Source organism: Clostridium sp. CM74B_53 (assembly GCF_036318045.1).
In the GTDB taxonomy this organism is placed as follows: domain Bacteria; phylum Bacillota; class Clostridia; order Lachnospirales; family Lachnospiraceae; genus Pilosibacter.
Window position 1 is genome coordinate 1 of record NZ_JAWQDE010000017.1, and the last position, 57,671, is coordinate 57,671.

Consider the following 57,671-nt stretch of genomic DNA (forward strand, 5'->3'; position numbering starts at 1 on the left):
CCGGGTGCGGATGATGTTTTTCAGCACTTTTTCCAGCGGCAGACCGTCTCGTTCATACATAGCCAGAAAGAAGAACGGGAGCATGAGGCCGATCATCAGGAACATGGCGGCACTGTTCCCGATACTGCCACGGGAAAACAGGTAAGCCGGGAGGCCCACCGCCGCCGCGCTGGAAAAACAAACAAGCTGGCGCTTCGTTAGGTTGAAGGCCAGCTTTGTCTTGATTTTGGAAAGGTCTTTTGGTACTGGCACATAGGCCATTTTGGTACACCTCCTTTATTGCTTCGGGCCAGCATGGCCCGAGGTTATCTTGCGGCCTCTTTGGCCGGGGCTGTGCTGCGGGCAGCTTCGGCGGCCTCTCGTCCGCTCTGCCTTGCCCGCCAGTATTCGGGGTGATACTGCCGGATGGACTGATTGAGTTTTTCTTCAAACTGTCCTTTGTCCTTAATGCGGTCAGGGATTTTCCACAGCTTTTTGTCCAGCAGCTCCCGGAGCACTACGCTTTCCTGTGCGTCCTCCTCATAGCAAATATAGCCCTTGTCCTTGAAGCCGCATTTTTTGGCCGCCGGGGAGAGAACGGCGGCTACCTCGTTTGCCACCATCGTTCCGCCGTGGCTGGCGGTAGATACCAAAAACACCCCCGGACAGAGGGTTTCACAGCTCTGCACCTCGCCCCACGGGGAGCTTTTCGGCGCATGGAACATCCCGCCCGTCAGGCTCCGATCCGCCTGCATGAGAGCCGCCTTTTCCAAGATGGCCTTCAGCTCCGGGGAAAAGTAGGCGTATTCCCGCAGGACACGGGCGGCGTCCCCGCCGCAGGCGTTCATCAACAGGGTATAGGCGTCGCTGTCCGCTTTGGTACAGCGGCCCAGCAGTTTTCCGTCGTAATAGCAGGCCGCGTCATAGCCCGTCCGTTTGCGTGGCATGGTTCCCGCCTCCTTTCTGCTTCGGGCCAGCATGGCCCGAGGTCAACGCTCTGCGCTGCGGCTGGGCTTTTCCTTCGGAGGCCGCTCTGCCTTTGCCTGTTCGGCAGCCGCTTTTCCGGCTTTGAGCTGATCGCTGATGGACGCACGCCCCACAGAGCCGCGCTCCGCCATCTGTTCCAGCTTTGCCTCATAGGCTTGCAGAACAGCAGTATTGAGCTGTTCCCGGAACTCCTTTGTGACAGGGTAGGCCATATCCCGATAGCCGCCTTTGCCGTCCGGCTGGCTGGGCATCCCAAGAAAGAGGCCCTTGCTGCCCTGTACGATTTTCAGATTTTCCACCACAAAGCAGTCATTGAATTTCACGCTGGCAAAGCCCATGAGATTTTTCACAGGTTCGATGACCCGCACGCTTACATCCAGCTTTATAGGGGCGGCTGGTGTTCCGCCCGCAGTTTTTTCCTGCATGGATTTCTCCTTTCCGCTTCGGGTCATCATGGCCCGAAGTCTCTTAATGGCAGCCGAAGATGGATTTTGCAAGACTGCCTGTTTTGAATAAGGTAAAACACAGCAGCACCGTATATCCCACACAGCCCCAGATCGCCCCGATGGGGTCGCCGTCGGTGGCGATACTCTGGATCAGCACCGCATAGATGGCGACACAGACCAAGATCAACAGACCTTGAAAGCCCACCGCAAAGAGGGAGCGGAAATAGTTCTGCCCCATGTGTCCGGTTTCCCTGTTGGGGACTGTGGCAAACGGGATAGGCGCTAAACTTGTGAGTAAATAAATTTCAATCATACGGCCATATACGATGACGAAGATCACGATGTTTAAGGCAATCATGGTAAGCTGGATCAGGAAGGATTGTAGCCAGAGTCCGAACAGAGGACCTAACTCCATCACCTCAAGCTCTGTCCGCAAACTGTCCAGCACATCCGGCGTGATCTCTGTCCCGTTCTGGATAATGCCCGCTGACTGCTGTATCACATGCTGGCTCACATCAAAGACCGCCAGCACGATATTGAAGGTGTTCGTCAGGATCATCACAGCCACAAAGGTTTTGAACACCCACTTAAAAAACATCCATGTGTCAACTTCATGGAGGTTGTTGCGTTCTATGAGCATCTGTATCAGTTCATAGGTCATAACAAAAGTGAGGATGACCCCAGCGATTGGCAGAATGGCAGTTTCGGAGATCTGTCGTATCATGGAAAAGACCCCGGCGTTCCAGTCCGCCGGGGTCGTGCCTACCTGTGTGGCGATCTCGCCAACGCTCTGATTGACGTTATCGAAAAGGCCGTCCAGATTTCCCATGATACCATCGACGAGCAGACCTTTCAGCCATTCAACGATTGCGTCGATGATAAAGTCCATACATCAGCTCCTTTTCTGGAAAAGGGACAACGGGTGACACTTAGCTGAACAGGCCAGACAGCAGAGGGATAAGCTGAAGACCGATTAGAACGACACCGCCGCCAGCCATGAGCTGCTTAATGCCCTGTGATTTTGCCGCAGGGTTGTCCGACCCGTAACCTTCCAGAAGGTTGATGACGCCCCATACCGCCAGACCGGCACCAAGAGCCATAACCAGAATTTTGAGAATGTCGATTGCCTGATTGAAAAATTCCATATACGTTCCTCCATTTTGTTTGTTTGATGGTTTTGGGTACAAAAAAAGCCGCCCACATCGGCGGCGCTTCGGGTCATCATGGCCCGAAGTTACACAAACTCGTCGCTGTCCAGATCATCGAAATTCAACAGGTCAGCTTCTTCGTCCGTGTCGGAGCCGTCCACTTCGTACACCATGTATTCGTCCTCCGGATTTAGTCTCAATGGCCGGTGGCGGAACAGGCTTTCCAAGCGGAAGGCGTTTTTCTTTTTATCAAATTCGGCTGTGTACTTGTAATTCGGGTGCTTTTTCAAGTCATACTTCGGGGACAGGAAGGGTGGGAGCCCCCTAAGCTGCAAGATACATTTATCTCCGGGCATGGTGGTGATCTCGCTGGTGGTCATCAATTCCCGGCCAAGCCGCTGCATATTCTGGCTGTAACTTTCAGACTGTCCACGGCTTCGGCCCTCGGTCTGCATAGAGATGGTGGCCTTGCCCAGCCAGTTTTCCGAAATATCCTTTAGGGTGGAAGCCTCCCGGCCTCCGAGAAACACGATACTGTCCATGTTGCCCATGATGGTTTCGGAATGGTCTTTGTACAATGCCTTGCACTGGCTCATTGCCTGATAAAAAAGCGTCAGGCTGATCTCACGGGAGCGGATGACGGCCACGATCTTTTCCAGCCCCGGCACCTGTCCGGTGTTGGCTGCCTCGTCCCACAGCACCCGCACATGGTAGGGCAGACGCCCGCCATAGGTGTTATCAGCCCGTTCACACAGAAGGTTGAACATCTGCGAAAAAGCGAGGGCAACCAAAAAGTTGTAGGTGGTGTCCGTGTCGCTGATAAGAAAGAACAGCGCTGATTTTTCATCCCCCAGCTTATCCAGCTCCAGTTCGTCATAAGACATGATCTCCCGAAGCTGGGGAATATCAAAGGGAGCCAGTCTTGCACCGCAGGAAATCAAAATGCTTTTGGCTGTCTTGCCGCTGGCGAGCTTGTATTTCTTATACTGCCTCACGGCGAAGTGCTGGGGGCTGCGGCGTTCCAGCCCGTCAAACATATAGTCCACCGCATTTTTGAAGGTTTCGTCATCCTCCCGGACTTCCATGCTGTTTATCATTTCCACCAGCGTATTCATGTTGCGTTCTTCCTCCGGCCCCTCAAACACGATGTAGGCCACAAGGGCGCAGTACAAGAGGGTTTCGGCTTTGGTCCAGAACTCGTCGCCCTCCTTGCCGTCGCCTTTGGTGTTGGCGATCAGAGCAGTAACGAATTTCAAAACATCGCTTTCCGTCTTGATATAGGCCAGCGGATTGTAGTGCATGGATTTTGAAAAGTCGATACTGTTGAACACCCGCACCCTGTATTTCTCCCGTTGCAGGAACCGCCCGCACTGGTCGAGGGTGCCGCCCTTCGGGTCTACCACCACATACGAGGAATGGGCTTGAAGGAGCTGCGGGGTCAGCCAGAACCTTGTCTTACCCGAACCGGACGAGCCGATGACACAGGCGTTTAGGTTCCGGGCATTGGCGGGTATTTTCGGACGGGTGTTCATGGTCAGGAACTCCGTCCCGGTCAGAATGACATTGTTCTGAAATTTAGGGTCTACAAACGGCTTTATATCCTCCTTTGTTCCAAAGCGGGCGGTGCCGTACTCCGCATCCCGCCGGAATTTTTTCGCCTGCCTGATCTTTGACTGTATCAGCAGATACACCCCAGCCGCACCGGCAAGGCCCACCAGCAGGTCAATACCGCCCAGCCCCGGCCAGTAGGTTTCAAAGGCTTTGGGGAAGGTATCGAGCATCCCCATGAGCTTTGTCCCGAAGTCTGTGCCGGGGGCGATCCGGTAGGCCGTCCCGATTTTGGAGAAGAACCAGAACACAAAGAGGTACGGCAGGTTTGGGAGCACATATTTTCTGATCTTGTCACTCAACGTCCGTCCTTCACCGCCTCTCTGGTCCGCTGCTTTTCCTTTGCCTGCGTCCTGATCTGCTCCGTGAATTTCCGAAGCTGGCCGAGGATGGAAGCCTTGTCCTGCTCTTTGTTCAGCACCTTTGCGCTGTACTTCTGGAAGGCCGCCGTGATAGCGTCCGCCTGATTGGCTTTGAAAAACAGTAGGTAATGACCGGGGCTCACTTTATGGAAAGCGTAGTCCACATGGAACTTCTTCGCGATCCGGTCAAAATCCTTTGGAGCTCCCACATAGGGCATGGCACTTTTGCCGCCATAGTGGTTCATCAGCTTTTTCACGCTCTGGCGTCCCTGCGGGGTCAGCGCCTTCCGGTGGTGCTTTTGCAGTGCCCGCGCTACCTTCCCAAGAGCGGCAGCCAGCACTTTTCCCGTGAGCTTCGTTGTCCTGATCGAAAGGGCAACCGTTTTTTGGTTTACTTCTTCCTGCATAAAACCTCCTTTCCGTCGGGGTTCCCGCTATCCGGGAGGCCCCCGTACAATCTCGGGGAACAGAAAACCTCGGGCCAATGTGGCCCGAGGCTTACCGCTCGGCATCTCTGCCGGACGGAGCTTTCTTTTCCGGCTCCGTCTGGACTTTTTCGTCCTGTTCCCGCATGGTCTGCAAGATAGAGGGCTTCTTTTGAAGTTGGGAGGGCTTTTCGCCGGACAGCGGCTTGATACATTCCAGACGGTCAGCCGCCCGGATGGCGTTGTCCGTGAGCTGCCTCTGCCATGCGCCCACGCTGGGAGCCCAACGAAAGCCGCTGCTTTTCAGCTCGGCCCGGGTGTCCGCGTCAGGCTTTCCGTCAAAGAACACCTGCAAGCGGTTGTCCTCCCGGTTCATTTCCACACGACCCCCATCGAACTCCCAGCCGGAAAATTCCTGCTGTGCCTGTTTGGAAAGCTGTTCGATACGGGCCTTTACCCGGCGGATCTCCGCATTGTTGTTGGTTAGCTGGTAACTTTCAAAGGGCCTCGGGTCGCTTCGCCAACTTGACGCCATGCTTGCTTTCAGCTTTTCAATCTGGTCCGGCGACAGCAGCGCACAGCCGTCCAGCTTGCCATGCTTGCGGTAATAGGCGTTGACCTCCTTCATAATGAGCTGGGAGCGTTCCAGCCCGTCCAGCTTCTTCTGGAGCTTTTCAATCGCTGCCGGGTCATCGGCGCTGATCCCGCCCATGCCGGTGCTGCGTATCTTATCCAGCAGCCCTTGAATATGCCGCCATTCCTCCATGTTGCTGTCCCGCGCCCGGTTCTGTTTTTCCTTCTTTCCCACCGGGAAATTGGAAGGCCCGGCGATCATCACAGAGGGAACCCTCGCGTCAATGGCAAAGCCTTGGTTCATGTTTTCGGCCAGCTTGCGGGCGTAGGTGTCTAACAGATGGTCGATCTTCTCATGGTACATGGGGTCCACCCGGGATTTCTGCTTTTCCGCTATGGCGGCGGCCTTGTCCACCATTGCCCTGTATTCCGCCGTTGCGCTCCCTTCCTTGTAGTCGGAAAAGCTGTTCATTTCTTTTGCCCGGCGGGCGGCTCCTTCATTGATAGGGTAATAGTTGATGGTATGCACCTCCTTTATGCTTCGGGCCATGCTGGCCCGAAGTCTTACCGTTCTTCATGGGAAGGCCCCGCCTTGTCCTTTTTCGGAGCGGGTGGGGCTTCTTGAAACCGTTTGAGTGCAGCGAGAATGGAGTGGACAGGCTCGGCCTTTTCAGGATAGGCAAATATCCGGTGTTCCGGCGGAATGTCCTGCGGCCCGTGGTAATACTCCTTGAAGCCCTCCGGGACTGCCGACACATACCCACCGGGAGCGAATACGCCGCCTTCGTTGATACGCACATCCCGCCCGTATGCCTCATAATCGAAGTAGTTCTGAATGTGCTCCGGTATGTCGATAGTCCCAAGCTCGTCGGCGTAAAGACGGCCCAGCCCTTCATCATCGGAAATATCCGGGTAAAAGCGGTAAAGGTCAAGGTTCTGCGTCAGGTTTATCAAATCCTTCACGCTCCTTGTGTGGTTTCCCAAGACAAGAGCGGCTTCAAAGGTTTCCAGTCCGCCCTTATCCCGTACTTCCAGCAGGGCGTGGCCCAGCTCGTTCAGCTCGTCGATGTTCTCACATTCGTAGAGATGATCGTAGAGCCCCAGCACATCACTGTCAAAGCTGGTAAAGAATACTTCGCTGTACCGTTTCCCGTCTATCCCGATTTTGGCAAGGGCGGCCTGCAACTCCTGTGTCGTCGTGGGGAAATGTACCGTTGTCCCTACCTCAATCCCCATTAAGGGGTATAGGGCTGTATTGGTTATATAGGCTTCAAACATGGGCTCATTCCTCCTTTCCGGCCCGGTCAGCCAGCACCTCATAGATCCCGGCCATAATGTAATCGGCACAAGGGAGGGCAATCGCATTTCCCAGCACCTTGTAGCGTTGCAGAGGCCGGATCTCCATGCCGTCCGCCCCGTACTTTGTCCAGCCCTCCGGCAGCCCCATCAGCCGTTCACTTTCTGTTTCCGTCAGAAAACGGATACAGCCGCCCTCCGGGTCGCCCTCATACCAGAAGGCAAAGGGCGTTACATCACTGGCTAAAAGAGTGGGAAAAGGGTCAGTTGGTAATCCGAAGCTGTTTCGGAAGGCCGTTTCTTCCTGCCTTTTTGCCGCTCCCCGCATACGGAAGCACTGAAAGGGGTGGATGACTGGTATCTGCCGCCCTGTTTCAAAAGAAGCTGTTCGATCTCCTTCGGCGGCGGCCCGCCCGCCCTCTCCGCAAGGCGGAGGAAGTGGGAGCATTGGACGGGGCTTAAATAGTATGTCTGCGGCACGTCTGCCTCCAAAATCCGCCACGACGAAAATCCGCTGCCTTCGTGCCAGCCTTCGGGAGCCTGCCCAATACTGGGCGTCCATGAGCCGCCAGCACACATCAGGCGTTCCCCCTCGCACCATTCCGGCGTTTCCCCATCTTCCAGAAGGAGGCATTGGAACTTCGGTGTCCGAGAAGGCGGATAGGACGGCTCTAAAATCCATCCGGTCATTTGTAGAAAACGCTCCCATGACGTTTTCCCAAACAGCGATAGCTGGATATAGGTTATCAGTGGCATCCCTCATTTCCTGTATGATACGAAACGCCTGATAAAACAGGCTGGATTTTGCCCCGGCAAGGCCGGAGCGGTTGCCGATCAGAGAAAGGTTTTGACAGGGAGAGCCGAAGGTTATCACATGGACCGGCGGGATTTTCCCGCCGTCCACCTTCGTAATATCCCCCAAATGCACCATGTCGGGAAAGTGCCTTTTGGTTATGGAGATGGGCGCTTTTTCAATCTCGCTGGCCCAGACCGGACGGATACCGCACCGGGAAGCAGCCAGAGGGAACACGCCAATCCCGTCGAAAAGGCTCCCCAGCTTAATGTCCGGCATAGCCCGGGGTGCCGTGTCCCTTCACGGCAAGCACCCCTTCCAGCGTTGTCGCCGCAATGCCCAGCCGTCCGGCAACCGCAATATCGTTTTTTACATCCTCGTCCACAACGCTGCCACAGACAATCAGGGTATGGGAGCGCCGCAGCATATCCCGGCGCATATCAATCCCGGCCTTATGTTCCTCGGGAACGCTGTCATTCAAAAACAGCGGCAGGTACAAGAGCGGGCAGATCGGGGAAAAGCCCGCCTCATAAGCAAGGCGGCAGTAGTGGGCCGCCAGCTCCATATCAACATCCGGCTCGCCGCTCCATGCGGCAGTCAGGTATGCTAAAGGTCGTTTCATTGGTTGAGCCTCCATTTCTGTTTTGGTTTAGGGAAAAGCAAGAGTTCGCCCAACCCCTCCGCCCCTTCCCCCGGGAAGGGGAACGGCTCTGGAGAATTTATATCCCCGTCGCTTGACCGGGAAAAAGCATAACCGGGAGAAATCCGTCAAGGGTGCCTCTGGCACCGCCTGCGGCGGCGCTGCCCTTGACTGATTTTCCCGGCTATGCTACGGAATAACTGGCGACGGGGAATAATTTATATCTCCAGAGCTTCGGGGCGCGGGGCAGAGCCCCGCAATCCTCGGGCCATGCTGACCCGAAGTTTTAGCTTACTTTTCCTGTTCGGTTTTCTTCTCCGGCTTTTCGTGTTCCTTCTGCTGACCCTTCCAGTCGTCCAGCAGCTTGATGATCTGATCCTTCATTTCCCTCGGCGTAGTTTCCTTGCCGAAATACTTGCTCAGTTCCGCACCTGTCAAAATCACTTTGTCTACCTCCTTTTTGTCCTCCATCATAATGCCGTCGATCACATCCCCGTTGAGCAGTTTCTTTTCGTCCAACTCACGCATACGCTTTGCCTGCGCCTGTGAAGGCGAGGACTGCTGGCTGTCAATGGCGACGGCGATATAGTTCTGGTTCTTCTTGCCGATATAGGAAAGCTCCACCGCCGTAGTAAAGCCCAGCTTTTTTTCATCCATCAGCTTCATCAGGTCGGGAACCAGCTCATTGAGACGGATATACCGCTGCACCTGCTTGACCGCCATCTTATTGCGCTCGGCCACAATTTCGTTGGAGCGTTTGCCTGCGTCCTTCGGGTCAATCTGGCCCGAAGTGCGGGAGCCCTGGTGCTTGATGGATTCAAGCTGCATTTTCAAGGCTTTGGCCCGCTCACTGGGGAGGATTTCTTCACGCTGGTTCAGATTGTCCTCCACCATCTGCGTGATGGCTTCATCATCCGTCAGGTTTCGGACGATACAGGGCATATCCGCATATCCGGCAAGCTCGCTGGCTTTCTGGCGGCGGTGGCCGGATACGATCTCATAGCCGCCATCCTCACGGGGACGGACGATAGCGGGCTGGGTCACGCCCTTGTCCTTGACGCTGGACACCATAGCTCGCATTTCTTCATCATCCCGGACCTCAAAGGGATGGTTCTTAAAGGCGTGGAGTTCGTTCAGCTTGATATAGACGATCTGCTCCTTGCCCCGGCGTGGTGCATCCTTCGGCTTTTCGGATTCCTTCGGAGCGGGAGCAGCCTGTACCGTTGGAGCCGTTTTTTTCTCCGGTTCCTTTTTGACCGCCTTTTCCGGTTTCTGTGCAGGAGCTTTGGGCTTCAGGGCTGCGGCCTTGTCCTTATCTTCTTTCGGGGGACGGCCCCGGCGCTTCGGCTGTTCCGGCTCTTTGGGTTTTTCCTCCGCTTTCTTCGGAGCCTCCGGCTGCTTTTCCGGTTTCTCCGCTTTTGTCGGGTCAGGCTTTTCCCCGCTGGGAGTTGCCGCCCGTTCCTCGGCTTTCTTTTCCTTCATAATTTCAGCGAAGTTATAGACAGAAACCTGTGGGTTCTTTACTTCTGGTTCCGTCTTTTTTTCCGGCTCCGGGGAAACGGAAACCTTCTCCGGCTCTTTTGGGGGAGCGGGAGGCGTTTCCTTGCCCGGCCCGCTATCCGTTACCGGCTGTTCCGGCGTTTTTGTGGTTTTATCATCTGCCATAAGCATTTACCTCCTGTTTTTTGGCATGAAAAAAGGGGCTCAACTTTTCAGTCAAGCCCCCGTGGGAAGTTCCTCCTTTCTCCGCCATGATACAAAAATACCGCCCGTAGTCTCGTTTGGGCGGTACTTTGTGTAAGATTGGCAGTCCATTATTAAGTTTTTTATTATGTTCCCTTTGTACACCGTTGCAACTGTTTAAAGACGGTGGAAAGGGGGAGAACGTATGAATTCAGCTGTTGGTATTATGGCGATCATTCTCCTTGCCCTGCTGTTTTTTAAAATTCCGGTATTTGTGGCAGTGCTTGGAGCTTCCGTTGTTTATTTTATACTGACTCCGGGTATTAATCCGGCTGTATTTGCACAGCAGGCGATTACCGGTTCCGAGAGTGTGACACTTCTTGCAATCCCGTTTTTCGTATGTGCAGGTGTTCTCATGAACTACACGGGGGTTACAAAGAGAATCATGGATTTCTGTGCGGTCCTGACCGGAAGAATGTACGGTGGACTTTCACAGGTAAATATCCTTCTTAGTACATTGATGGGCGGACTTTCCGGTTCCGCACTTGCGGATGCCGCGATGGAGGCAAAGATGCTGGTTCCGGAGATGGAATCCAAAGGGATTGGCAAAGCATTTTCCACGGTAGTAACTGCGGCTTCCAGTATGATCACACCGTTAATCCCGCCGGGAATTGGACTGATTCTCTATGGCTGTATTGCGAATGTATCAATCGGTAAATTGTTCATTGCCGGTTTTGGTCCGGGTATTCTTCTTTGTATAACAATGATGTTTATGGTGTCCAGAATTTCAAGAAGACGCGGTTATCTTCCGCTCCGCAAAGACAAAATGACGGGGACGATGTTCTGGACATCCTTTAAGCCGGCAATTCTCCCGTTATGCCTTCCGATCATCATCATCGGCGGCGTTCGTCTCGGTATATTTACGGCCACAGAGGCCGGTGCTGTTGCAATCGTATATGCTGCTGTCCTCGGATTCGGCTACAGAGAGTTGGGACCGAATGAAATTCGTCAGGGCTTAAAAGAGACTCTTATGACAACGTCATCCATCATGCTGATCGTTGCGGCGGCGTCTACATTCTCCTGGATCCTCACAAAAGAGATGATCCCGCAGATGTTTACCCAGTGGATGATCTCTGTGATCCATAATAAATGGATTTTCCTTGTTGCTGTTGATATCTTCCTGATCTTTGTCGGCATGTTCGTAGAGGGAAATGCCAGCATGATCGTCCTCGTGCCGTTATTTGCGCCGGCCGCGACAGCATACGGAATCGATCCGATCCACTTCGCGATGGTATTTATTTTCGCAAATGCCATCGGTGCTTTCACACCGCCGATGGGAACCCTGATGTTCGTAACCTGCGGTGTCACAAAGTGCTCAACAAAGGATTTCATCAAAGAGGCTGTTCCGTTCTATGCACTGTTATTCGGCTGCCTTCTGATCCTTACCTTTATCCCGATCTGCTCGACCGGACTCGTAAATATCATTTATTAGGCGCAGAAATCATAAAAACTGATAGAAAACACGCTGGTTTCATGACCGCGCTTATCAGTATATGGAGCCGGATATGAAGGAGATGGAACATATCCGCCGGCAGGGATATACGCTCGTTGACTGCGAAGAGCAGAGCTACAAGCAGGAAGCGGCATGCCCGATCTTTGATTTTTATGGTGATATCATGGCAGCGCTGACATTTGTGTCGATCAAAGATGGAAATACGAGAGAACTGGTCAGAAGGATCTGTCTTTTACGACAATTTGCGGAACAGATCTCCAAGTCAGTGCGACAGAGATAAAAAGACCGGAGAATACAGTTGGCAAGTGGGCTGCTGCATGAAATGTGCGGCAGCCTGCTTTTTATTTACCAGGAAAAGAAATATTCTTGACATTTACCTATAAAACTATGTATGATAAGTTCTGCACTATACCAGTAGATCATGAATGATCAGAGGGGTCCGCAGACACAAAACAGAGCACTGGTCCGGGAAGGGACAGTCGATGGGCAGATCCCGCAAGTGTAGTGAAGGAGGAAACAAAAGACCATGAAACAGGTTCATGAAACATTAAACCGGATCCTTCCGGAGATCATCGCGATGAGTGAGGACATTTACCGCCATCCGGAACTTGGATTCAAGGAATTCAGAACGAGAGAAAAAACGATCGAGGCTCTGGATAAAGCAGGGATCCCGCATGAGGATGTTGCTTACACGGGAATCCGCGCTGTGCTGGATTCGGGAAAACCGGGTCCGAATATCGGTCTGATCACGGAATTTGACGCAGTTCCGACTTTCGGACATCCGTATGCCAGCGAGGACAGCTATGCCGCCCACACATGCGGTCATTACGGTCAGCTCGGCGTCATGATGAGTTTATTCCTGGCGATCAAAGAATCAGGGATGTTGAAAGATCTCTGCGGCAAGGTTACACTTCTTGTAACGCCGGCAGAAGAATTCTGCGATATGGATTACCGGAAAGAGCTGATCAGAGAGGGAAAGATCTCCCACCCATCAGGAAAACAGGAAATGATCGCCACAGGCGTGTTCGACGATGTGGATCTCATGCTTTCCTGCCATGCAATGGGGATCGACATGACAAAATATCATGCGGAGATCGGCTCCAGCTTAAACGGTTTCATCATGAAACGCGCGATCTTTACTGGAAAGGCGGCGCATGCTGGCGCAAATCCGGAAGGTGGTGTAAATGCATTAAATGCAGTCAATCTCGCAATGACCGGAATCAACTTCCTGCGCGAGACATTCCGCGCTGATGATGCGATCCGTGTCCATTTCTTCGTTCCGGAAGGCGGACAGTCCGTCAACACGATCCCGGCAAGAACGCAGCTGGAAATGTATGTCCGGGCGAAAACCGTTCCGGCGATCTTCGAGACGAACGCGAAAGTAACGCGTGCGATCCGCGCAGGTGCACTTGCGATCAACTGTGATCTGGAGATCCAGGATACTCCGGGATACTTCCCGCTTCATCAGGACGAGAACCTGACAGCGCTTGTGAAAAAACATATTCTGGATTACATCGATGAGAGCATGATCGCCCAGGGAACCCACGGATTTGCTTCCGGTGATATGGGAGATCTGTCACTGATGTGGCCGATCGTCGAGATCGGAGTTGCCGGATTTGAAGGCAGCATCCACGGAAAAGATTTTAAGACGGTGGATCCTGAACAGGCATATTGTGTTCCGGCACATTATTTTGCGGACACCGTGATCGACCTGCTGTCTGACGGCGGTGCTTCTGCATGGAAGATCAAAGAGGCATTCCAGCCGGTAATGAACAAGGAGAACTATCTGGAGACCCTGGACAGTTTGAATAAATCAACGTTTTACGAAAAGGAGAACAACTAATTATGAGAAAGAAAATCGTATGCAGCACACTGGCTATGGCACTGGCAGCTTCCATGCTGTTCGGATGCGCGAGCGAGAGCAAGACTGAGACAACAGCCGCAGCAGGAGAGACAACTGCAGCTGCTGAAACAACTGCGGAGGCAGCAAAGGCAGAGACAAACGGTGAGAAGTTAAAAGTGACACTTCTTGTTACCGGTTCTTTCGGTGATAAGGCATTCAATGATTCCGCGCAGGCCGGCATGGAAAAGCTTGAGGCTGAGCTTGGCGACAAGGTTGAAGTAAACATGGTCGAGATGGGCAGCGACAAGACAAAGTTTGAAGGTTCCATGTTAGACGCTTGTGAGTCCGATGCAGACCTTATCATCACAGGTCTCTGGGATATGAAGGAGATCACAGAGAAGGTTGCTCAGGAGTTCCCGGAGAAGAAGTTCATCATCTTTGATACAGATGTTGACTACACCATCGGCGATTTAAGCAACGTATACTCCATGAGCTACAAGCAGAACGAGGGCGCATTCCTTGCAGGTGTTCTTGCAGCAAGTGCGACAAAGTCCGATATGGAATACGCAAACGAAGACAACGTGATCGGTTTCGTAGGTGCAAAGGATACAGCAGCTGTTATCAACGACTCTGCAGTCGGCTTCATCGAGGGCGCTCAGTTCGTAGATCCGGATGTGAAGGTACTTGTTTCCTACGTTGGTTCTTATGTTGACTCCGCAACAGCAAAAGAGCTTGCGATCACTCAGTACTCCAACGGCGCTGACGTTGTATTCGTAGCAGCAGGTCCGGCATCCGTAGGTGTTATCGAGGCAGCTGCAGAAAGCAAGAAGTACTGCATCGGTGTTGACTCCGACCAGGCACTTGCTTACGAGGGCAAGGACGAGGCAAACTTCATCATCTCTTCCGCGATCAAGGGCGTTGGCGACAGCATCTACAATGCAGTTGAGAAGGCAGTTGATGGAACACTTCCGTATGGTGAATATCAGACCCTTGGTATCGAGGACGGCGTTGTAGGTCTTGCTGACAATGATATCTATCAGTCTGTTGTATCTGACGATGCAAAGAAGGCAGTCGAGGACGCAAAAGAGAAACTGCTTTCCGGCGAGGTCAAGGTTGATTCCGCTTACGGCATGGATGAGGCAACCTTAAAAGGCATCATCAACGGAGCACAGTAAAGGAAAACAGCTGAGACATGCACCCATAGTTTAGTTCACATCTCCTGTATCAGGCAGAAATGAAGCAGCAGGCGGAAAATACTGTTCCCGGGGTCATCCCGGAGCAGACCGCCCGGCGCTTTCCCTGTCCGCGGATCGCAGGAGATGTTGCTTTTTATCATCATGCATAACGGTGGGACAACTGCCGGAACATACAGGCGGATAAGAGCTTTACCTGGAGGAGAATGAATGGAGCAGGAGATCATTTTAGAGGCCCGGAATATCACAAAAGTATACCCGGGCGGCGTTGTGGCAAACCATAATGTCAATCTGCAGATCAAAAAAGGTGAGATCCATGCGCTGGTCGGAGAGAACGGTGCAGGAAAGTCAACTTTGATGAAAATGCTGTTTGGTATGCTGGCACCGACGGAAGGCCAGATCTTTGTGGATGGAAAAGAAGTACACTTCTCTTCATCCAGCGATGCGATCGCGGCCGGACTCGGCATGGTACACCAGCACTTTATGCAGGTCCCGTCCATGACTGTGGCGGAGAACCTGATCCTCGGTGCAGAGCCGGGAACCGCACTGAAAGTAGACAGGAAAGAAGCAGTGCGGATCACGACAGAACTTTCCGACAAATACAATCTGAAGGTAGAGGCAAAAGAAAAGGTCGAAGACATTTCTCTTGCCATGCGCCAGAAACTTGAGATCTTAAAGGCACTCTACCGGGGCGCGCATATCCTGATCCTGGATGAGCCGACAGCCGTGCTGACACCGCAGGAAACAGAGGAACTGTTTGAACAGTTAAAACTTTTAAGAGAACATGGCCACACGATCATCTTCATCTCACACAAACTAAATGAAGTCAAGGCACTCTGCAACCGCATGACGATCCTCAGGGACGGAAAGACCATGGGAACGTATGAGATCTCAGATCTTGATGAGAGGGAGATCTCCCGCCTGATGGTCGGCCGTGATGTCAGCCTGGATATTGAAAAAGAGGAGATGGAGTTTGGAAAAACCGTCTTTTCAGTAAAAGATCTTGTCTATGTGGACCAGTTCGGAAAGACGAGACTGGATCATGTCTCGTTTTCCATCAAAGAGGGCCAGATCCTCGGAATTGCCGGTATTGATGGAAACGGACAGTCGGAGCTCGTTGAGGCGATCGTCGGAACCTTAAAGCAGCAGCAGGGAACGATCACGATGAATGGAAAGGATATTTCCAATGCTCCGGTACTCGCCCGTCAGGAAGCAGGAATCTCCCATGTCTCAGAAGACCGTATGAAATTCGGAACGGCTCCGAAACTTTCCCTGGAGGACAACACGATCTCAAAGGTTTACTATACGGATAAATTAAAAACACACGGACTTCTCGACAGCAAAAAAATCAGCGAGTTTACAAACAGGATCTTAAAGGAATTCCTCGTAAAATACGATAATTCCAAACAGTCCATCGCGGAACTTTCCGGTGGTAATGTCCAGAAGGTCGTTGTTGGCCGTGAGTTTGACTATGAACCGGATCTCCTGATCATGAACCAGCCGACGCGTGGAATCGATGTCGGTGCGATCGAGTTCATCCGGAAAAAGATCGTTGACATGAGAAGCAGAAAGAAAGCGATCCTGCTCGTCTCCGCGGATCTGAGCGAGATCCTTTCCCTGAGCGACACGATCCTCGTCATGCATGAAGGCCGGATCGTCGGACATATCGCGGATGTGAAGAAGACATCGGAGAACGAGCTTGGTCTTTACATGCTCGGTGTAAAAGAAGATTCCAAAGAGCAGATCGGAGGTGCCTGCTGTGAATAAGAAATTTACCATCGTAAGACTGCTCTGTGCATTCGGGATCGCCATTGCCCTGTCTGTGGCAGTCATCTTCGCAGTCAGTGAAGAACCGGTGACAGCGATCTACAACCTGTTTTTGGGACCGCTGCAGTCGAAACGTCACTTTTTTGAAGTATTTGCGAGCAGTGTGCCGCTGATCTTTACAGGACTTGCGCTGGGACTTGTCTTTAAGTCCGGAAACTTCTCGATGATCGCGGATGCATGTCTGTATACAGGCGCGGTCGTGACCGCGGCGCTTGCCATCAAAACATCTCTTCCGTTTGCAGTCCACCCGATCGTCATCATGATCGCGGCAGCGGCAGTCGGTGGAGTGATCGGCAGCATCCCGGCTCTTTTGAAAGTGTATTTCCACACAAATGAACTTGTAACTTCCCTGATGTTCAACTATGTATTCTTCTATCTCGGGATTTACAATGTGACAAAATTCCTGGCAGACCGCGAGGCGGGAACCTTTGCATCAAAGAAATATCAGGCGACGGCAGCACTCGGAAAGCTGATCCCGGGGACAAATTTCCATGTTGGATACCTGATCGCGATCGCGGCCGTGATCGCCTTATACATTCTTGTATACAAGACGAAATTCGGATATGAAGTGCGCATCTCCGGAAGCAATCCGGAATTCGCAAAATATTCCGGGATCAGGACAAGCCGTGTCATCATCATGACCCAGATCATTGCAGGTGCTGTTGCCGGTCTCGGCGGTGCCGTGGAGCAGATGGGAATGTACCAGCGTTTCAACTGGCAGGATTCCCCGTCCTACGCATGGGACGGTGTCATCATCGCGATCCTGTCCGGCAACAATCCGAAAATGGTCCCGTTTGCCGCGTTTTTCCTGGCATACATCCGTGTCGGTGCGGACCTCATGTCACGCCGCTCTGATGTACAGAATGAGCTCGTTTCGATCATCCAGGCCGTTCTGATCCTGTTTGTAACGGCAGAGCGGTTCATGGCGGGATGGAAACAGCGCGAAGAAGCGAAAAAAGCACTGAAAGGGGAGGCGTAACAGATGAATCTTTTACAGGAAATTTTAAAAACATTAAGTCTCCCGGAGTTCTACTTCGCGATGTTCCGAAGCGCGACGCCGGTGCTCTTAACAACACTTGGCGCGATGATCTCGTCCAGATCGGGGACAAGCAATATCGCACTGGAAGGAACGATGCTGATCTCCGCGTTTGTCGGCGTTGTCGTCAGCGCCTTTTCCCACAACGCATGGATCGGATTCCTGGGGGCGGTATTTGCAGGATTTGTTGTCAGCAACATTCTCGCCTACTTTATCCTGAAATTAAACTCCAATGCGGTCATTTCCGGTATCGCATTAAACACGTTTGCATCCGGGGGAACGATCTTCGTCCTCTACCTGATCACGGGGGAAAAAGGCGCATCCACATCCCTGGAATCTTTAAAACTTCCGAGTTTAACGATCCCGGTCGTAAAAGACATCCCGGTGATCGGTGCTGTCCTTTCCGGACATCATGTCCTGACATACACAGCACTTGTTTTAGTGGCAGTTGTATGGTATATGTTTAAGTACACGAGACTCGGTATGCATATCCGTGCGGTCGGGGAATCTCCGGATGCGGCGGAATCAGTCGGCATTCCGGTAAAGCGGATCAAATATATCGCACTCTGCCTGAGCGGGATCCTGACAGGTATGGCGGGCGCCTTCCTGTCCATGGGATATGTAGGACTTTTCTCATCCGGAATGACTGCCGGACGCGGTTATATCGCACTGGCGACGCAGGCGATCGCGGCGGGAAATGCAGTGATCGGAATGCTTGCATCCCTGCTGTTCGGATTCTGCCAGAGCCTTGCGAACTATCTGCAGAATTCTTCCATTCCGCTTCAGTTTATCCAGATGATGCCTTATCTCATCATCATCATTGCCTACACGATCTACTGCGCGATGGTAGAACATAACAAGAAAAAGAAACAGATGAAAGCTGCGGCTGGGAAGTGATCCCGGCCGGAGAGGAAACAGCTCCTGGGAACGGGAGCTGTTTTTAGAAGACAGAAAGGAGAATGAATCTATGGGTCATGTAACAGAACTTCACTTACATCTGGACGGCTCACTCCGCCCGGAGACAGTCTGGGAGCTTGCGAAAGAACAGGGGATCAGGCTTCCTGCGGAGAGCGCGGAAGAAGTAAAGTATAAAATGGAAGTGCCGGAAGACTGCAGGACACTGGAGGAATATCTGGAGCGCTTTGATCTTCCGCTTCTTGTCCTTCAGAGAGCAGACGCGATCGCGCGTGTGACTTATGAGCTTGTGGAAGATCTTGCAAAGGAAGGTGTGGATTATGCGGAGATCCGCTTTGCACCGCAGCTTTCCGTAAATGGCGGTCTGACGCAGGATGAAGTTGTCGAGGCAGCGATCCGCGGTGCGGAGCGCGGCATGAAGGCCTATCCGGAGATCCGTGTCGGACTGATCCTCTGCTGCATGCGCGGAGCAGACAATGAAGCGTTGAACATGCAGACGGTGGAGACAGCGAAAAAGTATCTTGGACCGGTCGTGTGCGCGGTTGACATTGCCGGCGCGGAAGGCCTGTTCCCGACGGAAAACTTTGCACCTGTCTTTGCGAAAGTCCGTGAATACGGAATCCCGATGACGATCCATGCAGGAGAGGCTGCCGGACCGGATAGCATGAAGACAGCGCTTTCCTTCGGGACAAAGCGCATCGGACATGGAGTTGCGGCGATCAATGATCCGGAACTGATCCGGAGACTGATCGACGAGAATGTGACACTTGAGGTATGTGTGACGAGCAATTACCACACAAAAGTTGTCCCGGCGATCGAGATGCATCCGATCCACAAGCTTCTCGATGAGGGAGTCCATGTGACAGTAAACTCTGATAACCGGACATGTTCCAGAACGACACTTCAGAAAGAGAAGGAAGTCTTAAAGGAACAGCTCGGATTCAGCGACGAGGAGATCGAAAAGATGCAGGAATATGCCTGGGAGGCAAGATTCCTGAAATAAAAGGAATAAGATACAGGAAAGCGACAGAATGAACGAAAAAACTCCGGGAATTCTGTCGCTTTTTCTGTACTAAAAAATATATATTCCATTAAGCGGAATGAAAATCGTCAAAAATATACAAAAATTGTCCCATGAAATTGTAGTGTATGCCAAAGATGGGAGGAAAAGTCACTTGACATTGCATTGAAGTGCGGAAAATGTTAAAATAGATAAAACTAATTTCAGTTTACGGAATACTATTCCACTACACGGAATAAACAAAACAAATGACGAGCGATGCTATACGGCAGCTGTTTGAACGCAGATAAGCATTCCCCCGCTTCAAGTGCGCGGAGCACTAAGCGGTGGGTGAGTGGGATGCTTATGTCAGTGGGAGTTGAAAGCTCCCACTGACAGATCGCGAAGCGACTGCGTTCATGAGCAAGTAGCGAAGCGGATTGCGAATGTCCGCTTTACTAGCTGCTGCTGCGACAACAAGTGGAGGCAATTATGCAGTTAGTTGATCGCGCACTGAGTGCGCTGGAGGTCCTGAGCCGGAACATGGATGGCTTGTCCGTTACGGAACTTGCAGAACAGCTGAATATCCCGGCAAGTTCTACCCATCGGATACTCACAAGTCTGAAAGGAAATCACCTTGTTGTTCAGGATGCACAGACAAAAAAATATCGTCTGGGATATAAAATCTGCGGTATTGCGGCAGGTGTTGTAAAGGGAAGTGCACTCACACAGACAGCACAGACATCGATGCAGAAACTTGCAGAAAAAATTGACAGGAATGTAGTCCTCTGTATCATGGAGCACGGCGTCGCCATGAACATTGCATGCAGTGAACGCGGCGATTCCAATATGTACATGATGAAGATCGGTCATGTGATCCCGTTTTATTCTACCTCTGCCGGCCGTGTGTTTATGGCGTATATGGACAGGAAACAGGCGCTTGAGATCCTGGAAAAAGAGACGAGAACAAAGACTACGCCGAATACAAAAACAGGGCTGCAGGAGTTAAATGCAGAGCTTGACCGCATCCGCGCCCAGGGATATTCCGTGATCGATGAAGAACTGCAGCTTGGTATCCAGGGCGTGGCGTGCCCGATCTTTGATATCAACGGGGAGCCGGCGGCAGCACTGGCATTTACTTCGCTGAAAGACGGAAATGAAGAAGAGATGCAGGAACAGATCCGCCTGTTAAAGGCATATGCGGAAGAAATTTCTGAGGCAATCCGGTAAAGAAAAAGGAGGAACGTTATGAGTGAGTACAGCGTAGAGTTAAAAGGCTTAAACAAGGTATACAGCAACCTCTTAAAAGAGGATACAGTAGCGTTGAAGGATATCAATCTTCAGATCCGGCCGGGTGAGTTTATCTCGATCATCGGTCCGTCCGGATGCGGAAAATCAACACTTTTACGGATCATCGGAAACCTCGACAAACCGACATCCGGCACGATCGAGTATCGTGACGGCGCAGACCAGCAGATGGGCTTTGTTTTCCAGGATTCTGTCCTGCTTCCGTGGAAGAATGTAAGACAGAATGCGGAATTTCCGCTTGTGATCCAGAAAAAACAGACGGAAGAGAATGAAAAAAAGCTCGATGAACTCTTAGAACTTGCAGGACTTTCCGAGTTCAAGACAGCGCTCCCGCGAGAACTTTCCGGTGGTATGAAACAGAGGGTTTCCATCGTCCGTGCGCTTTCCTACGATGCGCCGCTGCTCCTGATGGATGAGCCGTTCGGTGCGCTGGATGCCCTGACGCGGGACCATTTAAATGAGGAGCTGCTGAAGATCTGGCAGAAGACGAAAAAGACGGTCATCTTTGTCACACACAGCATTGAGGAAGCGACGTTCCTGTCAGACCGGGTGCTCGTCATGTCGGCGAGACCGGGACGCGTAAAGGAGATGGTCGAGATCGATCTGCCGCGCCCGAGGGGAGAAGCGATAAGAAATGATCCGAAATTTACAGAATACAATAAGTACCTGAGGGGGATCATCGGATGAAGAAAAATGGAAAACTTCAGGGTGTCTTAAGAACGATCGGGGAGTATGCACTTTCCGTCGGTGTCTTTATTGCGATCTGGTGGATCTACGTTGCAGTGAAACATGTACCGGCGTACATTCTGCCATCGCCGCCGAAAGTATGGAACAGTCTGGAAAAAATGTTTGTAAAGGGAACGGTTTATCCCCATCTCTGGACGACAACATATGAGGTCATTCTCGGGTTTGTGATCGGAGCGTTTCTCGGGATCGTACTTGGATATATATTTATCAAGGTCGATGCGTTGAAAACGATGCTGATGCCGTATCTGATCTTTCTGCAGACAGCGCCGAAGATCGCTCTTGTTCCGCTGTTCGTTATCTGGTTCGGGATCGGACTTGTATCAAAAGTTGTCCTGATCATTTCCATGGTACTGTTTCCGGTATTGTCAGGCATGATGCTGGGATTGGAATCGATCCCGCCGGATGTCAGAAACCTGATGAAGATCTTAAAGGCATCAAAATGGCAGATCTTTTCACAGGTTGAGATGCAGTATTCACTTCCGGCACTTTTTGCGAGCATGAAAGTGGGGATCGTCCAGGCAGTCATCGGAGCGATCGTTGCAGAATGGATGTCGGGAAAACAGGGCCTTGGCTACATTTTAACATATGCATCATCGACATATGACACACCGATGCTGCTCGCAGGCATCATCGTAACGATCATCCTGGGAATCGCGACATACCAGGTGATCAGCGTGCTGGAAGATAAATTCCTGTACTGGCATGAGTCAAAGAACTGATAAGGACTGCGCCTGTTCGGAAAAAGACAAAGGAAGAAAGTTTTTGGAGGAGATTTGTGTGAATTTTACATCGGCTTCATCACCGACGATGAATGGAAAAATGCCGCACATCCAGTGTACGGCAGATGATATTGGAGAGATCGTGCTGCTTCCGGGGGATCCGGCGCGCGTATCGATGTTTGAGGATCTGCTGGAAGATTACAGGATCGTCAGCAATTACCGGGAATACGTGGTTGGGACAGGATATTACAATGGCATTAAAATTACAGTGTGTTCCACAGGGATCGGCGCACCGTCAACAGAGATCGCTGTGATCCAGCTGATCGCGCTCGGAGCAAAAGCATTGATCCGGATCGGCGGAACAGGTGTCCTGAAGGAAGAGGTGCCGTGCGGCGCTATGGTATTAAACACAGGTGCTGTCCGGAGAGGCGGTTCATCGTGCTTTTACGCACCATCGGAATACCCGGCGCTGGCATCGTTCGAGGTCCTGGACTGTCTGAAACGTGCGTGTGAAGAGAGAGAACAGCCATATTCCATGGGAGTCTGCATGTCGGTCGGCTCTTTCTACCATGGTCAGGGACGTCAGATGCCGTTTGAAACGGGATATGATGAAAATGCGGTCCTGGAACAGTATAAAAAATGGAACATCCTGAACATGGAGATGGAAGCGGAGACGATCTTCACGCTGGCGTCATTGAACAATGTTTTCTCGGGAAGTATCTGCGCGGTACACTGCAACCGGATCACGGACCAGTGGCTGGTGGATTTTGAACCTGCGCAGAAGGAAATGTGCAGAACGGCACTGGCAGCAGGAGAAAAATTATATAAGGAATATCTTCACAGAAAATAGCGGAAAAAGATACTGCGGATAACGGATCTATGATAATGACCCGGCCGGAGACGGCAGGGAAAATTATAAATGCCGGGAATATCACCCGGCGGGAGCAAATGTATCATCCATTATGAAAAGGAGAAAGAGAGTACTATGAGAAAGAAAATTCTTGCAACCGTACTGACAGCAGCCATGGCAGTGTCCATGCTTGCAGGATGTAGCTCTGACAGCGCAAACAAAGCGAGTGAGGCAGCCGCAACAACAGCAGCAGAGACAACTGCTGCGGAAGAGAGCAAAGCAGACGAAACAACAGCAGCCGAGGCAAAGGATGCAGGAGACTTAAAGACTGTTTCCATCCAGATCGACGGTTCCGCTGTTCCGTATTACGCACCGTTATATCTTGCACAGGAAAACGGATACTTCGCAGAAGAAGGTCTGAATGTAGAGTTTTATTATGCAGCAGCTGCTGATATCGTAAAGAATGTCGCAGCAGGAAATGTTGAGTTCGGTTTCCCGAATGCAGATGCAGTTGTAGCTGCAAAAGCACAGGGAATCCCGGTAAAGGTTGTTCACACAACATACCAGGAAGGTCTTGGAGCGATCATTTTCGGAAGTGATTCCGGAATCAGCACACCGGCTGACTTAAAGGGCAAAAAAGTAGCGGTAACAAGCCTTGGAAGCGCAAACTATTTCCAGCTTCAGGCAGCTCTGGAGTCCGCAGGACTTACCATCGACGATGTTCAGGTTGAGATCGTTGGTACAGGTGCGATCCTGACAGCTCTCACTGAGGGTCAGGTCGATGCGATCGTATTCTCCAAACTCAGAACGATCGAGTTAAACAACTCCGGTTTCGCTGCAAGCGAGATCACATGTGACCAGTTCCTTCCGTCCTTCGGAAACGTATTAGTTGCAGGCGATGCACTTGTTGAGAAAGATCCGGAAACAGTTGATGGCTTCTGCCGCGCATTAAACAAAGCGATCGAATACATCATCGACGGCCATGTAGAAGAGGCAGTTGATATGTCCATCGAGAAATATGCACCGACATTCGCAGAAAAGAGAGATGTTGTTGTCCAGATCTTAAATGATGTATTCGTAAAGACATTATGGCAGAGCGACTACACAGCAGAGAACGGAATCGGCGCATCTGATCCGGAGAAGTGGCAGGCACTCATCAATAAATCCAAAGAGATCGGCAACATCGATGAGACCTTCGATGCAGCAGAGCTTCTTTATACACCGGCAAAATAAGAGAGAACAAAGATTTCCCAGCTCCGGGCTGGAAGAGTTATGAGGTGAGAGATGTTTTACAGAAAATACAGAAAAATCATTCTTCCGGCATTGTTTCTGCCGTTGTTTCTGATCGTGTGGGAACTGTATATCCGGCTCTTTCATGTACCGAATTATCTGCTTCCCGGCCCGGCAGAACTGGCAGATTCAATGGTAAAGCTGTTCGTCAGCGGTGATATCATGAAACATATCCGTGTCACGATGGAAGAGATCCTTATGGGAACCGTGATCGGTATTGTGATCGGACTGATCCTCGGGTATATTATGGCGAAGATCCGGTTTATTGAACGCCTGATCATGCCGTTTGTCATCATTATCCAGACAGCGCCGAAGATTTCCCTCGCACCGTTATTTATCCTGTGGATGGGACTCGGCATCGAATCAAAGGCAGCCCTTGTTATCCTGGTCGTATCATTCCCGATCATGATCAACGAGGTGTCCGCGATCCGTTCCATTGAAGATAATGTATACAATCTGATGAAGGTACTCAAAGCCAGCAAATGGCAGACATTCTGTAAGATCGAGGTTCCGTATTCCATCGAAATGATGCTGTCCGGTATCAAGCTTGCCCTGACACAGGCGATGACAGGTGCTGTTATCGGCGAGATGATCGGAGCCAAAGCGGGACTCGGATATCTGCTGACACTGGGAAGCGAGACATATGATATCAAGATGATCTTAAATGCAGTCATCCTCTTAAGCGTGATCGGTCTGGCGCTGTATCTGATCTCGGAATTTGTCGAGAAAAAGGCGCTTTACTGGAAAGTCATCGATAAGAGTGTGGTCGGTTAAAAATCAAAAGAAAAACAGGCAAGGTTCCCCTGCCTGCGGCGCATGATGCTGCAGCGGGGACCTTGTTTTTTCTTTAGCCGGCCATCATGTGGATGGGGAGAGATCGTTACTGCTCGCGTTATTCACCGGCTGCAGTCCGGAGTATTTTATGATGGTAAATCATATGGAATGATGATATACTTAACTTATATGCGGATCGCAGAATATCTGTAATTTTTCATGTCTGCAGGATACAATTCAGAACGGTCCATGCAAGAGTGCGATAGAAATGGAGAACGAATCTATGAAAAAAATGATTTCCTGGAACGTAAACGGCCTTCGTGCCTGCCTGGGAAAGGGATTTTTAGAATATTTAAAGGAGACGGACGCAGATATCTTCTGCATCCAGGAGAGCAAGCTGCAGGAAGGCCAGGTAGATCTGGAGCTTCCGGGATATCACCAGTACTGGAATTATGCGGAGAAAAAAGGATATTCCGGAACGGCGATGTTTACGAAGGAAGAGCCGGTCGCAGTGACTTACGGACTCGGGATCGAGGAACATGACCATGAAGGCCGCGTGATCACGGCAGAATTTCCGGAATATTACGTGATCACCTGCTACACGCCGAACTCCCAGGACGGGCTGAAACGTCTGGATTACCGGATGCAGTGGGAGGACGCGTTCCGGACGTACCTGAAAGAGCTGGAGAAAAAGAAGCCGGTGATCTTCTGCGGCGATCTCAATGTAGCCCACAACGAGATCGACCTGAAGAATCCGAAGACGAACCGGAAAAATGCGGGATTCTCCGATGAGGAACGCGCGAAATTCACGGAGCTCCTGGGCGCCGGATTTATCGATACTTTCCGGTATTTTTACCCGGATCAGGAAGGGATCTACTCCTGGTGGTCTTACCGGTTCTCGGCGAGAGCAAAGAACGCGGGATGGCGGATCGATTATTTCTGCGTTTCCGAGAGCTTAAAGGACAGGCTGGTGGGCGCAAAGATCCATGCGGAGATCATGGGAAGCGATCACTGTCCGGTGGAGCTGGATATCGACTGATAAATAGTGGAATGCTGAACGTCGGAAAATCAACGACGATAGATCGAAATAAAACAATGGCAGGTTGACATAACATGAACTTAGTAACGGCAGAACATCTGACGAAATCATATACAGAACGATTACTCTTTGACGATACCGATTTTTCCATCAACGAAGGCGATAAGATCGGTCTGATCGGGATCAACGGAACAGGAAAATCCACCTTATTAAAGATGGTGGCGGGACTTGAGGAGCCGGACTCCGGCCGGATCGTCCGGGGAAGAAATCTGGACATCCGCTATCTTCCGCAGAACCCGGCATTCCACCCGGGAGAGACGGTGTTAGAGAGTGTTTTAAGGGAAAATGAGGGACATGAGCACGTCTGGGACCTTGAGAGCCAGGCGAAATCCATGCTGAACCGCCTCGGGATCCCGGATTTTAACGAGAAAGTGGAACATTTGTCCGGCGGACAGAAGAAGCGCGCGGCATTGGCATCGGTGCTTTTATCGACAGCGGAGCTTCTGATCCTGGACGAGCCGACGAACCATCTTGACAGTGAGATGGCGGACTGGCTGGAAGATTATTTAAAGAAATTTAAGGGCGCGCTCCTGATGATCACCCATGACCGGTATTTTCTTGACAGCGTGACAAACCGGATCGTGGAGCTCGATAACGGAAAACTCTACAGCTATCAGGCAAACTATGAGGGATTCCTGGAACTGAAAGCGGAGCGCATGGACATGGAAAAGGCGTCCGAGCGCAAGCGCCAGTCGATCCTACGGACCGAGCTTGCCTGGATGCAGAGAGGTGCGAGAGCACGTTCCACAAAGCAGAAAGGCAGGATCCAGCGCTTCGAGGCACTGCGGGACAAAAAGGGACCGGTGGAGGACGGAAAAGTCGAGATGGAGTCGATCTCCAGCCGCCTTGGGAGGACAACGATCGAGATCACGGATCTCTGTAAATCATACGGGGACAAGGTCCTGATCAAAGATTACACTTACTTTTTCTTAAAAGATGACCGGATCGGTTATATCGGACCGAACGGAAGTGGAAAATCGACGCTGATGAAGATGATCGCGGGTTGGGTAAAACCGGATTCCGGTACGATCGAGATCGGGCAGACCGTAAAACTCGGCTATTTCTCCCAGGAAAACGAGGACATGGACACGAGTCTCAAGGTCATCGACTATATCAAGAATGTCGCAGAGTATGTAAAGACGAAGGACGGCAGCATCAGCGCATCCCAGATGCTGGAACGGTTCCTGTTCCCGCCGTCTGTCCAGTACACGGTGATCGAAAAACTGTCCGGCGGCGAGAGAAGACGTCTGTATCTCTTAAAGATCCTGATGAGTGCACCGAATGTCCTGATCCTGGACGAGCCGACGAATGACCTTGATATCCGCACTCTGATGATCTTAGAGGATTATCTTGACAGCTTCCAGGGAATCGTGATCACGGTTTCCCATGACCGGTATTTCCTGGACCGCGTGGTCGGAAGGATTTTTGCGTTTGAAGGAGACGGAAAACTCCAGCAGTACGAAGGCGGATTCACGGATTATCAGGCAGCGAAGGCGGAGCGGGAGGCGAAGCTTGCGGAGAGCGCGGCGGAGAATCCGGCATCTGCGAAGAAGTCTGCGGATAAGGGGAACGGGACAGCCGCAGAGGGCGATCCGGAAGGAAATGCGCCGCGGACAAACGTGAAACCGAGGGAAAAGAAGCTGAAATTCAGCTACAAAGAGCAGCGGGAGTGGGATACGATCGAGGACGATATCGCGAAGCTGGAAGAGGCGGTTGAGAACCTGGAAAAGGAGATCGAGGCGTCCGCAACGAACTTTACGAAGCTCAATGAGCTGATGAAGGAAAAGGAAGAGAAGGAAGCTGCGCTCGAGGAGAAGATGGACCGCTGGGTATATCTGAACGACCTGGCAGAGCAGATCGAGGCGCAGAAGAATAAATAATACTCATGTCGGGGAAAACGGGGGATTTAAAATGGCAGAATATCGAAACAGTAACAGAATCCTGTATCCACTTGGTGTTACGCAGGAAGAAAAAAGCGCTCATATCCTGGTACAGGGACACGGAGAGGAGGTTTTCCTGCTCTTATACCGGCCGGGCGAGAAGAAGCCATGTGAGAAGATCCCGTTTGATCCGAAACACCGGATGGGAGATGTCTGGTCACTGGAACTGGATCGGGCTGATCTTGCATCATTTGAATATAATTTCATGATTGATGGAAAAATTGTGGCAGATCCCTATGCGCGGATCCTTACCGGGCGTGAAAAATGGGCGGACCGGAAACGTGCCGGAAAGCCGGTGCAGTGCCGGGTATTGTCGGAAGTGTTTGACTGGGAAGATGATGCAAATCCGGAAATCCCGTATGCCGATACGATCCTCTACAAACTTCATGTCCGTGGATTTACAGCGCATGCGTCCTCGAATGTTTCTGTCCGCGGAACGTATGCAGGCATCGTGGAGAAGATCCCATATCTGAAAGACCTCGGGATCACGGCGGTGGAGCTGATGCCGGTGACGGAGTTTGACGAGGTCATGATGTCGTCATCCGGAAATGGATTTCATGATGCGAAACCGGAACCGACGGGATATATCAATTACTGGGGATATGGACCGTCATATCTCTATGCGGTGAAGTCGGCATATGCGTCTCACGGGGAGATGTCGGCGGAGAGCGAGTTTAAAACGCTGGTAAAAGAGCTGCACAGGGCCGGGATCGAATGTATTCCGGAACTGTATTTTACCGGAAAAGAACTTCCGGGGGAGATCGTATCGGTCCTTCGCTACTGGGTAGAGGAGTATCATGTGGACGGCTTTCATCTGTTGGGATTCCCGAATCTTTTGCTGGCGGCGGAGGACCCGTTCTTAAAGAGGACGAAGCTTTTTGCGGAAAACTGGAACGAGGTGATGGATCGCCGCCCGAAAAAGGGCTATATCACGCCGGGAGACGGTCCGGTTTCCGTTGCGGAAAAGAATCTTGCCGAGTACAACATGCAGTTTATGGAGGATATGCGCCGTTTCTTAAAAGGTGATGAAGGAATGCTCCAGGCGTTCGAATTCCGGAACCGCAGGAATCCGGCGGAGTATGCGGTTGTCAACTACATGGCGAACACGAACGGCTTCACACTGATGGATGCGGTCTCCTACGACCGGAAGCACAATGAGAAAAACGGTGAGGAGAACCGGGACGGAAGCGATTACAATTATTCCTGGAACTGCGGAGCGGAGGGACCGACGAGAAAGAAAAAGATCGTGGAGCTCAGAAAACAGCTGATCAAAAACGCATATCTGCTCCTGTTTTTGAGCCAGGGAGTACCGCTTTTGATGGCTGGCGATGAGTTTGGAAACAGTCAGGACGGCAACAACAACGCCTACTGTCAGGATAATGCGGTCTCATGGTTAAACTGGAAGCTCCTGGAGACGCATATGGACCAGGTGGAGTTTGTGAAACGCCTGATCGCCTTCCGGAAATCCCACAAGATGTTCCACATGGACCGGGAACCACGGATCATGGACTACAAGTCCTGCGGCCGTCCGGATGTCTCCTACCACGGCGAAAACGCCTGGAAACCGGAATTTGAAAATTTCCGGCGGCAGTTCGGGATCCTGTACTGGGGCGCTTACGCAAAGAAACCGGACGGGACGGATGACGCGAACTTTTATGTCCTCTACAACATGCACTGGGAACCGCATATGTTCGGGCTTCCCCATCTGCCGAAAGGCGCGAAGTGGCATGTGATCTGCAGCACGGCGGATCCGGATGTGGAAGATCTGCCGTCTGATGGAACCGGAGAAGTCCTGAAAAACCAGATGATGCTGGCAGTGCCGCCTCGCGGGATCATGATCCTCGAAAGTGTTGCGGATCCGGATTCGGGGAAGGAGACGAAAAAAGGAAAGAGCGGGAGCAAAAAAGAGAAGAATGAGAAGACAGATCTGGTCGAAAAGTCCTGTGAAAAGGAAGAGAAAAGTACACCAGAAAATGGAAAAGAGCTGTAAAAGTAAATAAACTGAAAATTGTGCACTGCGTTCCTGGATATAAAAAATCCCTGCCATGAGATGAGAACCGCCGGAAGCTTAAGAACTTCTGTTTTGCGGTATCATTTCAGTGGCAGGGATTCTGCTTATTCCGGATAAACCAGCTGCTCTTCCCGGATATTCTCAAGGACCTCATCATAGAACTTTCCGGCAAGATATTTTGCCATCGGAAGGTTCATATCGAGATAGTTTCCGCAGTCGCGGGCAGCGGCACCCGGAACATCTCCCTCAAAATCGCGGATGAAGAGGAACATTTCCTGGAGGAGCGGCACGATATCTGCGGATTCGTAATCACCCACGAGGAGCAGATAGAAGCCGGTCCGACATCCCATCGGTCCGAAGTAGAGAACTTTATCTTTGTATACACGGTGGTTTCTTAAGAAAGTCGCACCGAGATGTTCAATTGTATGGATCTCAGCAGTATTCATGACCGGTTCGTAGTTTGGACGGGTCATACGGATATCGAAGGTGGTAACATGATTGTCTCCGGCGATATCTCTCCGGGATACATAAACACCCGGAACCAGTTTCAGATGATTGACAGTGAAGCTTGTGATCTTTTCCATAATAAGATACACCCTTTCATGAGTTTTACAGATTGTTGTCCGCAGACGTGATGATGTCTGCCTGTATCAGTTTTATTATAAAGGGAATGGGGAAAGAATGCAAGTTACTGTATGCTGGCAGGAATTTTCAGAAGCAAAAATTCTGTATGATCCGGTTATGACCGCAGATTTTGCCGATCCGGAATCCAAAGCATCGGCAAGATCCCGGGGAGATATTGCGCTTCAATTTGACCTTGTTTCGCAAGAATATTTGTACTATAATAACTGTTAACGGGATTTTGGGTAACTAGAATAACGTCCCATAAGGAGTAGTTATGAAATTACTGGCATATGAAGTAGACAAAAGACCATTTTTAGGTGTTTTCAATGAGAATGAAACCTGGGCTTATCCGATTTCGGCAGCGGGAATGGAATACCGGTCCATGAAGGACCTGATCCGCGAGGCAGGACCATCTGAGATGGAAATGCTGGATTATATTTCAAAAAAGGCACCGGGGGATGTGACCGGAGCAGCACCAGTGGAAGAAATTAAGATAGTTTCTCCGATCCCGGAGCCGGATCAGGATATTATCTGCCTGGGGATCAACTATATGGATCATGCGGCGGAATCTGCGAGGTTCCAGAAAGAGGAGTTTGCGAGACCTGAGAAGGCAATCTATTTCTCCAAGCGCGTCAACCGGACGAATGATCCGGACGGGATCATTCCGGCACATAAAAATTTGACGAACCAGCTGGATTACGAGGCAGAGCTTGCGGTCATCATCAAAAAAGATGCGAAAGATGTGAAGCCGGAAGAAGTAAAAGACTATATTTTCGGATATACGATCATGAATGATGTCAGCGCCAGGGAGGTGCAGACGGAACATAAACAGTGGTACTTTGGAAAGAGCCTGGATGGTTTCACACCGCTCGGCCCGTGTATCATGACGGTCGATTCCACTGCGTTTCCGCCGGTGTTAAAACTCCAGTCAAAAGTAAACGGAGAACTCCGTCAGGATTCCAACACGGGACTTTTTATCCATGGAATTGAAGAAGTGATCTGCGAACTTACAAAAGGAATGACATTAAAGGCAGGAACGATCATCGCAACAGGAACGCCGGCAGGAGTCGGCATGGGATTCGTACCGCCGAAATTCCTTAAGACAGGCGATGTTGTGGAGTGCATTATCGAAGGGATTGGAACTCTTAAGAATACTGTTGGGGAGTAAAATGAGAGGGGATTGCTTCATGCATGATCGAATGCGGCAAGAACCGGTGTGACGATAAAAAAGCACATCTCATAAAATGAAAAGTTGCCATGAAGGGAGCAAAAAAGTCAGTCAGAATGACTGGCTGCTCTTTTCGTGGCTTTTTGTTTCACAGGGAAATTCCGGAGGAACTTCCTGTGAAACAAAAAGACATTGTGCGTCTAAGATGCGCACTCGCGTGAAAGAGAAAGATTGTCGCAAACGACCGCGCGGTACAGGACTATGCCGGAGCATAATCCTTTCGGGCATCCAGCTGCCGGTAAATGCCGTCGCAGCAGCAGACTTTGACATAAGGAGAGAACAAAAGTGGAAGATATACGCGAAATGTTGAAAAAGGTGGCAGCAGGCGAATTGTCTGTGGATAACGCTGTCTTGGAACTGAAAAAGGAGCCGTTTACGGCGGCGGGATATGATGATCTGGGATTTGCAAAGCTGGACACGCACCGGAAACTGCGCCAGGGCGCGGCGGAAGTGATCTACGGGGCGGGAAAGACCCCGGAGCAGATCGCCGGGATCGTGGAAGCAATGAAAAAACGCGGGCAGGAGACGATCCTGATCACGCGGGTGGATGAAGAAAAAAGTTTAAAAACAGAGAAACTGCTGTCGGAAATCTATCCGAACGGCAGCGGATACCGGTATTTTAAGGATGCGAAGGTCGCGATCTGCGGAAACTTCCCGGAAAAAGACGGCGTCGGCACGATCGTCGTGGCGACCGGTGGGACCAGCGATATCCCGGTGGCGGAGGAAGCCGCGCTTACGGCCGAGGCACTCGGAAATCAGGTGGAGCGCCTCTATGATGTGGGAGTTGCGGGACTTCACCGCCTGATGTCCCATATGGATTCGATCATGAATGCCCGCGTGATCATCGCGATCGCGGGGATGGAAGGCGCACTCGCAAGCGTGATCGGCGGTCTTGCGGACTGTCCGGTGATCGCGGTGCCGACGAGTATCGGGTATGGGGCGTCCTTTGGAGGTGTCTCTGCGCTCCTTTCGATGCTGAACTCCTGCGCGAGCGGCGTCAGCGTGGTAAATATTGATAACGGATTCGGAGCCGGGTATCTGGCGAGCATGATGAACCATATGCGGGGATGATATTGGAGATAAGCGGAGGTATTTCGAATGAAAACATTATATTTTGACTGCGGAATGGGCGCTGCGGGAGACATGCTGATGGCGTCCCTCTATGAGATCTGCCCGGACAAGGCAGGATTTTTAAAGACAATGAATGAGATGGGGGTGCCGGGACTCTTTGTTGAGGCAGAACCGGCTGTGAAGTGCGGGATTACTGGAACGCATATGAAGGTGACGATCCACGGAGAGGAAGAGGAGAGCGTGGATGTGGATCTGCAGGAGCATGTACACGACCACGCAGAGCAGCATGACCATGATCATCACGAACATTGCCACGACCACGACGAAGAGGCGGGGAACCATCACCACCATGAGGCTGAGGTCCATCACCATGAGATGGCCGCTGATATGGCGGACAATACTCACATACATGCATACGACCATGATCACCAGCCCGATCATGACCACCATGATGAGCACGACTTCCATCACACTCATACCCACGAGGAAATCCACACAGAAGAGCATTCCGGCCACCCACACCATCATCACGCAAGTATGGCCGGGATTTCTCATATTATTGAACATTTAAATCTGCCTGATGAGGTCAAAAAGGATGTTGTTGCGGTTTACCACTTGATCGCCGAGGCAGAGTCCCACGTCCACGGTAAGACTGTCGAGGAGATCCATTTCCACGAGGTCGGCACTGCGGACGCGATCGCGGATATCGCCGGAGTCTGCCTCTTAATGCATATGATCGCCCCACAGAAGACCGTCGCATCCCCGATCCATGTCGGAAGTGGAAACGTCCGCTGTGCGCACGGGATCCTGCCGGTCCCGGCTCCGGCAACCGCCTTTATTTTACAGGGACTTCCGATCTACAGCGGTACGATCAGAGGAGAACTCTGCACGCCGACGGGCGCAGCGCTCTTAAAACATTTCGTGACAGAATTCCGGGAAATGCCGGTGATGCGGACATCCGCGATCGGCTATGGTATGGGAAAGAAAGACTTTGAGCGCGCGAACTGTGTGCGCGTTCTTTTCGGTGAGACGGAAGAGTGCGGAGATGAGGTAGCAGAGCTTTCCTGCAATCTCGATGACATGACCCCGGAAGCGCTGGGCTTTGTTCAGGAGATCCTGTTTGCAGCAGGCGCCCTGGAAGTCTATACGATCCCGATCGGCATGAAAAAGAGCCGCCCGGGCATTCTCCTGACCTGCATGTGCCGCTGCGGAGATGAAGAGAAGATGATCTCATTGCTCTTTAAACACACGACAACACTTGGAATCCGTGAAAATATCAGCAGACGCTATACTCTTACAAGAACCATGAAAGAACACGAGACTCCGTATGGCGTGGTTCGCGAGAAGATCGCGGAAGGTTACGGCGTGAAACGCGGAAAACTTGAGTATGAAGACCTTGCGAAGATCGCGAGAGAGCAGGGGATGAGTCTTGGTGAAGTCAGGAAGATCGTAAAAAATAATCAGTAGAGAATGACAATAATAGTGAACTACATCGGCAATTGAATAACCGAGGATTCCGGCTTATTATCCTAAGCGGTGATTCCGGAATTATTACAGTGCATGGACTTCTTCAGCCCATGCACTGTCGATCTTTTGTTTCACAAAATGGAAATATTAAGTCCAACATTGTATCTTGCGCGGCTTTTGTGTCGGGCAGTTTACCATTTTTCTCTATAACCATAAAAGATAGATTCACAGCATAGTTTTTAAGGTTAAACCTGAAAACTATGAAAAAACAGCATGATACAGGATCCGTATCGCCAATAAAAAAGAACCGGCATCTCATCCGCAGATGGAATACCGGTTCTTGTTACATGACGTTCTTATAACGCGCTTATTATAAATTAGCCAAAATATCTCTTTAAGAGACCAGCAAATGCCTTACCATGTCTTGCCTCGTCTCTTGCCATCTCGTGAACAGTGTCATGGATTGCATCAAGACCAGCGGCTTTTGCTCTCTTAGCGAGGTCTGTCTTACCAGCTGTTGCGCCGTTCTCAGCCTCAACTCTCATCTCAAGGTTCTTCTTTGTGCTGTCTGTAACAACTTCGCCGAGGAGCTCTGCGAATTTAGCAGCGTGCTCAGCCTCTTCGTAAGCTGCTTTCTCCCAGTAAAGACCGATCTCCGGGTAACCTTCTCTGTGAGCAACTCTTGCCATAGCGAGGTACATACCAACCTCAGAACATTCGCCGTTGAAGTTTGCTCTTAAATCTTCAAGGATATCTTCACTTACGCCCTTTGCAACACCAACTACGTGCTCGGAAGCCCATGTCATATCGCCGGACTGCTCAGTGAACTTGGAAGCCGGAGCGCCGCACTGCGGACATTTTTCCGGAGCAGCCTCGCCCTCATATACATAACCACATACAGAACATACAAATTTCTTCATAGTATTTTTCTCCTTTTTAAGATTTATTATCTGGGATCAGGGAGTATCAAAATCTCTGATCATAAATGATGCAACATGGATCACAGTTATTTTTAAAAAATAATAGTAACTGTTATCGTTATTATATTCTAATTGACAACGAATGTCAATAGAATTTTTGAATTTTTAGCTTTTCTTTTTCAGACAGTCCTCGCATTCGCCGTAAAAGAAAACAGTGTGGGAGTCAACGCGTCCCGGAAACGGGGCGGAGAGAAGATCCGATGTATCATGAACCAGCTCGAGAGGCATATCAATGATCGCTCCGCAGGTCCTGCATACAAAATGGTAATGTGGATCAGTATTGTAGTCAAAGTGCTCTGAGCCGTCCCCGCTGGAAAAACGCTGGATCTCGCCCATATCCGCCAGAAGATTTAAATTGCGGTACACAGTCCCCAGACTGATTTTTGGATAGTCTTTGCTGATCGTCACATAGACGGCATCGGCGGTAGGATGATCAGTGCGGTTCTTCAGGCATTCCCGGATGGACTCACGCTGGCGGCTGAATTTTAATGCTTTCATGGGAAACCTCCTTTCTGGATCATTTCTAAAATTTAAATAGACAATAATAATGATAATTGTTACTGAAATAATAACATCATAACTTTTGAAAGTCAAGTATCTGTGATAAAAAGTTACAAAACAGAAGAACAAAAATTCCTTGAAAATGAAATGTGAGGTGTTTATACTATTTCTATATCATATTTTCATAAATCAGACATCAACCCCACGAAACGGAGGTAGCTCCATGTATAACAGACACATCCGCCATCTTGTGACAGAGCTTGGAAACCGCCTGTCAGAGAAAGAATTTTTAAAAAAGATCGGCCTCAGCCGCCGCAGTATGCAGCAGCTGTTTGATAAAGACCGCTGGGAAGTGATCTTCGAGAAAGCCTTTCCGGTGACGAGACGCTTTTCCTGCGCGGAAATCCTGGAATTCTGCCGGGAAGATATGGAAAAGCTCGGAAATGAGCCGGAAGAGGGCTGGCTCTCCTTCACTTATAAATATGTGACACACATCCTGTATCCGGATGATGAATTCTCTGCGTCCGCGGCTCCCTGTGCGCCGTCTGCGCTCTACTTCTTAAATGTTCTCCAGTATTTCTTTGATGAAGAACGGAAAGTGATGCCGTTCGATCCATATGATGATTTCCGCTTTTTAACAAAAGAAGAATATGCGCATTTTGAGCGTGCGGATGAATATGAGCACTTTATCCGTGAGTTCCGCGACCAGTACGTCTACGAGATGATGCGGTTAAACCGTGAGGCGACGCCTTTCGAGACACTCGGTCATATCGCGGGTGTCCACTATGTTGCCATGACGGTAGCCCAGGGACTTTATGCGGCAGGCGTTCCGATCGATCTGGCGCTGGCATCCGGCGCGGCGGCCGGCCATGATCTCGGAAAATTCGGGTGCAAACCGAATGAGCGGGTTCCGTATCTGCACTATTATTATACGAACCAGTGGTTTACCGCCTACCATATGGAAGGGATCGGTCATATCGCTGCCAACCATTCAACCTGGGATCTGGAGCTTGACAACATCTCCGTGGAGTCCCTGGTGCTGATCTATGCGGACTTCCGTGTCAAGCAGATGCGCGGCGAGGACGGAAGAGAACTCACGAAGATCTATACACTGAAGGATTCCTTCGACGTCATCCTGTCCAAGCTCGACAACGTGGATGAAAAGAAACGGAACCGCTACCGTGTCGTTTATTCCCGTCTGTACGAATTTGAGCGCTACATGCGTTCAAAAGGCGTGGATGTGGACCTCACAGGCCATCCGGACCCGGCAGAAAAGCCGGTGGACATCGTCCTGCAGTCCGGAAAACAGGTGGTGCGCTCGTTTGTATTCTGGGGGATCGAGCACAACATCGATGTCATGCACCGGCTCGGCACCGAGCGCCAGTTCGGAAACATTCTCGAGGCGGCGCGGAGCGAGAAAGACTGGAAGAATGTCCGCGCATATTTAAACATGTTCAATGAATATTCGATTCACCTGAACCACCGCCAGAAAGAGCAGACGATCAGCTTCTTATATGAGCTCCTGTTAAACAGAGAGGGAGACATCCGCAGGCAGGCGGCGGCCCTGGTCGGAAAAATGTTCGCGGACTTCAACGCCGGATACCGGAAAGAACTTCCGAAAAACATGCCGGATCCGGATGACAAGACGGCTCTGACGCTCTGGGAAGAATACATGGCGCAGCTCGTATGCCCGGACTATCGCCTGACATTACAGCAGAAGCACCGGATCCAGAACTCCTTAAAATTTGTCATGATGTCTGCCATGGAGCGAAGCTCGGAGAAGGTCCGGGAGGAGCTGTTCGGGGTATTTATGAAATGGTTTGACAGAAAACACCGCCTCGTGGGGGATCCGGTCTTCTACCTTTTAGACTGCATCTTTTCCCTGCCGCTCGATCTCAGCAGCAAGGATGGACATCTGGAGAGCCTGATCAGTTTCGTGATCGAACACATGGAAGACGAGGATGAGAAGATCCAGATCGCTGCGGTCCGTGTCCTGAAAGTTTTGACGCAGGCGGTGACACCGGAGAGCGCGTGCTACCGGCTTGCCTGCGATGCGGCGAAAAAGATCGATCCGAAGACGATCACACTCCTCTTCCTGCAGTACCGGATCTTTACAAATCTGCGCCTTGATACGAGCAGACAGAGAGAAGTCCTGTACGGACATGACGTGGTTAGCGATATCTTCCTTGAAAACCTGAAATCGGCGACCCCGTGGATCTTAAAATCCGTCAATATCAAGTTGCTGGCAGATCAGGTGGACCATGGAAAACGAGAGCATCTGCTCCATATCTGTGCCCACTTCTCGAACCTCATCAAGGTCAGTGAGCAGGTCGGAGTCCGCCACGATGCGGGACGTGCACTCCTGCGCCTGGCCCACCTTCTGACGACGGACCAGAGGAACGAGATCGCGGTCGAGCTATTAAAAGGCCTGGAAGTCGGCGAGTACGAGTTCTCGAAGTATATTCCGGAATATCTCGGCGAATTTGCCTTGTGGCTTCCGCCGGAACAGCTCGATGACATTATTGAGCGCCTGCATATCCTGCTCGCGAACGGAAATGAGCGGATCGTGTCCGTCGCACTCGACACACTGGGGATCATTCTGGAGTGCTATTCCAGATATCCGGTCCGCTTCCAGGAGCCGGATGAGATCGCCGAGGACCGGAGGATGAAGATCCTGGGACTGATCTTAAGCTGCCTTGCAAACTACAGAGAACAGGTCCGCCAGGAGGCGCTTCTTGTGATCGGGCAGCATATTTTCGGCTCCCAGATCCTTGCAGAGCGCGATAAGAACCGGATGTTCTCTCTGTGTGCGAAAAAACTGCTGTTCCTCCTGAATGAGAATAAAGGCGGAGAGCTCAGCCTCTACTACCGTGCGGCGACCTTGTCCCACATCGGACGTTTCATCTCCCGCTACCAGCTCTTCGGCGGTGACGTGGAGACCATGACGAGAAATAAAGTGGCATTCTTCCCGGGGACCTTCGATCCGTTCACCCTGTCCCACAAGGAGATCGCCAGAAAGATCCGTGAACTCGGATTTACGGTATTTCTCGCGGTGGATGAATTTTCCTGGTCGAAGAAGACCCAGCCGCATCTGGTTCGCCGCCAGATCGTGAACATGTCGATCGCGGATGAATTTTATGTGCATCTGTTCCCGGACAACACGCCGGTCAATATCGCGAACCCGGCGGACCTTCGCAGATTGAAGGAAATGTTCCCGAATGAGGAACTCTACATCGTGGTCGGATCGGACGTCATCCACAATGCAAGTTCCTATAAGAAAGAGCCGGAAGAAAATTCGATCCATTTCTTCAATCACATCGTATTCCGACGGGCCGGAGAAGCACATCCGACCGAGGTCTACAATGAGATCAGGGGAGAAGTCGTGCAGCTGGAGCTGCCGCGCGAGCTGGAAGATATCAGCTCCACAAAGATTCGAGAGAACATCGATAACCACCGTGATATTTCCAGCCTGATCGATCCGGTTGTTCAGGAGTACATTTACCATAAGGGAATGTACCTGCGTGAGCCGGAGTTCAAGCCGATCCTGAGAGCGAAAGCGATCGCTTTTGAGAATGCCTCCGGAAGAGACCATGCGGTCCTGGACGAGCTCGGAAATACCGTCCTCTACGGACATCCGGATGCCCAGGCGATTTTCACGAGGATCCAGGTGGAGAACGACAGCCTGCTGATCCTGAGGAACACCGTGGAAGGCGAGCGGCCGGTCGGTTTTGCAAGCTACCGGGAGATCGGGAATGATGAGCTGTACGGAGTCTTAAAGGACATGGAGCTTGCGAATCTGGTGCGCGGAAAGAGCAGCCGGGAGATCCTCCTGATCACGGGGATCTACGCGAGAGAGGAGAATACCGGGGACAGCGAGATGATCCGGGATGCCGCACAGCAGCTCCTGGTGGAGGTCGTTGCGAAAGAGCTGGAGAAGAATTACAGCTTTGCGCTGTTCGTGGCAGAGCGCGGAACGGCGGCGAAGCATGTCGTGTACGCGCTGGAAAGACAGGGCTTTGTGCGTCCGCACCTGGCAGACGAAAATGACAAGAGGACGATCTACCTGGTCGACATGCATGAACCGCTCATGTTCCTGCATAACCTGGAGACAACGATCAAGGAACCGTTTGCCAGCAATCCGGCGGTCCTCAGGGCAATCGAGAAGAATCATAAGAAACTGCAGATCGCGATGACGAAGCTGTATCCGGGAAATCTCGTCCTTTCCTTATCCTCCGGAGTCATGCATCACCGCCTTGTGGACAGGATTACGTCGCTGAACGATGTGCCGAGAGAACCGCTCGTTCCGAGACGGCTCGGAAAGAACATGTGCGTTCCGTTCGGCAAGATCCTCAGAGGAAAAGTTGTCCCGAATACGGTGACAAAGACGCTGCACACGGATAAGGTCTATGAGCCGGATCTGGAAAGCTACACGATCGAGCCGTTCCCGTATTATTCACCGTTAAACAGTCAGATCGAGACGATCCGTTCCTTCGACCGTCCGGTAATCCTGGTCGACGACCTTGTCCACAAGGCAGACCGTCTCCGGGTACTCGTTCCGAAGCTCAGGGAGACGGGGATTCCGATCAAAAAAGTCGTTGTCGGAGTTCTGTCCGGCTACGGGCGGGATCTGATGCAGCAGCTGAAGGTGCCGGTCGAGAGCATCTACTCGATGCCGAATGTGCGCCAGTGGTTCGTGGAATCGACGCTGTACCCGTTTATTGGCGGTGACACGGTGCGCCGGGAGGAAATGAAAGTTGCGGGACTTCAGCCGTCCATCAACATGATCCTGCCGTATGCGACACCGAAGCTCTCCGGCTGCAGCAGGGAGGCACTGGTGGAGTTTTCGGCCTGCTGTATCGAGAATTCCAGGGATCTTTTACAGGTCCTGGAGGCGGAGTACCGGAAACAGTACGCGAAGAACCTGACGCTGTCGCGCCTCTCCGAGGCAGTCATCCTGCCGCTCTGCCCGGATAAGGGAAGCTGCATGGAGTACGATGAGAATCTCGCGGCATCGGTTTATCTGGAAAATGATCTGGAGATGCTGCAGAGGATGAGAAAGTTTATGGTAACGATCCAGTAGGTCTGTGTATTGACTGTACTGACTGTAAAAACGGACTTGCAGGAAAAAGTCTTGTTGACGGAAGGTGTTATGAACCAGAGATACACACCGGCATCGACCGGGGCAGAGATATCTTAATGGAGTTCTGCCTGCAGATATGAAACTCGCGAAGCGTGTTTTCACTTGTTGATAGTAAAATAGAGAGGGGCATCATAAAATGGTTACATATTATAAGATCGGGGATGCGTTCTGCGCGTCCGTTCACGGCAATCTGCCGTATGAAAAAACAGAAAAACCGGCAGCGGGAACGAAGCTTACCTGGCTGTTTACCGGAGCTCCGGGAAGCCGCCGCGCGTCATTTCTTGTCGATCACCCGGCGGAACTCTTTGCAGAAAAAGAGGATGTCAGCTGGTTAAATACAAACAGATTGGATGCGTCCGCAACTGACGGACAGATCGGGGAGCTCCCGCAGGAAGTCATGGACCAGATCAAGACCGGGACACTCCGCGCGGTCAACGCATCCCATCCGAAATTTAAGGAAATCCTGGCATACGAGCCGAAAGACGGCAAAAAGCGTGTCCATGTGCTGGCGATCGGCGATGTCGGAAGCATGCTTTTGACAGGACTTCACCTTCTCGGCGGAGATGTGATCTCCTCGATCGGGATCTGCGATATCTCCGACAAAGTGACCGCCCGCTGGGAGTTTGAGGAGAACCAGATCGCATATCCGTGGGACTACGACGCGATGCCGGAGGTGGATGTCGTGGCCCCGGAACATCTTTTTGACTGCGATGTGTTCGTATTTGTCGCGTCAAAGGGAATCCCGCCGGTCGGCTCCGGCGTCAAGGACGTCCGCATGTACCAGTTTGAGAATAACTCGAAGATCATCGGCCATTACGCGAAGATGGCGAGAGAGAAGAACTTTAAGGGACTTTTCTGCGCGGTATCTGATCCGGTCGATCCGCTTGCAAAGACCGCATTTCTCGAGAGCAATAAGAATGAGGCCGGGGAATATGACTGGATGGGACTTCTCCCGGAGCAGATCCAGGGATTCGGTCTCGGAGTCATGAATGCCCGGGCTGCATACTATGCAAAACGCGATCCGAGATTCAAACAGTTCCTGACAGAGGGGCGTTCCTTCGGACCGCACGGACAGGACCTTGTCATTGCGGATTCCATCGAAAATTACAACGATGAGCTCTCGAAAGAGCTGACAAACCTGACTGTCACCGCAAACCTTCACATGCGCGCCATCGGCTACAAACCGTTTGTCGCACCGGCATTCTCTTCCGGCGCGATCTCGATCTTAATGACGTTGAGAAAACAGTGGCACTGCGGATCCGTCTTCCTCGGCGGCGTCTACATGGGCGTGAAGAACCGCTATACGGATCATGGAATCGAGACGGAGGCACTGGCGCTGCCGGAAAAGCTGTACGAGAGGATCGAATTTGCGGCGGAGAACCTGGCGAAGATCGTGTAGAGGATGGGGAACGCATATTGTTTCTTTTTTATAGGAGAGTGAGACATCATGGAGAACGACAGATTACTTGTATTGTACCCGCAAAAACGTGGTTCGGAGAAAGAGCGGGCGCGGCTGGATGAGGTTTTAGAGGCGGCACTGGACGGGATCGATGCAGAGATCGTGGAGAACATGGATCTCCTGGAACAGGACCCGGAAAGATACCGGGGACGGCGGCTCCTGTTCGCAGTTCCGCTCGGAAAAAACGGCATCAACCGCGGTTACTATGAAGTCCTCGCCTGGCTGCGCGGCGGTGAACAGGTCCTTTCCGGTGCTGTCGGCGGCATGATCATCGATGCGGAGAGTGAATTTTACACGAAAGCGACGGCGCGGGAGTTGGCGGTCGCGGCGAACCGTGCCGGCTGCGCGTTTGTCGGACGGCCGCTGGTGGAAGGAACTGCCTCTCTCGACAACTATCTGATCCAGGCTGCGAACATGAACACGGACCGGTTCGGTGCCTATAAAAAGAGTGCGCAGATCCTGGCTCATGAGATCCTGGAGACAGAGTGGGAGCCGAAGAAAGAAGCACATCTGCTGGTGCTCCACGCTTCCAACCATAGAACGTCCAATACGCTGGCGATCTGGCAGAAGGTGAAGGAACAACTGGATGATCGGATCAAGATCCAGGAGGTCAACCTGCGGAACGGTACGCTTGTGGACTGCTCGGGATGCCCGTATCAGATGTGTCTGCATTTTGGTGAACAGGGAAAGTGTTTCTACGGCGGAGCCATGGTGGAAGCAATCTATCCGGCGGTCAAGTGGGCGGACGCGATCCTGCTCCTCTGTCCAAACTATAATGATGCGCTTTCGGCCAATATGACGGCCTTCATCAACCGGCTGACGGCGTTGTTCCGTACAACGAGATTTTACGATAAGGCGCTGTTTGCGATCATCGTATCCGGATATTCGGGGAGTGATCTCCTCGCCGGTCAGCTCGTCACGGCGTTAAACATGAACAAGACGTTCTATCTCCCGGGCAACTTCTGTATGATGGAGACGGCGAACAACGCCGGAGCGGCGATGAAGCTGCCGGGGATCGAAGACAGGATAAGGGAGTTCAGTGAGAGAGTCACGGATACATTGTTGGAGAAAACGCAGAAATAAAGATAAGTGAAAGGCAGACTGAAAATAGAACTGTATAGGTATGGCGGCACAGAAGAGAAAACTGTGCCGCCATATTTTATCTCAGTCAGATAAGACTTCCGCATTTTTGGATGGTGGATAATACAGATTCATCTTAGTGGGAGGAGTATGATCTCTGCTCGACATGAATTTTGAGATATTGTAATAATTGCACAACCTATGCATATATGTACAATTTAAAAGTATAATCATGCACAAATAATCGCAACAATTTTATAATTTTAAGTAATTGCACATCAATACTTTATATTATGGAAGCAAACACGGCTGATTGCGATAAAGATAAGAAAAGAGTCGAAATTTCAGACGTTTACCAAAATTAACAAAATTTGTTGCAAAAGTTACAGACGCGCTGTATAATAAATTCGTAAGCTTCCTTTGTTAAAAACTGAACAAAGGAACAGAAAAAAGGAGGTAGAAAGATATGAGAAAGAGATTTTCCGCAGCAATTGCCCTTGCACTGTCCTGTGCGATGATGTTGACTGCCTGCTCCGGCAGCAAACCGGCAGAGACAACCGCCGCCGCAGCTGATACAACAGCAGCCGCAGCAGAGACAACCGCAGCCGCAGCTCCGAGTGGTGACGTTCAGAAGCTGACAATGGGAACCGGCGGTACAACCGGTACATATTACGCGTACGGCGGCGTAATCGCGAATGTCCTTAACAGCAAAGACATCGGTGTAAACATCAATGTACAGTCCACCGGTGCTTCAAAAGCAAATATCTACCTTGTAAATGACGGTGAAGCAGATCTCGCAACGGTACAGAACGACGTTATGGATTATGCTTACAACGGAACCGACCTTTTCGCAGAAGAAGGTGCAGCAAAAGACTTTACAGCAGTTGCAGCCCTCTACGCTGAGGTTTGCCAGATCGTTACATCCGGTGATATCAAATCCGTCGACGAGTTAAAAGGCAAGAGAGTATCCGTTGGTGACGCCGGATCCGGTGTTGAATTCAACGCTCGTCAGATCCTTGAAGCTTACGGCATCTCCTTCGACGATATCCAGGTCAACAACCTTGGTTTCGGTGATTCCGCAGATGCATTAAAAGATGGCAAGATCGATGCTTTCTTCTGTACAGCAGGTGCTCCGACAACAGCGATCGTAGAGCTCGCTACAACAAACACGATCAACCTTCTTACTGTAGACGATGAGCATGCAAAGATCCTTGCTGATGCACATCCGTTCTACACAACTTATAGTATTCCGGGCGGCTCCTACAAGGGCGTTGACGACGATGTACAGACTGTAGCGATCAAAGCTACTCTGATCGCATCTCCGAAGCTTTCTGAAGAGACCGTTTACAATATCACAAAAGCTATCTTCGAGAACAAAGATGAAATCGCTGCTACCCATGCAAAGGGCGAAGAGCTTGATCTCGATTATGCAGTTTCCGGTATTTCTGTTCCGTTCCATCCGGGTGCTGAGAAGTACTTCAAAGAAGTTGGAGCGATCAAGTAATTACCTTGAAAAACAGGAAAGCAAGATTCTTTACAGCGGCGGCAATAATCACGGCAATTATTGCCGCCGTTCTTGCATATACCTTTCGAAGCGGGGACTGTCTGGTCTTAAGGAACGGGGACACGAATGAAGAGCTTGCCCGCTTCCGGGTAAAAGAGGGGGATGAATTCTCAGTGACGTTCATCCACTCGGTCAATCAGTATCCGCTGACGGATGTCTACCAGATCCGCGACCATAAAATCTATGTGGTCCGCACCATCTACAACAATTTTGGCGCGGGCGTCCAGACGGAGCTCGAGGATGGGCAGACACTGACGTATGATGAAAACGGGGAGATGGTCATTTCCGGATTTGATAAGGAGATGCCGTATCTTTCGTACATCGTGGGTACGGTCTCGGACCATACACTCACGATCCATGGAAAAGAAATCAGTCTGAGGGAACTCTGCGGGCGAAACAGTAAAGTAGAGTTCTCGTGTGAACATAAAGGACTCTGAGACAGAAAACGTGAACAAAAGGCAGAAAGCATTCCGGAACTCTTCAGGGGTGTGAGGGAGGAAGAACGGAATGTGAAAAAAAGGAGGGATTTGTATGGCAGAGAAAGACAATATGAAAGTCAACACATCTCCTGTTGCGGATGTTGAGACCGGTACCGCGGAAGACGTCGAAGCCATCATGAAAAAGTATGATCGTGAATCGAATACCCGAGTCTGGGAAGGCGTTCCAAAACAGGTCATCCGCTATCTTCTGGCAGCATTTTCACTGTTAATGCTCTACATGAACCTGTTTGCAAACTGGGATGAGCGTGTGCGCCGTTCTCTTTTTGTAGGCGTTGTTATCATCCTTTCGTTCCTCATATATCCGATGAAGAAAGGCAGCACAAAGAAAAATTCGATCCCGATCTACGATATTATCCTCATGGTACTCGGAGCGGGTGCTTATTTCTACTTCGTTATCAACTTTAAAACGATCATCGGTCATGCGACCCGAATCAGCCAGACGGAGGTTATCGTCGGCGTGATCGGTATCCTGATCCTCGCAGAGACCTGCCGCCGCGTTGTCGGTATCCCGATCCTCTGTGTAGCGACATTCTTTATCTGCTACGCATTCTACAACGGACTCGGACAGGGCAGAGAATTTGCAGTCGTTTTAAAATCTGTTGTATACAACCTGTTCTACACGACAGGCGGTGTCATCGGTACTCCGATCGGTGTCTGCTCGACGTACATCGCACTGTTTATCCTGTTCGGTGCCTTCCTTGAGGCGACGGGAATTTCCGAGTTCTTTATCCAGCTCGCAAACTCCTTAGCAGGCGCTTCCACCGGCGGCCCGGCAAAGGTAGCCGTTATCTCCTCCGCTCTCTGCGGTATGGTATCCGGAAGCTCTGTTGGTAATACCGTAACAACCGGTTCCGTAACGATCCCGTTAATGAAAAAGACCGGTTACGAAGGCGAATTCGCAGGAGCCGTTGAGGCAGCTTCCTCCACCGGCGGACAGATCATGCCGCCGATCATGGGTGCCGCTGCATTCTTAATGGCTGAGATGGTAGGCGTCCAGTACGGCGAGATCGCGATGAGAGCGATCTTCCCGGCACTTCTTTATTTCACAGGTATCTTCATCACAGTACACCTGGAAGCAAAGAGACTTGGTTTAAAGGGTATCCCGAAGGATGAGCTCCCGAAATTCGGACCGTTATTCCTTCGTCAGGGTTATCTTCTTATTCCGCTGGTTGCCCTTGTTGCAATGGTTATGATGGGCTACACGATGTCCCGTGCAGCGATCATCGCTACCGCCCTTGCAATCCTTGTCAGCATGCCGAATAAAGAAACAAGAATGAACCCGACAAGATTCATCAACGCGTTGGAGGCAGGTGGTAAGAATACACTTTCCGTAGCTGTTGCCTGCGGCGTTGCCGGAATCATCGCCGGTGTCGTAACAATGACCGGTCTTGGACAGCTTCTGATCTCCGCAATCGTCGGTGTTGCCGGTGACCGCGTGATCGTAGCTCTGTTCCTTACTATGTTAACCTGTATCGTTCTTGGTATGGGCGTTCCGACAACTGCAAACTACATCATTATGGCTACCACATGTGCACCGATCCTTGTAAACGGTATGGGAATCAACAAGATCGCTGCCAACATGTTCGTATTCTACTTCGGTATCGTAGCAGATATCACACCGCCGGTTGCTCTTGCAGCTTACGCAGGATCCGCGATCGCGAAATCTAACCCGATGAAGACCGCGTTAAACGCATCCCGTCTTGCGATCGCAGCGTTCATCGTACCGTATATCTTCGCATTCAACCCGGCAATGCTCTTCATTGATACCGGTGTTCTCGGAGTTGTGACGATCATCATTACCTCCCTGATCGGACTGTTCGGTGTTGCAGCAGGTCTTGAAGGCTACATGTTTGCGAACCTGAATGTGATCGAGAGACTCTTATCCATCGTCGGAGGTCTCTGCCTGATCATTCCGGGAACCGTGACAGACCTTGTCGGCATCGTTCTCGTCGGAATTTCAGCGGCACTGCAGATGATGAAAAAGAAGAAAGCGGCTGTGGCATAGAAGAAATGGATGAAAGTTATATCGGAGTATATTGCAAAGAAAATTTGCATATGATATAATGGCTAAGAAAGAAATAGAACATAGTTCAAATTTACACAAAATGAAACCCCTCAGAGCGGCATCTCTGAGGGGTTTCTTCTCGTTTTATGTAGTTGAGCATCTACAGGTTAGTTACCGATCCAGTTTACTGTCTAACCATTTGATGATGTAGTGACATACCACACCAGCCATGACAGCAACTATAAAAGAAAAAACATAATCCAAATTTACACCTCCTTTCTGTCACCAGATTGGAGTGGGTAACGAGACGAGTATATCATAGGCAGGAGAAAATTGATAGTTACTCCAGTATAAAACAGAGATAAAAAATAGACTTTTGTGAGGAATATTTGTGTATGAGGAGATCCCTGTTTTCATTGATTTTATCTTGCAAGCGACATTAAAGTATGCTACACTTTCCGTAAAGTTTACCACTGTATCTGCGTAAAGAGAGGAAGGAAAAACGATGGAATTATTATATGGAAGTACCCGCGGCGGGGAGACTGGCGTGACAGCATCCCAGGCGGTATTAAAAGGACTTGCAAATGACGGCGGCCTCTATGTTCCGGAGCGCATTCCGACACTGGATGTGACGATGGACGAGCTTGCCGGAATGACATATCAGGAGACTGCTTATGCGGTAATGAAGCAGTTCTTAACAGACTATACGGAAGAAGAATTAAAATACTGCATTTCCCGTGCTTACGATGAGAAATTCGACACCGAGGAGATCGCTCCACTCGCAAAGGCAGACGGAATGTACTTCCTGGAGCTGTTCCACGGAAAAACGATCGCATTCAAGGACATGGCGCTCTCGATCCTGCCGTACCTTATGACAACAGCTGCAAAGAAAAACCATGCGAAAAATGAGATCGTGATCCTGACAGCAACCTCCGGTGATACAGGAAAAGCAGCGATGGCCGGCTTCGCCGATGTACCTGGAACAAGGATCATCGTATTCTACCCGAAAAACGGTGTCAGCCGCGTCCAGGAACTCCAGATGCTGACCCAGAAAGGTGCAAACACATCCGTAGTCGGGATCGAAGGAAACTTTGACGATGCCCAGACCGGCGTCAAGAAGATCTTCGGAGACAAAGAATTCGCGAAAGAACTGGATGCAATGGGATTCCAGCTCTCCTCCGCAAACTCCATCAATATCGGCCGTCTCGTTCCGCAGGTTGTTTACTATGTATACGCATATGCGAAACTTCTCGCAAACGGCGAGATCGCAAAGGATGAGAAGGTCAACGTTGTTGTGCCGACCGGAAACTTTGGAAATATTCTGGCAGCATATTTCGCAAAACAGATGGGCGTTCCGTTTGGAAAGCTGATCTGCGCGTCCAACGACAATAAGGTCCTGTATGATTTCTTCCAGACAGGAACCTATGATAAAAACCGCGAGTTTATCCTGACCACATCCCCGTCCATGGACATCCTCGTTTCCAGCAACTTAGAGCGCCTGCTCTACTTAAGCTGCGGAAGAGATGCCGCAAAGACAAAGGAACTGATGGAGCAGCTCTCAAAGAACGGAAAATACGAGATCACACCGGAGATGAAGGAGTTCATGAAAGACTTCTCCGCCGGTTACGCAGATATGGAAGAGAACGCGAAGGAGATCAAGAAGGTATTCGACGATACCGGATACTTGATCGACACCCATACAGGCGTCGCCGCAGCTGTTTACGAGCAGTATAAGAAAAAGACCGGTGACATGACAAAGACTGTGATTGCGTCCACAGCAAGCCCGTACAAGTTCTCTAGAAGCGTTATGGAGGCAGTTCTCGGAAAGAAAGAAGATGCCGATGAGTTCGCCCTGATCGACGAGATGGAACGTATTTCCGGTGTGAAGATCCCGCAGGCCATCGAGGAGATCCGCGATGCGAAGATCCTCCACAACCGCCAGTGCAAGCCGGAGGAAATGGAAGAAACTGTGAAACAAACCTTTTCAAAGTAGGGTAAATCGGTTATAATAAAATTATCATGACAACAGTACCTGTTGGGAATAGATGGCATCTGCTCCGCATATAAATGGAAACAGACGGAAGATCCGGCGGGACAGGCTGTTCTGTCAAAATAACGATTCAAATGGAGGCCTATATGTTAGTAACAGCGAAAGAAATGCTTGAGAAAGCAAGAGACGGCAAGTACGCAGTAGGACATTTCAACATCAACAACCTTGAGTGGACAAAAGCAATCCTGCAGACGGCTGAAGAACTGAAATCCCCGGTTATTCTGGGTGTTTCAGAGGGCGCAGGAAAATACATGACAGGCTTTAAGACTGTAGTAGGTATGGTAAACGGAATGTTAGAAGAGATGAAGATCACTGTTCCGGTAGCTCTTCACTTAGACCATGGTACCTATGAGGGATGCTTAAAGTGCATCGATGCCGGATTCTCCTCCATCATGTTTGACGGTTCTCATTACCCGATCGAAGAGAACGTTGAGAAGACAAAAGAACTGATTCGTATCTGCCGTGAGAAGGGAATGTCCCTCGAGGCAGAGGTTGGAGCGATCGGCGGTGAGGAAGACGGCGTAATCGGTATGGGCGAGTGCGCAGACCCGAACGAGTGTAAGATGATCGCTGACCTCGGCGTTGATATGTTAGCAGCAGGTATCGGCAACATCCACGGAAAATATCCGGCAAACTGGAAGGGCTTAAGCTTTGAGACACTTGCAGCCGTAAAAGAAAAGGTTGGCGATATGCCGCTCGTTCTTCACGGCGGTACCGGTATTCCGGAAGATATGATCAAGAAAGCAATCTCCCTCGGCGTAGCAAAGATCAACGTTAATACCGAGTGCCAGCTTGCGTTCGCGGACGCTACAAGAAAGTACATCGAAGCAGGAAAAGACCTTGAAGGAAAGGGATTCGACCCGAGAAAACTTCTCGCTCCGGGCTTCGACGCAATTAAAGAGACCGTTAAGACAAAAATGGAGTTATTCGGTTCTGTCGGCAAAGCTGACTGATCCGTTTAGCTTGCATTATCATGCAGTTAAAGAAATGTTCTCCCTCGCAGCAGGGAGAACATTTTTTCAAGCCAGTATTTTCCTACTGATCAGTGCAGTAGATGCGCAGACTTGCTGAATCGTTACGATTTTTGAACCAAATCCGTCTGATCCTGGCCTTTTTGCGGAAAGAGCCGGAGTATCAGGTAATTGCATACAGGATAAAACGTATGATTTTTCCGACAGCCGTGATCAGCTGTAGCCGTGTGTTTTACGCGCGTGCCGCAGCAAAATGCCCCATACGGCGGCTGGCTATTTATACAGAAACGAGGAGGAGCAGTTTATGAGTGAAAACATCAATGTAGAGGCGATCTTCGGAGAGAATGTGTTCAACGACTCCGTGATGAAAGAACGTCTCCCGAAGAGTGTCTACAAAAAGTTAAAGCAGACCATCGAGGATGGCAGCGAACTGGACCCGACGATCGCTGACGTGGTTGCCCATGCGATGAAAGACTGGGCAGTCGACAACGGTGCGACCCATTATACCCACTGGTTCCAGCCGCTGACCGGCGTGACCGCCGAGAAACATGATTCCTTTATCGGAAATTTTGATTCCCAGGGAAAAGTTCTGATGGATCTTTCTGGAAAAGAGCTGATCAAGGGCGAGACCGATGGTTCTTCTTTCCCGTCCGGCGGCCTGCGCGCGACCTTCGAGGCCCGTGGATATACCGCCTGGGACTGCACTTCCGCGGCATTCTTAAAGAAAGATGCAACCGGCGTAACACTCTGTATCCCAACCGCCTTCTGTTCCTACAGAGGCGAAGCGCTCGATAAAAAGACCCCGCTTCTCCGCTCCATGCAGGCCATCGACAAAGAGGCGACAAGAATCTTCCACCTTTTCGGCCACACAGAAGTAAAGCGTGTTACTCCGTCCGTAGGACCGGAGCAGGAGTACTTCCTGATCGACCGCGACAAATATTTAAAGAGAAAAGACCTGATCTACACCGGACGTACCTTATTCGGCGCGATGCCGCCGAAGGGACAGGAGATGGATGACCACTATTACGGTGTTATCCGCGAGCGGATCGGTTCCTATATGAAAGAGTTAAATGAAGAGCTCTGGAAGCTGGGCGTTACCGCAAAGACCCAGCACAACGAGGTCGCTCCGGCACAGCATGAACTCGCAACGATCTACACAAAGGCAAACCTTGCCGTTGATCACAACCAGCTCGTTATGGAAACAATGAAAAAGGTTGCAAGCCGTCACGGAATGGCGTGCCTGCTCCATGAAAAACCGTTCCAGGGCGTCAATGGTTCCGGTAAACATAACAACTGGTCCCTGGCTTCCGACACCGGCATCAACATGCTGGATCCGGGCGTGACTCCGCATGAGAATATCCAGTTCCTGCTTGTTCTTGCCTGCATTATGAAAGCAGTTGACCGCCATGCGGATCTGCTCCGCCAGTCTGCGGCTGTTCCGGGCAACGACTACCGTCTCGGCGCTCAGGAGGCACCGCCAGCGATCATCTCCATCTTCGTAGGTGAGCAGCTTGAGGATGTGATCGACCAGCTGATTTCTACAGGTTCCGCGACTCACTCAAAGATCGGCGGTACCTTAAAGACTGGTGTTACGACACTTCCGGATTTCGATAAAGATGCGACAGACAGAAACCGTACATCCCCGTTCGCATTCACCGGAAACAAGTTTGAGTTCCGTATGGTCGGTTCCTCCGACTCTGTTTCCTCCGCAAACGTTGTGTTAAATACGATCGTTGCAGAGGCATTCAAGGAAGCTGCCGATGAGCTTGAAAAGGCAGAGGATTTCGACCTTGCGGTTCATGATATGATCAAGAAACTTCTCGCTGAGCACCGCCGTATCATCTTCAACGGCAACGGCTACAGTGAGGCGTGGGTGGAAGAGGCAGAGCGCCGCGGACTCCCGAACTTAAAGTGCATGGTGGATTCCATCCCGGCACTTGTGACCGAGAAAGCGTTCAAACTGTTCGGCGATTTCGGTGTATACACGAAGGAAGAGCTTGTTGCGAGAGCGGAGATCGAGTATGAATCCTACGCGAAATCCGTCAATATCGAGGCGAAATCCATGATCAACATTGCCGGAAAGCAGCTGATCCCGGCGGTTGTCCGCTATACGACAGTTCTCGCACAGTCCTTAAGCGCTGTGAAGACTGCATGCCCGGAAGCTGACAACAGCGTCCAGACAGAACTTCTCATCGAAGTTTCCGACCTTCTCTCCGACATGAAGGTTGCCCGCGCGAAGCTTGAAGACCTGGTAGAAGAGTATCAGCACATCGAGAGCATGGAAAAACGCGCCCACTTCTGCTACGACGAGATCATCCCGGCAATGCAGGCACTCCGCAGCCCGGCCGACCAGCTCGAAATGATCGTCGACAAAGAATACTGGCCGATCCCGAGTTATGGGGATATGATCTTTGAGGTGTGATCACTGTAACATAAAATGGTGAAAATTAGTACATAAAAACACCGCTCTGGGAGGAATGTATGATTTCCTGCCGGAGCGGTGTTTTTTTGTAAACGGAAAAATTCCAAATAATTCAAATTCAGCCCTACTTCGGTCCGCCCGTCTGATACTCGGACAGATTTCCGGAGGACGAAGAACCGGAACTTCCCGGTGTGCTGGTGCTGGATGAGCCGGAGCTGTAGTTGTAGTTCGCGCCGGCGCTTCCAGGGCCGGTCACACTGCCGGTATTTGTATAATAATTGTTATTGCTGCTCGTTCCATTACTTCCGCCAGGACTTACAGTCGAAGTACCTGTACTGCCGCCGGGGGCGGTTGTGGAAGCCGAGCTTCCGGAAGTGCTGCCGGTTGAACCGGATGAGTACCCAGGACCGCCGGTCTGGTAATTTCCAGCCGCCATTCCGGTTCCTGACGAATTTCCGGATGGGCTGCTGGTTGAATTTCCGGTCGGATTCGAAGAAGGAGAAGTCGCAGTCGTTCCTGCATTTCCGCCCGGAGCAGATCCCGCCTGCGTTCCGGTCGTAATTCCATTCTGGCTGTTTCCGGTCGCCGGAGTTCCGGTATAATTACTTCCGTTGATCTGCGTTCCGGACGTTCCAGGCGTGTATACACTTCCCGCGGACCCGCCGCCGATCGCAGACGTCTCACTCAGGCAGACACCGCTCTTATTGAAGGTATAGTTGACATTGTTTACAACGAATGAGCCGTTGGAAACCATCTTTCCATCTGCCGGATTCAGATAATAATACTTTCCGCCGTCGTTCAGCCAGCCTGTGATCATATGTCCGGACTGGTTAAAGTAATACCAGCTCTGTTCGATCTGCTTCCAGCCAACCGACATCACACCGGATACCGTATCCATGTAATACTTGTTCGTTCCGTCACTCTGCCATCCGATGACCATGCGCCCGTCGGTGTGGAGATAATAGAACTTCCCGTCAAGCTGCATCCAGCCGGTCATCAGCTTTCCTTCATTATTGAAGTAATACCAGTAACCGTCAAGCTTTGTCCATCCGGCAGCCATCGCACCACTCGCGTCAAAATAGTACAGAAGCCCATCGATCGTTTGCCAGCCGGTCAGCATCGTTCCGTCCTGTTGGAGGAAATACCGCTTTCCGTCGATATCCGCCCACCCGCGGACGAGCTTTCCGTTGCTGCCAAAATAATAATATTTTCCGTCCATCTTCCGCCAGCCGGTTACCATCGAACCATCGCCGCGCAGATAATAGTAATCCGTATCGATCCGCAGCCATCCGGTTACCATCGCGCCGTTTAACAGATAGTAATATTTCCCATCGACCTGGATCCAGTCCTTTGCCATCGTGCCGTCGGAATTCAGATAGTACCATGCGTCCTCCGCCTGCAGCCATCCGGTCTTCATCTGCCCGGTGGTCGAGAGAAGATAGTAGTACTGGTTGTTTAAGAGGAGCCAGCCTTTATACTGGGTTCCATCCTGATTCAGGTAATACCAGCTCTGTCCGTCATTGATCCAGCCTGTCTGTTTTACATAATTCTTATAATAGTACCACTTGTCCCCGATCAGGCGCCAGTGGTTCGCCGGAAGTTTTCCACTCAGGTCCTTAAAAGAAAAGTTGATATCCACATTTCCACTGATCCCGTTTACGGTTCCCTGGTTTGACGCCTGCCAGAATGCCGCACCCTGGTAGGACGGTTTTGCGTCGTAGCGGGCGATCCAGACATCATAGTGGACCTTCGTCATATCGATCTTATTGTTGATCCAGTAATCATTGGTATAGACCATCGGATAATATCCGGCTGTCTCGACTTTTTTACAGAATGCGTTGATAATATCAGAAAGCTGCGCCGGAGTCAGATTGTTCATCTCCTGTGCTTCCACGTCGAGGACGACAGGATAGGAGATCGGGTAGTCCTTGATAAGGTTCAGGACAAAATCTGCGTCGGATTCCGCCATCGCAGTTGTTGTCGCGTAGGAGTAGAGGTAAACGCCGACCCGGAGACCAGCAGCGGCCGCCCCGCGCACGTTTGTCTCAAAATATGGGTCTACCGCGTTGTTGTAGCGGGCTCCGATCATCGCGAACTTGATATCATCAGCGGCGACTGCAGACCAGTTGACATTTTGCTGCCACTGGGAAACATCGACACCTCGCGACAGGATCCCGGTAAGGACGGAACCATCACTTCCGATATAAGAGCCGGATGCGTTCTTCTGCCAGGCCGCCGCCCAGGCCGGAAGCGCCGGACTCACAGCGGAAAAAGCCATGACGGCACTTAGAAGAAGCGCCGCCGCTCGTTTCTTTTGTCTCATGGAGATCCCCCTTTTAAACTTGTATTTCAATAAGAACGGGGTCAAACAGTCTTTGCCCCGGTATTTTCAATGTAAAAGATCCCGGGACAGCTGGCATTTTATCACAGCTCCATCCCGGGACCATATGGACGTTATCTGCGTATTTTCAGTATAGCATAAAAATACAGATACGTCTTGAAAAAATTCACAGAAAAATGCGGCAACTATTCGGCTTTTCCGATCCCAAGAAATTCCGGCGCAGTGATGATCTTCTTATAAAACTGCTTCGCATACCGGTACATCACGATCGTGTAATCGCCAAATTCCTCGCCGACACTGCTCTTATACACTGCCCACAGGCACCACAAAAATCCGCCGAGAGCGATATATGCGTAGTAGACGAACCGCTCCTCGGAAGTCGGCTCCCTGTGCAGGTAAGTCGTAATGAGCTTTTCGACCTCAAAATCATTATAATAAGAATATATCGCGCACATGCTCACATCGATCAGCGGATCGCACATGCCGGAGTACTCCCAGTCGATCAGGCGGATATCACCGTCCGGCAGGAATAGGAAATTGTCGCACACACTGTCGATATGGGACAGGACCTTCGGCCGGTTCAGACGGTCGAGGCGGTCGAGCAGTGTGAGCATGTGAGCTTTTACTTCCGGATAATCTTCAAAGAGCTTTTTCTCGTAACCGCGGCACAGCGCTTCATAAAAACTGATCCGCTCCCGGATATCGAAAGAATGGTCGACATGGAGCTTCGAATCATGGAGCTTTTCCACAAGCGCCATACATTTCGCCACATCATCCCAGTTGCGCGGATCGCTGTTGCGCGCGCCCTCATAATATTCAGAAATCTTGTAACCAGTCTCCCCGTTCATGTATACAACATGCTCGGTGATCCCGGATCCTTTTACGGCATCGTAGACAGCCTTTTCCTGTTTCCGGTTGATCAAGAGCTCGGTGCCCGGACCAGGAATCCGGCAGATATAGGACTTATCATGGACCTTGAACAGGAAAGACTTGTTGGTCATACCCGTTTTCAGGCACTTGATCCCTGTAATCTCGGATTCCGGAACATGAAGGACCTCGGAGATCAGTTCCATCGCGATATTGTCGGAATGATTCTGGTAGCGCTCATCGAAAAGGCGGAGCTCCTCAAGGTTCTCAAACTCGTACACCTGGTTGTCCGGCTGTTTGTTGATATACATTTCCGGCACCGGGAAGTGATGCTTGCCCGGAAGATGGCTGTCGACCTCGCCGTTTAAGAGGTCTGCGAGAACCTGTTCCCAGTACATCTGCTCCGTTCCCGGGGTATGATAATATTCTTCAAGGATCGGGAAGAACTGTTCCGAAAACTCTTTTGAGAAGAACACCGGACCATACATGACCCAGGAGTCCGCACCGCCGACCTTAACGCCGGTGAGCAGTCCTTTTTTGCTCGTCTCAAGACACCATTCGGAAGTCTCGCCTTTCATAAATACGGAAGAGTACCATGCGCCGCATTCATAAGTGTGGTACATATTATTCCGCATCCAGTTGTCGGACGAGAGAAGATATGTGTTTCTTCCGATAAAACATTCGCGGGCGCGGTAGAGTGTTGTCAGAGTGTTCTTATTGTGATATTCCGGGTTATAGAGAAGCTTGACACCGAATTTGTCGATCAGATACTCGAACTTCTCCTTTAAATAACCGACCACGATCGTGATATCTGTGACGCCGGCCCCATGAAGCTGCTTGATCTGGCGCTCGATCATGCGCTCGCCATAGACTTCTAAAAGTCCCTTCGGCGTCTCAAATGTCAGCGGTACAAATCTGGACCCGAATCCTGCCGCCAGGATCACGGCACTGTCCATCCGGTATTTTCTTAAAAGATCCACACCGCCCTTTAATAAGGAATAAGTCCCCTCAGCCGGATCAAACGTGAAGAGCTCCTGTGCCAACCCATCCTTCACGAGATGGTTGCAGGTCCCGAGCGAAAGATCCATCGCTGCCGCCAGCTCCCGCTGTGTCATCTTGTTGTTCTCATAAATATTTCTGCAGAGTAATCCCAAACGATCCATAGTCATCCTCCGAATCAGTTGAATCATGTTTGCGACACTTATCATGAAACATGCGGCCATGGAAACGTGGGAGAGTGTCCACACGTTTGTGACTGAAAATATATGTTTAATAATAAGGAAGAAACTGATAAAATGAACGTGTTCAAAATAACAAAAACAATAGATATATATGAACATTATAACACGTACTTCCGATAATACAAGATGATATTTTGAATATGAATTTACAATGT

General features: G+C 50.9%; 46 protein-coding genes. 29 read left to right on the forward strand and 17 right to left on the reverse strand.

All coding sequences use genetic code 11. From position 1 onward, the window contains the following. The 12 genes from V2546_RS12760 to V2546_RS12815 all read right to left on the reverse strand — a co-directional run. A partial coding sequence (locus V2546_RS12760) for a PrgI family protein (protein WP_329752540.1) occupies window positions 1–261 on the reverse strand: 261 nt, incomplete at its 3' end. Between the two features lie 44 nt (window positions 262–305). Then, window positions 306–926, reverse strand: a complete 621-nt coding sequence (locus tag V2546_RS12765; RefSeq protein ID WP_330379328.1) for a DUF7007 domain-containing protein — start codon at window positions 924–926, stop codon at window positions 306–308. Window positions 927–968: 42 nt separating this feature from the next. Continuing rightward, window positions 969–1,421, reverse strand: a complete 453-nt coding sequence (locus tag V2546_RS12770) for a SpoVG family protein (protein WP_055303318.1) — start codon at window positions 1,419–1,421, stop codon at window positions 969–971. A gap of 13 nt (window positions 1,422–1,434) precedes the next feature. After that, a complete protein-coding gene (locus V2546_RS12775; RefSeq protein WP_055303316.1) occupies window positions 1,435–2,301 on the reverse strand; it encodes a VirB6/TrbL-like conjugal transfer protein, CD1112 family in 867 nt (288 codons plus the stop codon). A gap of 40 nt (window positions 2,302–2,341) precedes the next feature. Then, complete coding sequence (locus tag V2546_RS12780) at window positions 2,342–2,557, reverse strand: Maff2 family mobile element protein (RefSeq protein ID WP_016306504.1); 216 nt, start codon at window positions 2,555–2,557, stop codon at window positions 2,342–2,344. A gap of 89 nt (window positions 2,558–2,646) precedes the next feature. Then, entirely contained in the window at window positions 2,647–4,470 is a 1,824-nt protein-coding gene (locus V2546_RS12785) for a VirD4-like conjugal transfer protein, CD1115 family (RefSeq protein WP_329752543.1), read from the reverse strand. After that, window positions 4,467–4,937: a PcfB family protein gene (locus tag V2546_RS12790; RefSeq protein WP_055303315.1), complete on the reverse strand. Its 471-nt coding sequence runs from the start codon at window positions 4,935–4,937 to the stop codon at window positions 4,467–4,469. The genes V2546_RS12785 and V2546_RS12790 overlap by 4 nt, the downstream gene beginning before the upstream one ends. Window positions 4,938–5,028: 91 nt before the next feature. Further along, the gene (locus tag V2546_RS12795; protein WP_486463594.1) at window positions 5,029–6,057 is read right to left on the reverse strand and encodes a hypothetical protein; all 1,029 of its coding nucleotides are present in this window, start codon (window positions 6,055–6,057) and stop codon (window positions 5,029–5,031) included. Between the two features lie 35 nt (window positions 6,058–6,092). Then, the gene (locus tag V2546_RS12800; protein ID WP_015555149.1) at window positions 6,093–6,806 is read right to left on the reverse strand and encodes an antirestriction protein ArdA; all 714 of its coding nucleotides are present in this window, start codon (window positions 6,804–6,806) and stop codon (window positions 6,093–6,095) included. 4 nt (window positions 6,807–6,810) lie between these two features. After that, window positions 6,811–7,896: a DNA cytosine methyltransferase gene (locus V2546_RS12805; protein WP_055303310.1), complete on the reverse strand. Its 1,086-nt coding sequence runs from the start codon at window positions 7,894–7,896 to the stop codon at window positions 6,811–6,813. Further along, complete coding sequence (locus V2546_RS12810; RefSeq protein ID WP_178105371.1) at window positions 7,883–8,239, reverse strand: DUF7768 domain-containing protein; 357 nt, start codon at window positions 8,237–8,239, stop codon at window positions 7,883–7,885. Before V2546_RS12810 ends, V2546_RS12805 begins: the two co-directional genes overlap by 14 nt. 309 nt (window positions 8,240–8,548) lie before the next feature. Then, complete coding sequence (locus V2546_RS12815) at window positions 8,549–9,928, reverse strand: ParB/RepB/Spo0J family partition protein (protein ID WP_227619510.1); 1,380 nt, start codon at window positions 9,926–9,928, stop codon at window positions 8,549–8,551. A 217-nt stretch (window positions 9,929–10,145) separates the two neighbouring features. Between V2546_RS12815 and V2546_RS12820 the strand changes: the two genes are divergently transcribed. The 17 genes from V2546_RS12820 to V2546_RS12900 all read left to right on the forward strand — a co-directional run bounded on the left by V2546_RS12820 (window position 10,146) and on the right by V2546_RS12900 (window position 29,984). Further along, window positions 10,146–11,432, forward strand: coding sequence for a TRAP transporter large permease (locus tag V2546_RS12820; protein ID WP_118532623.1), 1,287 nt, complete (start codon window positions 10,146–10,148; stop codon window positions 11,430–11,432). A 73-nt stretch (window positions 11,433–11,505) separates the two neighbouring features. Beyond that, a complete protein-coding gene (locus tag V2546_RS12825) occupies window positions 11,506–11,733 on the forward strand; it encodes an IclR family transcriptional regulator domain-containing protein (RefSeq protein ID WP_182426840.1) in 228 nt (75 codons plus the stop codon). A 246-nt stretch (window positions 11,734–11,979) separates the two neighbouring features. Next, a complete protein-coding gene (locus tag V2546_RS12830; protein WP_329752544.1) occupies window positions 11,980–13,296 on the forward strand; it encodes an amidohydrolase in 1,317 nt (438 codons plus the stop codon). A gap of 2 nt (window positions 13,297–13,298) precedes the next feature. Then, entirely contained in the window at window positions 13,299–14,471 is a 1,173-nt protein-coding gene (locus tag V2546_RS12835; protein ID WP_118532619.1) for a BMP family ABC transporter substrate-binding protein, read from the forward strand. A 228-nt stretch (window positions 14,472–14,699) separates the two neighbouring features. Further along, the gene (locus V2546_RS12840; RefSeq protein WP_118298393.1) at window positions 14,700–16,256 is read left to right on the forward strand and encodes an ABC transporter ATP-binding protein; all 1,557 of its coding nucleotides are present in this window, start codon (window positions 14,700–14,702) and stop codon (window positions 16,254–16,256) included. Then, entirely contained in the window at window positions 16,249–17,295 is a 1,047-nt protein-coding gene (locus V2546_RS12845; protein WP_118321424.1) for an ABC transporter permease, read from the forward strand. Before V2546_RS12840 ends, V2546_RS12845 begins: the two co-directional genes overlap by 8 nt. Before the next feature lie 3 nt (window positions 17,296–17,298). Further along, a complete protein-coding gene (locus tag V2546_RS12850; RefSeq protein ID WP_329752545.1) occupies window positions 17,299–18,249 on the forward strand; it encodes an ABC transporter permease in 951 nt (316 codons plus the stop codon). 70 nt (window positions 18,250–18,319) lie between these two features. Continuing rightward, window positions 18,320–19,270 carry an adenosine deaminase gene (gene add / locus V2546_RS12855; protein ID WP_329752546.1) on the forward strand — a complete coding sequence of 317 codons (951 nt, stop codon included), beginning with the start codon at window positions 18,320–18,322 and terminating at the stop codon, window positions 19,268–19,270. 489 nt (window positions 19,271–19,759) lie between these two features. Then, complete coding sequence (locus V2546_RS12860) at window positions 19,760–20,497, forward strand: IclR family transcriptional regulator (protein WP_329752547.1); 738 nt, start codon at window positions 19,760–19,762, stop codon at window positions 20,495–20,497. 18 nt (window positions 20,498–20,515) lie between these two features. Further along, a complete protein-coding gene (locus tag V2546_RS12865; protein ID WP_329752548.1) occupies window positions 20,516–21,262 on the forward strand; it encodes an ABC transporter ATP-binding protein in 747 nt (248 codons plus the stop codon). Beyond that, the gene (locus V2546_RS12870) at window positions 21,259–22,041 is read left to right on the forward strand and encodes an ABC transporter permease (protein WP_118298387.1); all 783 of its coding nucleotides are present in this window, start codon (window positions 21,259–21,261) and stop codon (window positions 22,039–22,041) included. The genes V2546_RS12865 and V2546_RS12870 overlap by 4 nt, the downstream gene beginning before the upstream one ends. Window positions 22,042–22,099: 58 nt before the next feature. After that, on the forward strand, window positions 22,100–22,891 hold the full coding sequence (locus tag V2546_RS12875; protein ID WP_243016026.1) for a nucleoside phosphorylase: 792 nt from the start codon (window positions 22,100–22,102) through the stop codon (window positions 22,889–22,891). Window positions 22,892–23,026: 135 nt separating this feature from the next. Beyond that, window positions 23,027–24,124 carry an ABC transporter substrate-binding protein gene (locus V2546_RS12880; protein ID WP_142412058.1) on the forward strand — a complete coding sequence of 366 codons (1,098 nt, stop codon included), beginning with the start codon at window positions 23,027–23,029 and terminating at the stop codon, window positions 24,122–24,124. A 51-nt stretch (window positions 24,125–24,175) separates the two neighbouring features. Further along, a complete protein-coding gene (locus tag V2546_RS12885; RefSeq protein WP_118298385.1) occupies window positions 24,176–24,955 on the forward strand; it encodes an ABC transporter permease in 780 nt (259 codons plus the stop codon). A 283-nt stretch (window positions 24,956–25,238) separates the two neighbouring features. Continuing rightward, window positions 25,239–25,994: an exodeoxyribonuclease III gene (locus tag V2546_RS12890; RefSeq protein ID WP_329752549.1), complete on the forward strand. Its 756-nt coding sequence runs from the start codon at window positions 25,239–25,241 to the stop codon at window positions 25,992–25,994. A 74-nt stretch (window positions 25,995–26,068) separates the two neighbouring features. After that, window positions 26,069–27,934, forward strand: a complete 1,866-nt coding sequence (locus V2546_RS12895) for an ABC-F family ATP-binding cassette domain-containing protein (protein ID WP_329752550.1) — start codon at window positions 26,069–26,071, stop codon at window positions 27,932–27,934. A gap of 31 nt (window positions 27,935–27,965) precedes the next feature. Next, window positions 27,966–29,984, forward strand: a complete 2,019-nt coding sequence (locus tag V2546_RS12900; protein ID WP_329752551.1) for an alpha-amylase family glycosyl hydrolase — start codon at window positions 27,966–27,968, stop codon at window positions 29,982–29,984. 125 nt (window positions 29,985–30,109) lie between these two features. Here the strand turns inward: V2546_RS12900 and V2546_RS12905 are convergent, their stop codons facing one another. Further along, window positions 30,110–30,589, reverse strand: a complete 480-nt coding sequence (locus V2546_RS12905) for an S-ribosylhomocysteine lyase (protein ID WP_118298381.1) — start codon at window positions 30,587–30,589, stop codon at window positions 30,110–30,112. A gap of 314 nt (window positions 30,590–30,903) precedes the next feature. On the opposite strand from V2546_RS12905, the gene V2546_RS12910 reads away from it, so the two are divergent. The 3 genes from V2546_RS12910 to larC all read left to right on the forward strand — a co-directional run bounded on the left by V2546_RS12910 (window position 30,904) and on the right by larC (window position 34,395). Next, window positions 30,904–31,797: a fumarylacetoacetate hydrolase family protein gene (locus V2546_RS12910; RefSeq protein ID WP_329752552.1), complete on the forward strand. Its 894-nt coding sequence runs from the start codon at window positions 30,904–30,906 to the stop codon at window positions 31,795–31,797. Between the two features lie 363 nt (window positions 31,798–32,160). Next, window positions 32,161–32,928, forward strand: coding sequence for a nickel pincer cofactor biosynthesis protein LarB (gene larB / locus V2546_RS12915; protein ID WP_329752571.1), 768 nt, complete (start codon window positions 32,161–32,163; stop codon window positions 32,926–32,928). A gap of 27 nt (window positions 32,929–32,955) precedes the next feature. Beyond that, a complete protein-coding gene (gene larC, locus V2546_RS12920; protein ID WP_329752553.1) occupies window positions 32,956–34,395 on the forward strand; it encodes a nickel pincer cofactor biosynthesis protein LarC in 1,440 nt (479 codons plus the stop codon). Between the two features lie 377 nt (window positions 34,396–34,772). Here larC and V2546_RS12925 read toward each other — a convergent pair whose 3' ends face one another. Together V2546_RS12925 and V2546_RS12930 are read right to left on the reverse strand one after the other, a co-directional pair. Beyond that, entirely contained in the window at window positions 34,773–35,315 is a 543-nt protein-coding gene (locus tag V2546_RS12925) for an NADH peroxidase (RefSeq protein WP_118298377.1), read from the reverse strand. 165 nt (window positions 35,316–35,480) lie between these two features. Beyond that, on the reverse strand, window positions 35,481–35,873 hold the full coding sequence (locus V2546_RS12930; RefSeq protein ID WP_118603999.1) for a Fur family transcriptional regulator: 393 nt from the start codon (window positions 35,871–35,873) through the stop codon (window positions 35,481–35,483). A 226-nt stretch (window positions 35,874–36,099) separates the two neighbouring features. On the opposite strand from V2546_RS12930, the gene V2546_RS12935 reads away from it, so the two are divergent. The 9 genes from V2546_RS12935 (at window position 36,100) to V2546_RS12975 (ending at window position 53,067) form a co-directional block, all read left to right on the forward strand. Then, window positions 36,100–40,956: a cytidyltransferase-related domain protein gene (locus tag V2546_RS12935; RefSeq protein WP_329752554.1), complete on the forward strand. Its 4,857-nt coding sequence runs from the start codon at window positions 36,100–36,102 to the stop codon at window positions 40,954–40,956. 196 nt (window positions 40,957–41,152) lie between these two features. Then, complete coding sequence (locus tag V2546_RS12940; protein WP_329752555.1) at window positions 41,153–42,415, forward strand: lactate dehydrogenase; 1,263 nt, start codon at window positions 41,153–41,155, stop codon at window positions 42,413–42,415. 48 nt (window positions 42,416–42,463) lie between these two features. Then, a complete protein-coding gene (locus V2546_RS12945; RefSeq protein WP_486463595.1) occupies window positions 42,464–43,558 on the forward strand; it encodes a flavodoxin family protein in 1,095 nt (364 codons plus the stop codon). 463 nt (window positions 43,559–44,021) lie between these two features. After that, on the forward strand, window positions 44,022–45,059 hold the full coding sequence (locus V2546_RS12950) for a TAXI family TRAP transporter solute-binding subunit (RefSeq protein ID WP_118298372.1): 1,038 nt from the start codon (window positions 44,022–44,024) through the stop codon (window positions 45,057–45,059). Between the two features lie 5 nt (window positions 45,060–45,064). Beyond that, window positions 45,065–45,556 carry a DUF1850 domain-containing protein gene (locus V2546_RS12955; RefSeq protein ID WP_182426839.1) on the forward strand — a complete coding sequence of 164 codons (492 nt, stop codon included), beginning with the start codon at window positions 45,065–45,067 and terminating at the stop codon, window positions 45,554–45,556. A 94-nt stretch (window positions 45,557–45,650) separates the two neighbouring features. Beyond that, window positions 45,651–47,624, forward strand: a complete 1,974-nt coding sequence (locus V2546_RS12960) for a TRAP transporter permease (RefSeq protein WP_142412049.1) — start codon at window positions 45,651–45,653, stop codon at window positions 47,622–47,624. 505 nt (window positions 47,625–48,129) lie between these two features. Further along, complete coding sequence (thrC, locus tag V2546_RS12965; protein ID WP_329752556.1) at window positions 48,130–49,617, forward strand: threonine synthase; 1,488 nt, start codon at window positions 48,130–48,132, stop codon at window positions 49,615–49,617. Between the two features lie 143 nt (window positions 49,618–49,760). After that, entirely contained in the window at window positions 49,761–50,627 is an 867-nt protein-coding gene (fba, locus tag V2546_RS12970) for a class II fructose-1,6-bisphosphate aldolase (protein WP_329752557.1), read from the forward strand. A gap of 322 nt (window positions 50,628–50,949) precedes the next feature. Then, window positions 50,950–53,067 carry a glutamine synthetase III family protein gene (locus V2546_RS12975; protein WP_118532593.1) on the forward strand — a complete coding sequence of 706 codons (2,118 nt, stop codon included), beginning with the start codon at window positions 50,950–50,952 and terminating at the stop codon, window positions 53,065–53,067. Between the two features lie 124 nt (window positions 53,068–53,191). Here V2546_RS12975 and V2546_RS12980 read toward each other — a convergent pair whose 3' ends face one another. Then, window positions 53,192–55,390, reverse strand: coding sequence for a GH25 family lysozyme (locus tag V2546_RS12980; RefSeq protein WP_329752558.1), 2,199 nt, complete (start codon window positions 55,388–55,390; stop codon window positions 53,192–53,194). A gap of 203 nt (window positions 55,391–55,593) precedes the next feature. Then, on the reverse strand, window positions 55,594–57,438 hold the full coding sequence (locus tag V2546_RS12985) for a sugar phosphate nucleotidyltransferase (protein WP_118532589.1): 1,845 nt from the start codon (window positions 57,436–57,438) through the stop codon (window positions 55,594–55,596). Between the last annotated feature and the right edge of the window lie 233 nt (window positions 57,439–57,671).

Coding starts and splice junctions, on each gene's coding strand:
- V2546_RS12820 (WP_118532623.1), top strand. CDS start 10,146: ATGAATTCAGCTGTTGGTATTATGGCGATCATTCTCCTTGCCCTGCTG.
- V2546_RS12790 (WP_055303315.1), bottom strand. CDS start 4,937: ATGCAGGAAGAAGTAAACCAAAAAACGGTTGCCCTTTCGATCAGGACA.
- V2546_RS12945 (WP_486463595.1), top strand. CDS start 42,464: ATGGAGAACGACAGATTACTTGTATTGTACCCGCAAAAACGTGGTTCG.
- V2546_RS12935 (WP_329752554.1), top strand. CDS start 36,100: ATGTATAACAGACACATCCGCCATCTTGTGACAGAGCTTGGAAACCGC.
- V2546_RS12925 (WP_118298377.1), bottom strand. CDS start 35,315: ATGAAGAAATTTGTATGTTCTGTATGTGGTTATGTATATGAGGGCGAG.
- V2546_RS12840 (WP_118298393.1), top strand. CDS start 14,700: ATGGAGCAGGAGATCATTTTAGAGGCCCGGAATATCACAAAAGTATAC.
- V2546_RS12930 (WP_118603999.1), bottom strand. CDS start 35,873: ATGAAAGCATTAAAATTCAGCCGCCAGCGTGAGTCCATCCGGGAATGC.
- thrC (WP_329752556.1), top strand. CDS start 48,130: ATGGAATTATTATATGGAAGTACCCGCGGCGGGGAGACTGGCGTGACA.
- V2546_RS12950 (WP_118298372.1), top strand. CDS start 44,022: ATGAGAAAGAGATTTTCCGCAGCAATTGCCCTTGCACTGTCCTGTGCG.
- fba (WP_329752557.1), top strand. CDS start 49,761: ATGTTAGTAACAGCGAAAGAAATGCTTGAGAAAGCAAGAGACGGCAAG.
- larB (WP_329752571.1), top strand. CDS start 32,161: ATGTTGAAAAAGGTGGCAGCAGGCGAATTGTCTGTGGATAACGCTGTC.
- V2546_RS12975 (WP_118532593.1), top strand. CDS start 50,950: ATGAGTGAAAACATCAATGTAGAGGCGATCTTCGGAGAGAATGTGTTC.
- V2546_RS12980 (WP_329752558.1), bottom strand. CDS start 55,390: ATGAGACAAAAGAAACGAGCGGCGGCGCTTCTTCTAAGTGCCGTCATG.
- V2546_RS12880 (WP_142412058.1), top strand. CDS start 23,027: ATGAGAAAGAAAATTCTTGCAACCGTACTGACAGCAGCCATGGCAGTG.
- V2546_RS12835 (WP_118532619.1), top strand. CDS start 13,299: ATGAGAAAGAAAATCGTATGCAGCACACTGGCTATGGCACTGGCAGCT.
- V2546_RS12810 (WP_178105371.1), bottom strand. CDS start 8,239: ATGAAACGACCTTTAGCATACCTGACTGCCGCATGGAGCGGCGAGCCG.
- V2546_RS12890 (WP_329752549.1), top strand. CDS start 25,239: ATGAAAAAAATGATTTCCTGGAACGTAAACGGCCTTCGTGCCTGCCTG.
- add (WP_329752546.1), top strand. CDS start 18,320: ATGGGTCATGTAACAGAACTTCACTTACATCTGGACGGCTCACTCCGC.
- V2546_RS12775 (WP_055303316.1), bottom strand. CDS start 2,301: ATGGACTTTATCATCGACGCAATCGTTGAATGGCTGAAAGGTCTGCTC.
- V2546_RS12850 (WP_329752545.1), top strand. CDS start 17,299: ATGAATCTTTTACAGGAAATTTTAAAAACATTAAGTCTCCCGGAGTTC.
- V2546_RS12770 (WP_055303318.1), bottom strand. CDS start 1,421: ATGATGACCCGAAGCGGAAAGGAGAAATCCATGCAGGAAAAAACTGCG.
- V2546_RS12865 (WP_329752548.1), top strand. CDS start 20,516: ATGAGTGAGTACAGCGTAGAGTTAAAAGGCTTAAACAAGGTATACAGC.
- V2546_RS12860 (WP_329752547.1), top strand. CDS start 19,760: ATGCAGTTAGTTGATCGCGCACTGAGTGCGCTGGAGGTCCTGAGCCGG.
- V2546_RS12805 (WP_055303310.1), bottom strand. CDS start 7,896: ATGCCGGACATTAAGCTGGGGAGCCTTTTCGACGGGATTGGCGTGTTC.
- V2546_RS12985 (WP_118532589.1), bottom strand. CDS start 57,438: ATGGATCGTTTGGGATTACTCTGCAGAAATATTTATGAGAACAACAAG.
- V2546_RS12830 (WP_329752544.1), top strand. CDS start 11,980: ATGAAACAGGTTCATGAAACATTAAACCGGATCCTTCCGGAGATCATC.
- V2546_RS12940 (WP_329752555.1), top strand. CDS start 41,153: ATGGTTACATATTATAAGATCGGGGATGCGTTCTGCGCGTCCGTTCAC.
- V2546_RS12900 (WP_329752551.1), top strand. CDS start 27,966: ATGGCAGAATATCGAAACAGTAACAGAATCCTGTATCCACTTGGTGTT.
- V2546_RS12780 (WP_016306504.1), bottom strand. CDS start 2,557: ATGGAATTTTTCAATCAGGCAATCGACATTCTCAAAATTCTGGTTATG.
- V2546_RS12870 (WP_118298387.1), top strand. CDS start 21,259: ATGAAGAAAAATGGAAAACTTCAGGGTGTCTTAAGAACGATCGGGGAG.
- V2546_RS12895 (WP_329752550.1), top strand. CDS start 26,069: ATGAACTTAGTAACGGCAGAACATCTGACGAAATCATATACAGAACGA.
- V2546_RS12825 (WP_182426840.1), top strand. CDS start 11,506: ATGAAGGAGATGGAACATATCCGCCGGCAGGGATATACGCTCGTTGAC.
- V2546_RS12765 (WP_330379328.1), bottom strand. CDS start 926: ATGCCACGCAAACGGACGGGCTATGACGCGGCCTGCTATTACGACGGA.
- V2546_RS12815 (WP_227619510.1), bottom strand. CDS start 9,928: ATGCTTATGGCAGATGATAAAACCACAAAAACGCCGGAACAGCCGGTA.
- V2546_RS12905 (WP_118298381.1), bottom strand. CDS start 30,589: ATGGAAAAGATCACAAGCTTCACTGTCAATCATCTGAAACTGGTTCCG.
- V2546_RS12960 (WP_142412049.1), top strand. CDS start 45,651: ATGGCAGAGAAAGACAATATGAAAGTCAACACATCTCCTGTTGCGGAT.
- larC (WP_329752553.1), top strand. CDS start 32,956: ATGAAAACATTATATTTTGACTGCGGAATGGGCGCTGCGGGAGACATG.
- V2546_RS12910 (WP_329752552.1), top strand. CDS start 30,904: ATGAAATTACTGGCATATGAAGTAGACAAAAGACCATTTTTAGGTGTT.
- V2546_RS12800 (WP_015555149.1), bottom strand. CDS start 6,806: ATGTTTGAAGCCTATATAACCAATACAGCCCTATACCCCTTAATGGGG.
- V2546_RS12885 (WP_118298385.1), top strand. CDS start 24,176: ATGTTTTACAGAAAATACAGAAAAATCATTCTTCCGGCATTGTTTCTG.